The sequence below is a fragment of the Tepidibacter mesophilus genome (assembly GCF_002724055.1).
Lineage (GTDB): Bacteria > Bacillota > Clostridia > Peptostreptococcales > Peptostreptococcaceae > Tepidibacter_A > Tepidibacter_A mesophilus.
This window is the reverse complement of record NZ_BDQY01000004.1, coordinates 1-57,671: the sequence shown is the minus strand read 5'-3', so window position 1 is coordinate 57,671 and position 57,671 is coordinate 1. Positions and strand designations below refer to the sequence as shown.

Sequence of the window (57,671 nt, the reverse complement as noted above, 5' to 3'; positions counted from 1 at the left end):
TACCTATTATGTTTAGTATATTAATACTATTAGGAGGATGTAGTAGCTTTTCCTCTGTTCCAAAAGATAAGGTTATGGTAGAAAATACAAATGAAAATGATGCAAAGATAAGTAAAGAAGAAGCAAAAGAAATAGCAGTTGATTGTATTAAAAAAAGTTATAATATAAAAGAAGATAAGAAAGAATTAAAGAGTTTAATAAATGAAGTTAAGTTTATAAAAAGTGCAGAAGAAACTTTATATCTATGGAATGGAAAACCAAAAACAAACGCAGCTTGGAAAGTAATATGGGATAAAGAAGAAAATAAAGATTATTCATATAATGTGCTAGTAGATGCCACAAATGGGAAAATGATTGAAATACAAAATTATGTTGGAGTAGACACAAAGAATATAAAAAAGAGAAAATCTATAATTACTTTAAAACAAGCAAAAGAAAAGGCATTTGACTTTTTAGGAAATACAGAATTGGTTAGTGATATAAGTAAATTAAAATTATTACATATTTATGGAGAAAAAATTAATACTTTTATATTTTTATATAATGAAAAAGAATTGATGTATGTAGATGTAGATACGACTTTAGATAAGGTTTCTAAAATTACTCATTATAGAACACCTTTTATTTATATGTATGATGATATAGATATGAAAATAAAAAAAGAAAAGGCTGTAGAAATTGCTCTTGATGGAATTGAAAAGTACTTTAATGTGAAAGTAGATAGAGAAAAATTAGCAGAGGATATTCATTATTATCCACAATTTGATGATGAGTCTAATGAAATAATAACACCTGCGAGATGGGATATAAATTGGAATGATTTAAAATTAAGAGAAGAAAATAAAGAGATTGGTTACAGTGCTACTATAGATGCAAATACAGGTGAACTTAGATATGTAAATAGTTTAAATATAGATTTGAATAAAGAAAGTTTAAAAATTAGCGATGAAGAAATGAAAAAAATAGCACTTGATTTTATAGAAAAAAGTAAATATATAAGTGATATAAATGAATTGAAAGAGCCTAAAATAAAGAGATGGAGGGTTTATGGAAAAGAAAGAGCTTCATTAGAGTATAAATACAAAGATGAAATATTATGGGTTTGTATTGACTTTACAAATAAAGAAGTATTTAGTATAGGATATAGATAAGAAGAATAGAGGTGAATATGTGTATTGGAAAAAATTTTAATTGTTGAAGATGATACGGATATTTCAGATTTAATACAAATGAATTTAAGTATGGTGGGTTATGATACTAAGCAGGTTTATGATGGTAAAGATGCATTAGAATATATAGAAAAAGAAAATTTTGATTTAATAATTTTAGATGTTATGCTTCCTGAAATGGATGGTTTTAGTGTAATGGAAAAAATTAGACATACTAATTTGCCAGTAATCTTTCTAACTGCTAAAAATTCAATTTCTGATAAAGTAAAAGGACTAAAAATAGGAGCAGATGATTATATCGTAAAACCTTTTGAATGTATAGAACTTTTAGCTAGAATTGAATCTGTGTTAAGACGTTATGGTAGAAAGAATGATCATGTATTATTGAAGGATTTAGAGATTTCTCTAGATGAAAGAGTAGTAAAAAGAAGTGGTAAGGTTATTGATTTAGCTTGCAAAGAGTTTGAACTGTTAAAGCTTTTAATTACAAATAAAGGAATGTCTTTAACTAGAGAAATAATTTTGGAAAGAGTATGGGGATTTGACTACCTAGGAGAAACAAGAACGGTTGATATGCATATTCAAAAGATAAGAAAAAAACTAGATTTATTTGATGAAATAAAAACTATATATAAAATTGGATATAGATTAGAAAATATAGACTAAATTTCATAAAAAATTATGTTGAAAACAATTTAAATATATGATATAATGCAACATAAAGTTTAATACATAAAAGCTGTGAAAGAGAGAGTATTTTGAGTAATCTTAGACCAGAGAGGAATATAAAGCTGAAATTATTCCCTAAGATATCAAGAGAAGTTCACTCTGGAGCTTTAAAACTGAAATTATAGTAGGTTTTAACGTTGGACGCGTTAAGTCTTTCGAGTGGTCTATTTAATAGACTATTAGGGTGGTACCGCGGAATATAAGTCTTTCGTCCCTTTCAGGGATTGAAGGGCTTTTTTTAATATTAAAAACTTACAGTTTTAGATATTAAGATTTATATTAATTTTTCACTAAACTTATATAGCAGTCTTGTATCTGTAAGAAAATTATGAGGTTTTTATTTTGAAAATAACATTGCTTAAAGAAGTAAAATTGCAACTATTTTTGAGCAACGGAGCCCGTAGGACTCGTTGGCGACATGAGCCATGCGTTAGCATGAAGCGAATTTTTTTATTAAAAACATACAAGGTAAAAACTACTATATAAAAGTCGTTCAAAATTAATATAAATTCCAATGTCTTGGATTTATTATGAGTTTTAAATATCTAAAACAATATGATAGGAAAGGGTGAATTAAGTGAAAGATCAATTAATTAACATAAAAGACAGTGCCCTAGCACAGATCAATGAATGTGTTAAAATGGACGAAATCGAAGGCTTAAGAGTTAAGTACTTAGGTAAAAAAGGTGAGATAACTGACATACTAAAAGGAATGGGTAAGTTATCAGCAGAGGAAAGACCTGTTATAGGTAAGGTTGCAAATGAGGTAAGAGCTGAAATTGAAGATGCTGTAGTTTCTAAAAAAGAAGAGATAAAGAATATAGAAAAAAATGCAAGCCTTCAAGCAGAGGTTTTAGATGTTACTATGCCTGGTAAAGAGTTTAAAGTAGGAAAGAAACATCCTATAACTCAAATAATAGATGAGGTTAAATACATATTTACAGGTATGGGATTTAAGGTTGCTCAAGGTCCTGAAATTGAGACTGTATTTAATAACTTTGATGCGTTAAATGCTCCTAAGAACCATCCATCAAGAGATACTAGTGATACTTTCTATATAAATGACAATTTGCTTCTTAGAACTCAAACATCTCCAGTTCAAATAAGAACTATGAAATCAACTGAACCACCTATTAAGATAATAGCACCTGGAAGATGTTTCAGATTTGATGCACCAGATGCTACTCACTCTCCTATGTTCCATCAGATAGAGGGACTTGTAATAGGCGAGAATGTTACAATGGCAGAACTTAAAGGTGCTCTTAATGAATTCGTTAAACAATTATTTGGAGATAGCACTAAGACTAAGTTTAGGCCTCATAACTTCCCATTTACAGAGCCAAGTGCAGAGGTTGATGTAACTTGCTTTAAGTGTAAAGGTGAAGGATGTTCAGTATGTAAAGGTGAAGGTTGGATAGAAATACTTGGAGCTGGAATGGTTCATCCAAACGTGCTTAGAAACTGTGGAATAGATCCTGAAAAGTACAGCGGATTTGCTTTTGGTATGGGTGTAGATAGAATAGCTATGCTTAAGTATGAGATAGATGATATAAGATTATTATTTGAAAACGATATGAGATTTTTAAATCAATTTTAAGGGAGTGTTGATATGTTAGTACCTGTTAAGTGGCTTAGAGACTATGTTGATATAGATATGAATACACAAGAATTTGCTGATAAAATGACTATGACTGGATCAAAGGTTGAAAAGGTTGAGTATTTTGGAGCAGATATAGAAAAGGTTGCAGTTGGTAAAATATTAGAAATAACTCAGCATCCAAATGCTGATAAGTTAATAGTTACAAAGGTTGATATTGGATCAGAAATTATTCAAATAGTAACTGGAGCAAAGAATGTAAAAGAGGGAGATATAATTCCAGTTGCATTAGTTGGGGCAAAGCTTCCGGGTGGAATAAAAATCAAAAAAGGAAAACTAAGAGGAGAATTATCTCAAGGTATGATGTGTTCAAGTGAAGAACTTGGAATTCCTTTTAGTATGATTGAAGAAAGCAAAAGAGATGGAATATATGTATTAGATGAAGAGTATGAATTAGGAGCAGATGTTAAAGAAATACTTGGAATAAATGATGCTTTAATAGAATTCGAGATAACTTCAAATAGACCTGACTGCTTATCTATTTTAGGTATTGCAAGAGAAGCTGCTGTTACAATAAAAAAAGAACTTAAATATCCTAATATAGAGATTAATGAGTCAGACGAAAAAGCTGAATTTAACATAAAGATAGAGGAAGAAGCTTTATGTAGAAGATATGCAGCTAGAATGATAAAAGACGTTAAAATAGAGGCGTCTCCATACTGGATGCAAAGAAGACTTATAGAGGCAGGTGTTAGACCTATCAATAACATAGTAGATATTACTAATTATGTTATGTTAGAGCTTGGACAACCACTTCATGCTTTTGATTTAGATAAATTAGAAAGCGATACTATAGTTGTAAGACGTGCTGAAGACGAAGAAAAATTCACGACTTTAGACGACGTTGAAAGAACTTTAGATAGCAATATGCTTTTAATAACTAATGGAGAAAAATCTGTTGCAATAGCTGGAGTTATGGGTGGTGCAAATTCAGAAGTAAGTAATAATACTAAGAATATACTTCTTGAGAGTGCTAACTTTGATTCTGATAATGTAAGAAGAACTTCTAAGAAGCTTAACTTAAGAACTGAAGCATCTGCTAAGTTTGAAAAAGGAATAGATGTTAACTTAGTTGAAACTGCTATTAATAGAGCTGCACAATTAATAGAGCAGTTGAATGCAGGAACTGTATTAAAAGGAATAATAGATAACTACAGTACTCCTGTAAAAGAGCAAAAGATAACTGTTAGACCTCAAAGAATAAACAAATTATTAGGAGAGAATATTCCTCTTAATCAATTTATAGAGATACTTGAAAGCCTAGAGTTTAAGTGTCAGTTAGTTGAAGATAAGGTTGAACTTACAGTTCCAAGCTTTAGACTTGATATGGTAGAGGAAGCTGATGTATTAGAAGAAGTAGCTAGAATATATGGATATGAAAATATACCATCTAAGATGTTATATGGAAATAATACTATGGGACTTCAAACTGTAGAACAATTGTTTGAAGAAAGTATAAAGAATAGTTTAGTTTCTATGGGTCTTAATGAAATATTAACTTATTCATTTGTAAGCCCAAAAGGTGTAGATAAAATAAATCTTTCAAAGGATTCTATAAAGAGAAACTTCATAAAGATTAAAAATCCTCTAGGCGAAGAAACAAGTGTTATGAGAACTACACTTTTACCTAATATGCTAGACGTTGCAGCTAGAAATAATTCTAGAAAAGTTGAAGCATTTGCAGCATTTGAGATAGGAAATATTTTTATGCCTATGGATAATATAATGCCTGTTGAGAGAAAAACTATATGTATATCTATGTACAAAGATTCTATAGACTTCTTTGATATGAAGGGTGTAGTTGAAGAATTATTCAATAATATAGGATTTGAAAACTATGAGGTTCTACCTGAAAAAAATCATACTACATTCCATCCAGGAAGATGTGCTAACATAGTATATAATGATAATATAGTTGGAGTATTTGGAGAATTACATCCTGATGTATTAGAGAACTATGATATAAATAAGAGAGTATATGTTGCTGAGTTTGATTTTGAATTATTATTAACTTATGCAAGAGATGAAAAATTGTATAGACCACTTCCTAAGTATCCTGCTATGACGAGAGATATAGCACTTCTTATTAAAGATGAAGTATATGTTAAGGAAATAGAGGATATAATTACTAATAATTCCCAAGGATTAGTAGAGAGCTTTAAGTTATTCGATGTATATAAGGGAGAGCAAATTGAAGAAGGTCATAAATCTGTTGCATATTCTTTAGTGTATAGAAGCAAAGATAAAACTCTTACAGATGAAGAAGTAAATAAAGTTCACGAAAACATACTAAAAGAACTTAGCGAACAAATAAATGCTAATTTAAGATTGTAAAATCCTTAAAAAAAACTTACAATAAAGTAAAGAGAAAACTCTAAGGGGCTGAGTTAAAGTGAACAAAGTTACCGTAAGAATAAATGGGCAAGAATACAACATGGTTGGAAAAGAGCCAAAGGAATATTTGTTAAAGGTTGCTAGTTATGTAGATGATAAAATGCAGGAAGTAGTTGAGGCTAGTCCTGGATTGAGCACAGCCATGGCAGCAGTTTTAACAACATTGAATATAGCGGATGAACTTTTTAAATGCTCATACGAGTTAGATGAAGTTAACACTAAGTACAAAAAACCTCTTCAAGATTTAGAAAATGCAAATACAACTTTGATAGAGCTTCAAAGTAATATAAGTAAAAGGGATAAAAAAATAGAAGAATTAGAAAAAGAATTAGAAAAATATAAAGACGAATTAACTTCAATTAAACAAGAGTATGAGCAAAGAAAAAATAGCTTCAAAGAACAAGAACAAAGAATTGCAGAAGCTGAAGAAATAGCAAATGATTTTCAAAATAGGCTATATGATATGCAAATGAAAATTGTTGAATTAGAAGAAAAAGAATAAAGAATAATACCTCCAGGGAAAATAAGCCTGGAGGTTTTATTCTTTAGAATAAATTAAATAATAATGTAGGAGTTGATAACTTGAGTAATATAGAACTATTGGCACCGGTTGGAAGTTTTGATGCTTTAAGAGCTGCTGTATCAAATGGTGCAGATGCTGTATATCTTGGAGGTAAGAATTTTGGAGCAAGAGCATCGGCTAATAATTTTGACACAGAAGAAATGAAGCAAGCTGTTGAATACGCACATATAAGAGATGTTAAGGTGTATGTAACTGTAAATACACTTGTAAAGGAAAGTGAAATAAATTACTTTTTAAAATATATAAACTTTTTATATAATATAGATGTAGATGCACTTATACTCCAAGATATAGGAATGACAAAATTAGTTAAAGAGCATTTTCCTGATTTTGAAATACATGCTAGCACTCAGATGGTTGCTCATTCACTTGAAGATGTAAAATATTTGGAAAAATTAGGATTTAAAAGGGTTGTGCTTGCAAGAGAACTTGAAATAGGTGAGATAGAATATATTTCTAAGAATACTTCTGTTGATATAGAAGTATTTGTACATGGTGCTTTATGCGTATGTTACTCAGGACAATGCTTGATGAGTAGTATGATAGGTGGAAGATCTGGAAATAGAGGAAGATGTGCTCAGCCTTGTAGAAAAGTATACGACTTAATAGACAAGAGTAATAGTTATAAAGTGAAATTAGATGATCAATATTTGTTGAGTCCTAGAGATTTAAATACAATAGAGGAATTAGATAAAATAATAGATACAGGAGTTTTATCTTTAAAAATAGAAGGAAGAATGAAAAGAGCTGAGTATGTAGCCACAGTAGTTGGGGCTTATAGAGAAACATTAGATCATTACATAAATAATAAAAAATTACAAGTTAAAAAAGATACATTGGACGACTTATACAGTATCTTCAATAGAAGATTTACTAAAGGATATATACTTGAAAAAAGCGGAAAAGAAATAATGAACCCAGAAAAACCAAATAATACAGGTCTTTATATAGGTAAGGTTGTCGATGTAGATAAAAGAAGAAATAAGATAACATTAAAACTTGAAAACACGCTTAAAAAAGGTGATGGACTAAGCATAGGTGGAGGAAATGTAGGTAGAATACTTAAAAATGATGATATATTAACTGAGGCTTATGAAGGAGATACGATACAGCTTGATTTTAATATACCTATACAAGTAGGACAAGAAGTATATAAGACTTTAGATAGCGAACTTTTAGATAAAGCTAGAAGAACTTATGAAAATGAAGTTGAGATTAAAAAGATTCATATAAAAGGAAAGATAATATTAAAACTTGGTGAATATCCAACTCTTTTATTAAAAGATAATAATGATAATAAGGTTAAAGTTTTGGGAACTAAAAAAGTAGAAGAAGCTATAAAGGTAGCTCTATCAGATGAAAAAATAGAGACTCAACTATCGAAACTTGGAAATACACCTTATGAATTAAAATCTATAATAATAGAAAAAGATGAAAATATAAGTATACCTGTTAGCCTTCTTAATGAAATAAGAAGAGATGCTGTTGAAAAATTAAATCTTAAAAGAAAGAATGTAAACAAGAGAAAATTATTAAAAATAGAAATAACAGATAAAGAAAAACTAGATAAAGATGTAAAAGATACTAAGATTAATGTAAAGATAAGAAAAATGTCTCAGCTTAGAAAAATAGCAGATTTAGATATAGACACTATATACTATGAAGATATAGATACATTAAAAGATGCTATGAATTTATGTAAAGAACACAATAAAAATATAGTGTACTGCCCTCCAAGAATACTTAGGAACAATCAATACAATATATTAAATGAAGCAATTGATATGGGTATTAATGGATTTTTAGTATCTAACATAGGTATGATAAATAAATTATCTGACTACAATATATATGCAGACTATTACTTAAACGTATTCAATAGTGAAACCATAGAACAACTTCAAAATGATAATATAAAATCAGTATGTTTATCTGCTGAGCTGAATATACACGAGATAAAGCAGGTTTTAAACTACGTTAATATAGAAGCTGAATCGATAGTTTATTCTAGAATACCTTTAATGATAAGTGAATACTGTCCTATGGGAGTTTTAACTAGAGATTGTAATAAAGATAAAAGATGTGGAACTTGCAATCAATCTAAGTATTTATTAAAAGATGAAAAAGGACAAGAGTTCCCTGTATATCAAGATAAGTTCTGTAGATCTATAATATACAATTCTAAAATTTTATGTATGATTGATCATTTAGAAGAAATATATAATTCAGGAATTAATACTTTTAGACTAGAGTTTACATTCGAAGAAGAGAACTTCATAAGAGAAATAGTCAAAGCTTATATAGATATAATAGACAATGATTTTGAAGTTCAAGATAGTGAAATGCATGAAAAATTAATAAATGAGGGAATTACAAAAGGACATTACCTAAGGGGTGTCGAATAAAGTATAAAAATATACTAAAGGGGATGTTGGATAAATGATATCAAGAGAAAAAGCAGTTGAAATACTGAATAAATATTTGAGTACAGAACATTTAGTTAAGCACTCTTATGCCGTTGAGGTGGTTATGAGAGAACTTGCTAAGAAGATAGATCCAGAAAATGAAGAAAAATGGGCTATTGCTGGACTTTTACATGATCTTGATGCCGACTTATTAGATTACAAAAATGGAGAGGGAAATCTTCATGGACCAAAAGCTGTAGAATTATTAAAAGAAGAAGGCTTTGGAGATGAGCAAATGTATCATGCTATATGTGCACATAACAAAGGTTGTGGAGTGAAAATAGAGAATAAAATGGATCAAGCAATATATGCAGCGGATCCTATAACTGGATTTATAACTGCTATAACACTTGTGTATCCTGATAAAAAAATAAATAGTGTAAAAGTAAAATCTATAACAAAGAGAATGAAAGAAACAAGATTTGCAGCAGGAGCTGATAGAGAGGCTATGAAATCTATAGAGAAGCTTGGAATACCATTTGCAGAGTTTGCAGAGTTATCTCTTAATGCTATGAAGGAAATATCAGACGATTTAGGACTATAATTAAAGAATAATTATATAAGTATATTAGTGGGTTGGCGAAAAATTACGCACATTAAAATACCGCTACTTAATTGATATTTTTATACAACTACAGATTAGTACTACTTAATATCCTAAAACTTTTAAACTCCCTATGGTCAGACAAAAAAGTTTCTTAACGCATATTTAGTAGTACTAATCTAAGTTGTATGGAAAAATATCAATCCAAAAGTAGCTAACATTTCAATGTTCGTAATTTTTAATGTGTATATTTAAATAATTATGTAGATTTAAGAAAAAATACTTATAAAGAAATAAAGATTTTTAGTCTATGCATAGCATTTATGAGAGAACTTAAGTAGTAACTATTTTAATAACAGAATCCATTAGAACTAATTAAGGTATATGAGTGATGCGATAGCATGAAGAGAATTTTATTTTACAATAAAAACTAAAACTAAAAATATGTCTATGAAAATGTTAGTGAATGCTTTTAGATATTTTGACTAATACGACTTAGTTTTTGTTGTTGAATAATCCGTTAATAAATTTATGTGTCTGACCATAGGGAGTTCGGAAATTTTAGGATTATTCATAAGACAAAAGCTTAGTTGTATTCAAAATATCGTTGCATGAGCGGTATTTTTATAGACATATTTTTGATAACGTACATAATAATCAATGAAAGCGCAGTTATATAAATACAATAAAGGAAGGTATAATTATGAAAAATTCTACTGTGTGTTATATAAAAAAAGACAATAAAACACTTATGCTTCATAGAACTAAAAAGAAAAATGATATACATGAGGGTAAGTGGGTAGGTCTTGGAGGTAAAATGGAACAAGGAGAAACTCCTGAAGAATGTATAATAAGAGAGGTTAAAGAGGAAAGTGGACTGGATATATCAAATCCTAAGTTGAAGGGAATACTTACTTTTCCAAAATTTAAAGATGATGAAGATTGGTATGTATTCTTATTTACGGCTTCTGATTTTAGTGGAGAAATAGGAGATTGTAACGAAGGAGATTTAAAGTGGATAGATGATGATAAAATAGAAGACCTTAATCTTTGGGATGGAGATAGACTGTTTTTAAAATGGATGGAAGAATATGAATTTTTCTCAGGAAAAATAATATATGAAAATAAAGAATTGATAGATTATAGTGTAATAAACTATTAAAAAAATCTACTGAAATAATAGCTTATAAATTTCAAAAGGAGATAATAATGAAATCAAAAACTTCATTAATAATATGGAATATTCTTTGTTGTGGGTTTGTTATAAACATGATAATTGCATTTTGGGGGAGACCTTCTAACCATCTTGATATAATATTGAAATATTTATCATTATCTATGAGATTTTCTATAATGGCAATGATTGCTATTATATGTGTGGGTATTATAACTGACATATCTCGCAAGGGGTTACTGAGTTTATTTTTTTTATATTTAGCTTGGTTAATATTTGTTGCATTTACTTTTCTTTCGTATTGCGCATAACTTAACATAACGAAAATATAATAAATTTTCATAAATAATGAAACTTTTTCTAAAAAAAATCGTCTAATAGATAGAAACTATAAAAGGAGATGATTTGAATTGAAAAAAGGAATAGCTGTGATTTTGTCTTTAGTAATGATGGTACTTTCATTTTTACCATCTATAAGTATAGCTCAAGAAAATGATGGTTTGCAAAAAGCTATATTAGATGCGAAGAACAAATTCAATATAGGTGATGAGTTTAAAAACTTTGAATACTACAAGAGTAACAATGGGAAAACGATTTGGAATTTAAATTGGACTACGGATGAAAAACTTAGTAGAAGAATCGCAGTTTCAATAGATAAAGATGGAAATGTTACAAGATATAGTAAGCATGATTCAAAACTAAATTATGAAACTAACATAAATGTTATAGGAAAAGACGAAGCTAAAAAAGTATCAGACGACTTTATAAAAAATGTAGCTCCAAACTTTGTGGGTGATTTAAAATATATGGATGAAGATAATAGTACTATACAAAGTGATTCTTATTACTTTAACTACGTTAGACTAGTTAATGAAGTTCCTTTTTACGATAATGGAGTTAGGGTTGTTGTAAATAAGAATACTAAAGAAGTAATAGATTACAATTTGAATTATGATTATAATGTTAAGTTTAAAGATGCTAATAAAGTAATTGGGTTAGATAAAGCTAAACAAAAATATACTGAGGAATTAGGATTGAAATTAGTTTATAGAAGAGAATATGATAAAGATTCAAAGCCATATCTTGTTTATACTGCAAAGTATGGAAATTCTTATGCAATAGATGCATTAACGGGTAAGAAAGAAAAAATAGATTCAAATATTATTTATTATAAGAATGCAAAGAATGATAAAATAGAAACTACAAATAAAGAAGAGGTAGCTTTATCTGAACAAGAGATAAAGGCTATAAATGAAGCTTCTAATTTAATAAGCAAAGAAAATGCAGATAAAATATCTAGAGAATCTAAATTTATAGATATATCTTCTGATTATGAACTTAACAATTATAGCTTAAATAAGAACTATCTAGATAGTTCTAAGTTCACGTGGTATTTAAATTATATTTCAAATGATAAAAAATTAGGAAGCATTCATGTATCAATAGACGCAGTTACAGGAGATATAAAAGGATTTAATAAATATTTACCATATGAAGCAGAACTTGAAGCAAAATATAATAAAGATTATGCTAAAAAAGAAGCTGAAAAATTTCTAATTGAATTTTATAATGATAAAAAAGATAATTTGAAATATGATGATAGCTATGATGAGTTTTATGATATTCAAGAAAATACTAAACCAAAATACTATAACTTCAAATTCAATAGAATAGTAAATGGTATAGAATATGAGAATAACTATATAACAATTGGATACGATGCTGTACAGGGAAGCTTGAATTCACTTGATATAGTATGGGATGATATTGAATTTAAAAAACCAAATGTTATAGATATGAATAAGGCTTACAATATTTTATTTAATAAAATAGGTTTAAATCTTGAGTACAAAAAAAATTATAATTATCAAAATAATAAAGATGAAGAGTATGCTAAATTAATTTATACATTAGACAATAGTGTACCTCATAATATAAATGCTACTAATGGAGATATAATATACAATGATAAAAGGAAGTATAAAAAAGTTGAGAATGTAGAATACAAGGATATAAATGGACATTACGCACAAAGTCAAATACAAAAACTTAGAGAGTTTGGAATAAAGTTTGATAGTGAATTTTTTAAACCTGATGAAAAAATAACTCAAAGTGACTTTTTAAAATTATATATGAAAACTATAAACGCTTACTATGGTGAAGTTGAATCTATGGATAATATGTATGCATACCTTATAAGAGAAGGCATAATAAGCGAAAAGGATGTAAAACCAGATAAAATCATGACTAAAAAAGATGCACTAAAAATTATTATAAATGGTTTGAAATATGAATCTGTAGCTAATATAAAAGGAATATTTAATTGCCCGTTTGAAGATGTAGATAGCGATTTTAAAGGATATGCATCTATTGGATATGGTTTTAAAATAGTGTCAGGGTATAACGGAAAGCTAAATCCTAATGAAGAACTTACAAGAGCTAATGCAGCTATTATGATATACAACTATTTGAATAAATAGAAAACTATGCAGTGGTTAAATGAAAAATGAAGGTTATTAAAAAACATTTAAATAACCTTCATTTTTGAGTTTTATCCCTTCGAGACTAACAGATTTAAGAGAAAAGCTTTATTTCAAAATCTTCATATAAAGACTTTCTTATTTTCTAAGATGTTTTTTAGATGGGGTAAGATGTTGTTTAGTAAATAAAAAGTAAAACTAAAAATATATTTTGATAACCCACATAAAAAAATATATACATGAAAAAAGAGCTAAAATTTAGCTCCTTTTTAAATTATTTTATATTTTTTAATATATCTAATAAATATTCGTAAGTTCTTTCAGTTGAAGCTATGTCTAAATGCTCTTCTGGAGTATGAACATCAAACATATCAGGACCTAATGATATAGCATCAACGTGAGGCATTTTTTCAAGTAAAAGACCGCACTCAAGACCTGCATGAATAGCTATAACCTTAGCTTCTTTGTTGCATCTATTTCTGTGAACCCCTTGGCATATTTCTCTAAGCTTAGAATCAGCTTTATAAGACCATTCTGGATAATCAGAGTCAGCTAAAAATTCACAACCTATTAAATTAGCAACACACTTCATTTCGTTAAGTATATTGTACTTTAAGCTCTTAACAGAACTTCTAACAGCACTTTCAAATGTAATTTCCTTATCGTGAGTTATAACTACACCAAGATTTGTAGAACTTTCTACCAGATCTTCAATATCCATACTCATAGTTTTGATTCCATTTGGAATTAAAACTAAAGATGATATTAATTTATTCATAGTATCTTTTGAAAATACTTTTTCTACTTTGTCTTCATATTTTTTAATTTCAACGTTTACACCTGGATCTGAAGTTGCAAATTCTCTTTTGAACGTATCGTTTAAATTTTTCATTGTTTCACAAAGTAGTTCTTCGTTTTTAGAGTCTGTAAGTATTATAGCCTCGCATTCACGAGGTATAGCATTCATTTTTGCTCCTCCGTGGATATTTGCTATAGAGTATATTATTTCATCTTTTAAGTTAGAAAGAATTCTTCCCATTATTTTATTAGAGTTTCCTCTTTGCTTTATAATGTCCATTCCAGAATGTCCACCTTTTAAGCCTGTTATGTCGATTTTGTAAACAGTTAAGTTAGAATCAGCTTCTTCCCATATTATAGGAAGAACTTGTCTTGTTCTAACTCCACCAGCACAGCTAACTAAAAGATATCCTTCTTCCTCAGAATCAAGATTTATAAGATATTCTCCTTTAAGATGAGATGGATTTAGGTTTATAGCTCCACCCATTCCTGTTTCTTCTTCTGAAGTTATTAATACTTCAAGTGCAGGGTGATTTAAATCATTTGCCTCAAGTATAGCTAAAGCATACGCTACAGCTATTCCATTGTCAGCTCCAAGAGTTGTATTATCTGCGTATATATAATTATCAACTATTTTTAATTTTAAAGGATCTTTTTCAAAATCATGATCTGTTCCTTTGTTTTTTTCACAAACCATATCCATGTGTCCTTGAAGGATTACGCAAGGAGCATCTTCATATCCTTTAGTGGCAGTTTTTTTTATTATAACATTTAAAACTTCATCTTGGATTACTTCAAGGTTATGCTTTTTTGCAAAATTCACTAAGTAGTCGCTTATAGCTTTTTCGTTTCCTGAGCCTCTAGGGATTTGAGACATTTCCTCGAAATATCTAAAAACTGCTTCAGGCTTTAGGTTTTTTAAAACATTACTCATAAAATCAACTCCTAATTAAAATCTTTTTTAATATGTGTCAATAATCTTAATGTATGTAAAAAACAAATAAAAAACATATGTAAATCAATTTATATACACATATAAATTTGATTTTATTATAACATATAAAAAATGGTATTCACTTAATAAGTAATATAAAAAGTAAATTTATTAATAGAGAAATATGTTAATAATATAATAGAATTAAAAATTTCTTTAAAACCTTACATATAATAGATTTTATTGATAAAATATAAGTTAGGATTAAATTTAAGGGGTGATAATTATGATGATGGGTAGTTTTTTTATGGTTATATATATGATATTTATGTTGGGATTATTTGGACTTAGTGTTTACTGTTTAATTCTATTTATAAAACTTGCTATAAGAGGGATAAGAGCTTTAGATATATATATAGATAAAGATAAAAATAAAAATGATATTTAGTTAATTTTAAGGAGGACTTATGAATCAAAAATCATTAAGAGTTTTAGAATATTTTAAAATAATAGATATGTTAAAAGAAAGGATATCTTCTTCTCTTGGAAAAAGATATGTGGATGAATTAACACCGTCTACTAATCATGAGGAAGTTATCCAGATGCAAAAGGAAACTAGCGAAGCTCAATCTATAATAATTAAAAGAGGATCTGTTCCTCTTGGTGGTATACATGATGTAGAGATGCTTGCAAAAAAAACAAAGATAGGTTCATCTCTTGATATGGGACAGCTTTTAATGGTTGCAGATACTTTAAGAGGTGCTAGAGTTTTAAAAAACAGTATAGGAAAGTCGGATGATGTATCGTATCCTATAATACAGGCTTTAACAGATAGTCTTCATACTTTTAAAGATATAGAGGATAGGATATTTAATTCTATAATAAGTGAAATAGAGATGTCTGATAACGCAAGTCATACTCTTAAGGGTTTAAGACGTGGGATTGTTCAAAAGAATCAATCTATAAGATCAAAGCTTAATTCTATAATATCCTCAACTTCTTATCAGAAATATTTACAGGATGCAATAATTACTGTAAGAGGGGATAGATTCGTAGTGCCTGTAAAGCAGGAGTATAGGTCTAATGTGGCTGGAATTATACATGATCAGTCTTCGTCTGGAGCTACTTTATTTATAGAGCCTATGTCTATAGTTAATATGAATAATGAACTAAGAGAGCTTAAGCTGAAAGAAAGAGAAGAGATAGAGAGAATACTTAGTGAGCTTTCAAGTTTTATTGGAGAAGTTGCAGATGAAGTTATATCTAATGGAAAGGTACTTGGAAAGGTAGACTTTATATTCGCTAAGGGTAAGTTGTCTTTTTCAATGAAGGCTATAGAGCCTACTATAACTAATGATAAGAATCTTAATATAAAAAACGGTAGACACCCTCTACTTGATCCAAAGGATGTTGTACCGAGTAACATATGGATTGGAAAAGAATTTAGTACATTAGTTGTAACTGGTCCAAATACTGGAGGTAAGACGGTAACGCTTAAAACTGTCGGATTATTTTCTTTGATGACTCAAAGTGGTCTTCATATACCAGCAGATTACGGAAGTCATATGTGTATATTTGATAACATATTTGCAGATATAGGGGATGAACAAAGTATTGAGCAGAGTTTATCAACATTTTCATCTCATATGACTAATATTGTTGATATATTAAAGGATGTAACTACTAATTCGCTTGTATTGTTTGATGAACTTGGAGCTGGTACAGATCCGGTTGAGGGGGCTGCACTTGCCATGGCGATACTTAACGACTTATATGATCTTAAAGCTCTTACAATAGCTACAACTCACTATAGTGAACTTAAGCATTATGCACTTACTAAAGAAGGAGTTGAAAATGCTGCTGTAGAATTTAATGTTCAAACTTTAAGTCCTACGTATAAACTGTTAATAGGAGTTCCTGGTAAATCAAACGCATTTGAAATATCTAAAAGACTTGGACTTGGTGAATATATAATACAAAAGGCTAAAAACTTTATAAACAGTGAAAATATAGAATTTGAAGATTTACTTCAAAATATAGAACAAAATAGAATTGATACATTAAAAGAAAAAGAAGAAGCAAATAGACTTAAAGAAGAAGTTAGGAAGCTAAAAGAAGAGCTTCTTGTAAAAACGGAGAGAGTATCTGTTCAAAGAGATAAGATAATCAACGAAGCAAAAAGAGATGCTTTAAAGATTATGAGAGATTCTAAAGAAGAAGCAGATATGATAATTAAAGAAATTAGAAAGCTTCAAAAGCAAGGTATAGACAAAGATAAAAATAGAGAAATAGAGAATTTAAGAAGAGAAATGAATGAGTCTATGAAAGGCCTTCATTCTAATGTGAAGGATATGATAGTACCTAAGGTTGCGAAAAAAGCTATCAAAAACTTAAAGGCTGGGGATGATGTGAAAGTAGTAACACTTAATCAACAGGGAAGTGTATTATCTGTTGATAATGATAAAAAAGAAGCTTTAGTTCAAATAGGTATTATGAAGATGGCCTTGCCTTTTGCATCTTTAGAGCAAATAAAGTCTAATAATAAGGATGTTCTAAAATCAGGTGCAGGTAAGATACTTAAGAAAAAAACATTTAATATAAAGCAGGAGATTGACTTAAGAGGTATGAATCTTGAGGAAGCCATGGTAGAGGTTGATAAATATTTAGATGACGCTTATCTAGCTGGGATACCAAAGGCTACTATAATACACGGGATAGGAACAGGGGTATTAAAAGCTGGAATGAAGGAGATGTTAAAAAAACATAGACATATAAAGAGCTATAGAGATGGAGTATATGGAGAAGGTGGAGCTGGAGTTACTATAGTTGAATTTAAATAGGAGATGGTAGGATGATCTTGGTTTCTGCTTGTTTGATTGGTGTTGATTGCAGGTATAATGGAGGAAACAACAAAAATGATAAGATGATGGATTACTTAAAGGATAAAAATATAATTCCTGTATGTCCAGAACAACTAGGGGGCCTTTGTACCCCTAGGATTCCAGCTGAAATAGTTGGAGGAAGTGCTGATGATGTAATAGATGGTGAGGCTAAGGTTATTAATAAAGAAGGTCAAGATGTAACTAAAGAATTTTTAAAGGGTGCATATGAAACTTTAAAAATATGTAGAACATTAGAGATAAAAAAAGCTATATTAAAGGAAAAAAGTCCTTCTTGTGGAAGCAATCAAGTATACGATGGAAGTTTTAAATCAAAGATTATAGATGGATATGGTATAACTGCCGCCCTTTTAATAAAGGACGGTATAGATTTAAAATCAGAAACATACTTTGAAGGGGGAGAATAATAGTATGGAATTGAATGAAGTTAAAAAACTTGCAAGAGAGAGAATGAAAGGCTACTGTGGTCTTTGTAGAGAATGTGATGGAACTTCATGTTCAGGAAAGGTTCCTGGGATGGGAGGAACTAAAACTGGAAGTACATTTAAGAGAAACTATGAGACTTTAAGCAATGTAAAAATAAACTTAAGAACAATACATAATGTAAAAGACCCAAATATGAGTACTGAAATATTTGGCAAAAAAATAGAAATACCTTTAATAACAGCACCTGTTACAGGCAGTTCTATTAATATGGGAGGATTTTTAACTGAAGATCAATATAGTGACGATGTAGTTATTGGAAGTGTTAATTCTGGAACTTTTGCTATGACTGGTGATAGTGGCAATCCTCAATTCTTTATAGATGGTTTGAATTCTATAAAAAAGGTTGATGGAGTTGGAATAGCTATAATAAAACCTAGAGACAACGAAAAAATAATAGAAAACATAAGAAAAGCTGAAGAGGCGGGTGCTTTAGCGGTAGGAGTGGACATAGATGGTGCAGGACTTGTAACTATGGCACTTCATGGGCAACCAGTTGGACCAAAAACAGTAGAAGAATTAAAAGAGCTAGTATCATCTACTGAGTTGCCTTTTATATTGAAAGGTATAATGACTGCTGATGAAGCTGAGTTAGCAGTTGAAGTAGGGGCTGCTGCTATAGTTGTTTCTAATCACGGAGGAAGAGTATTAGATCATACTCTAGGAGTTGCAGAGGTACTTCCTGAAATAGTTAAAAAAGTAAAAGGTAAAATAACTATACTAGCAGATGGTTCTGTAAGACAAGGTGTTGATATATTAAAATATATAGCTCTTGGAGCAGATGCAGTACTTGCAGCTAGACCTATTATATGGGGTTCTTATGGAGGCAGACAAGAAGGGGTAGAATTAGTTATAAGTAATTTCAAAAATGAATTAAAGCAAGCCATGATACTTACAGGATGTAACGATATAAAATCTATAGATGAAACTAAAATAGTGAATTTAAATAAATAAAATCACTTGACTTTATTTAAAAATTCTGTTAATATACATTGTAAAACTGAAATTATAAATTCTATGATAGGAAAAGTAGATATGATGATTGTTTTAGCGAGCTAGTGGTTGGTGAAAGTCTAGCAACATAGTCTTATCGAAACGCATCCTTGAGAATATTTTCTGAAATTAGTAGGAAAATACGGGTCGTTTACGTTAAAAACATATGAGTGGATATATAATTTATATATCAATAAGAGTGGTAACACGGGATATAACTCTCGTCTCTTTTTTAGAGATGGGAGTTTTTTGTATTGTATGAATATTCAAATGAAGAGTATGTACTCTATAAGAAATTATATGCTTTTCAAGCTGGGTATAATATAGCTGAAAGTACTAAAGTATCAACTATTTTTGAGCAACGAAGCCCGTAGGGATCGTTGGCGATATGAGTCAGTGCGTAGCGACTAGACGAATTTTTTTTATAGGAGGAATATAAAATGAAGGATTTTAAATTAGAGGTAGCTGATATTATATCGGCACAAGTTTCAGATTTAACTTTAGAAGAAATTATTTCTTTAATAGAAATACCACCAAATAAAGATATGGGGGACTATGCTTTTCCATGTTTTAAACTAGCTAAAGCTTTTAAAAAAGCACCTAATATGATTGCAAATGAACTTTGCGAAAAGATAGAAAAAACTGATTTAATACAAAGAATGGAAACAGCTGGAGCCTATATAAACTTTTTCGTAGACAAATCTTCTTTAGCTAAGTCAGTAGTTACAGAAGTTTTAAAGAAAAAAGATGATTATGGTAAGAGTGATTTAGGAAAAGGTAAAAAGGTTATAGTTGAGTTCTCGTCTCCTAATATAGCAAAGCCTTTTCATATAGGACATATTAGAAGTACTGTAATAGGTAATTCTTTATACAATGTATATAAGACACTAGGATTTGATACTGTAAGAATAAATCACTTAGGAGATTATGGAACTCAATTTGGTAAGCTTATAGTTGCGTTTAAAAAATGGGGAGATGAGGAAGAAGTAAAACAAGCTCCTATTAAAACTTTACTTAAGTTATATGTTCAATTCCATGATGAAGCTGAAAAAGATGCATCATTAGACGAAGAAGCTAGAATGTGGTTCAAAAAGCTTGAAGATGAGGAAGAAGAAGCGGTTAAATTATGGAAGTGGTTTAGAGAAGTAAGCTTAGAAGAATTTAACAGAGTTTACGATATGTTAGGGGTAGAGTTTGATTCATACGCAGGAGAAAGTTTCTACTCTGACAAAATGCCTAGAATGATAGATATAATGAATGAAAAAGGGCTATTAAAAGAATCTAAAGGAGCTAATATAGTAGATCTTGAGGATTATAACATGCCTCCAGCGCTTATAACTAAGAGTGATGGATCAACGTTATATTTAACAAGAGATATAGCAGCTGCAACTTATAGAAAAGAAACATATGATTTCTATAAAAACATATATGTTGTTGGATCTCAACAAATACTTCATTTTAACCAATGGATGAAGGTTGTGGAGCTTATGGGATTTGATTGGGCTAAGGATTGTGTTCATGTTCCATTTGGAATGGTAAGTCTTGAAGAAGGAACTATGTCTACAAGAAAAGGAAGAGTAGTTTTCTTAGAAGACGTTTTAAAGAAAGCTGTAGATGCAACTAAGGAAATAATCAAAAATCAAAAGAAAAATATAGATATTGAGAATATAGATACGGTAGCTAAGGAAATAGGAGTAGGAGCTGTGGTATTCCAAGAACTATCAAACAATAGAATAAAGGATTATACATTCTCTTGGGATAGAACTTTAGATTTTCAGGGAGAAACAGGACCATATGTTCAATATACTCATACTAGAGCTTGTTCTGTTCTTAGAAAAGCAAATGAAGAAGTAACTATGGATGTTGATTTTTCTGTATTATCAGATGATGATAGTGTTAATGTTATAAAAGAAATAGGAAACTTCCCTAAAGCGATACAAGATGTAATCAAAAATAACGAGCCTCATATAATAGCTAGATATGTAGTTGATTTAGCACAAGCATTTAATAAATTTTATCATGATAATGCGATAATAGTAGAAGATGAGAAAGTTAGAAAAGCAAGACTTGCTCTTGTTTTAGCTACAAAGCAAACTATAAAGAATGCATTATCATTACTTGGGGTAGAAGCACCTGAAAGAATGTAATTTGTCGAAAAATAAAGCTTTACATCTAAAAATATATTATTATATAATAAATATATAAAAAATATAGAATAGTGGCATAATGACTCACATCAATGCTACTACCCCCCTATGTAGCAGCTTAACAGCTGCTATTTTTTTTGGAATTTGGGAAAACTATTAAGATATTCGACTTAATCAAGATTTAGGAGTGTTTGTATGGAAAATAGGATAATGAATTCTTATATATATTCGTTTTGTAGTGGTAACAATTATTTAAACGATCTAATTAAAATTATTACGAAGTCTTTGATAGATCACAAAACTACAAAGACTGTCTATGTAGACTATAACAGGTTAAGAGAAGAACTTGTGTTTTACAAGTACTACGGGCTTAAAAATGAAGACTATTTATATGATATAACCTATGTACTTCCTATAATACTTTCAAATAAAAATTTAGAAAAATCACAAGCAGAAGTAATAAAGAATATATCTTATTATTGCAAATTGAATAAAGAAGATATAAAAAAGTATGAATACATGATTATAGGTATATCTTATAATTTTTTAATTCATACTCTTATCTTAGATAAGGATATTGAATTTAATAAATTACTTCAAAATATTAAGGAACAGATAATAGGATTTACATTTGATGAAAATGAAGAAAAAAAAGATATTATAAAATTTGAAAGAAGCAGGATAAAATTTATTCAAAAAATAGATAAATGCATAGATGAAAAAATAGAAGAATTAAGAGAAGAAAGTATTGTGGATGGATTTTTTAGAGTTATATATCAATTATATGTAAAAGACTCACATGAAAATAATCAAAGTCTTTTAAGCCTTAAAAATTCTATACTCGGTATTCTAGGATTTCAATTTGATGATTTAAATATATCTGATTTAAACTTTGTTAAATCTTTAGGAAATTATATTATAAAGCTTAGAAAATATGAGATAAATAAAAAAGAATATAATCAAAGTACACATCCAACAGAATTTATAAATTTAAGTGTTGGAGATTCTATATATAACCCTATATTGAATAATGTAACTGTTATAGATAAAAGCATTAAAGAAGATATTCTTCATATAAAAATAAGATCAAAATCTGGTGAATATGAGTTTAAGTTTAAGAAGACTAATTAAAGTTTAAGAGAAAAATGAAGTTCATTGAAATATAGTTAATATTTCAATGAACTTCATTTTTGAATTCTATTTTTCTAAAAACTTTAAAAAATCATCTTCACTTGTCTCTGCTAAAAAGCAAAGCTCTTTAACCATATTGTTTCTTAAATTAATAAAATCATCTATTTTAGTATTTTCGTATGTATATTCTAAAGATTTAACAATTAAAAGTAAATCTCTCTTTGAAATTTGATCTATAGATATTTTATCGAATGATTCCATAATAATGAGCTCCTTTCACAACTAAAAGTAATATTATTACTTAATTTTCTATAAAATAGTTTAAAAACCTTCAAAAAATGCAAAAATAATGATGAATAGTGAAATGTAAGAAGAAAGAATACAGAATTACATAAAGTCCTATACTATTATACATAAGGTGAAAGCATAATAATATAGGACTTGTTAAATTAAACTGTGATTTTATTAAATGATTCTATTAACGAATTTTCAGTTATTATTATACCAATCGCACTTGATATGTTTATAGAACTTATAACGTCGTTTTCGAATCCCATTTCATTTTCAGTATAGGAATGGTGAAGTTCTTCTATAAGATTTTTAATATTCTCCTTGTCTATGTTTTCTATATAAGGGGATTTGACTTTGTTAAGACCTTCAAAATTAACGAAATATTTATGTAGGTCTTTTTCATATTTTAAATGTTCAAATAGCTTGTCATGATAGTAATCTCTATTATGATGTGGAAGACAAAAAAAATCAGATAAAAAATGACTTATAACCCCTAAATTTGTAGAAAATCTGTTTATAGATATAGGGTTTTCTCTAAGTCCATTATCTATCAAATTTAATATTTCATTTAAAACAAAATCAAAACTTTGATCTTTATAGTGTTTTTTTACAGCAAGTCTAGGGGCTATGTCTGGCTTCATAGCTCCGTATGATAGTAGTTTGAGGTTCAAATCTATATTTAAGTGATTCTTTATATTGTAATGTATATGGTTTGCTATAATATTGTGACTTTGAACTAACAAAAGTATCACCTTCTTTCAATTGTGTCTTAACTCTATTTTAAACCAGATGATAATAAATTTCAAATATAAATGATATATTTACTTTATTTAACAAATAGAATTTTTTTTTTTTTTATGATAATATATAATGATGTATTATTAAGAAAGGGCGGATTATATTGAAAATACTTTTAACTACTCTTAATTCAAAATTTATTCATACTAATTTAGCTATTAGATATTTAAATAGCTTTTGTAAAGATTTGGCTTATATTACTGTTGCTGAGTATACTATAAACAATAGTGTGGATTATATATTAAAAGAAATTTACAATCAAAAGTCTGATATAGTAGTATTTTCTACATATATATGGAATGTAGATGATACTATAAAAATCTGCAAGAACTTAAAAAAAGTGAGCCCTCATATTAAGATATTACTTGGAGGACCAGAAGTTTCTTATGATTATGAAGAATTCATGAAAAAACATGATTGCATAGATTACATAATATATGGAGAAGGGGAATTGACTTTTAGAGAATTTATAGAATATTCCCTGGGAAAAAAAGATATTGAATGTATAGATGGTCTTATTTATAGAAAAAAGGATTTTATAATGGTTAATAAAACAAGACAGTTAATAAATGATCTTAATGTAATACCTAGCCCTTATGAAAATATAGATAAAAAGGAATATGAAAATAGAATCGTATATTACGAAACATCAAGGGGATGTCCTTTTAATTGTCAATATTGCTTATCTTCTACTATAAAAGGCCTTAGATTTTTTGATATAGATAGGGTCAAAATAGAACTTAAAAACTTGATAGATGCTAATGTTAAGCAAGTTAAATTTGTAGATAGAACATTTAATGCAAGAAAAGAATATGCACTTGATATAATGAAATTTATTATGGAAAATGATAATGGCTTTACAAACTTTCACTTTGAGGTGACGGCTCATTTAATAGATGATGATATGTTGGAGTTTTTATCAAAGTGTAGTCCTGGTCTTTTTCAATTTGAAATAGGAGTTCAATCTACGAATGAAAAGACGTTAAAAGAAGTAGGAAGAACACAGAATTTTGAAAGATTATCTTATGTTGTCAATAAAGTTTCAAGTTTTAAAAATATTCATCAGCATTTAGACTTAATAGCAGGTCTTCCGTATGAAAATTATGAAAGTTTTAGAAATTCATTTAATACAGTATTTAATCTGGATATAGAACAATTGCAGCTTGGATTTTTGAAGATGTTAAAGGGGTCTGGTATTAGAAATAATTCTAAAAAACATGATTATATATTTAAAGACTATACGCCTTATGAAGTGTTAGGTAATAAGTATATGAGCTATGATGAAATATTAAAAATAAAGGATGTAGAAGCGATTCTTGAAATTTACTATAATTCGAATAATTTTAAGCTTTCTATGGATTATATAATAAAGAAGCATTATAGTGAAGATGCTTTTAAATTATTTGAAGATTTATCTTCTTATTGGGAAGATAATAATTATTTCAAAATGTCACAGGGAAAGAATCAATTATACAATATACTACTTGATTTCTATATTAATGTTATAAAAGAAGATGTTGATATATTTAAGGATGTACTTAAATACGACTATATTTCTCTTGGCAGGGTATCATCTTTACCTAATATGTTTGATAAAATAGAGTTAGATGATTTTAAGAATAGGTGCCATATATTTTTAAAGAATGAAGGAAATATTATAAAATATATTCCAAAGTTTGAAAATACTCCGGCTAAGAATATAATTAAATATGTTCAATTTGAACCTTTTAGTTATGATGTATTAAAACTAAAAGAAAATATAAATGAAAATTTGGATAAAGAATTAAATACCATATTGTTTGTTTATGATTTAGATAAAAAGGTGTTTGAGAAAAGTAATTCATATAAGGTTGTTATTTAGGAGGGATATTTATGAAGTTTAAGATAGAAAAACATTTATTAATTAAAACTGAAAATTTGGCTTTTTTAAGTATAAAAGAGGATGCGAAGCTTCCTCTAAAGGGATATGCTATTCCAAGTGGAGGAGTAGATGTTCCTATACTTAATGAGGAATTAGTTAAAGGGATAAAAGATAAAAGTGCAGAAGAAGCATTAACATTGTCATCTTTAGCAAATGGCATGGTATACATAATAGGAGTTGATTCAAACTTTAAATACAACGAAGAGTATAAAAGATTTTTATATGCATTTGATGATAGAATAGAAGAATATATAGGTTATATGGGAGTTAAAAAAGCTAATGAAAAAGAGCTTACAGATGCATTGATTTATTTTAAGTCTCTTATAACTTTAAATAAGGATAATATAAATGGTATTTATAATTATGCCTTAGTGTGTCAAGATGTAGCAAAAATTCATGAAAAGAACAAAGAAGAAAAATTGATGAATGATTTTCTTCTTGAAGCTTTAGATAAATTAGAAACTATAGTAGATATAGAGCCTGATTTTGGTCTTGCTTATTATCATCTTGGATATCATTACTACAATCAAAAACAGTATATAAAAACTAAGATTACTTGGGAACAAGCATTGGAATGCGAATTAGATGAAAATACAGTAATGGAGATAAAAAATGAATTAAAAAAGATTGAAGATAAGGTTGATTATGAAGAAGGATACAATTTGGTATTACAGGGAAATGCACAGGAAGGTATTGAAAAGTTACTTCCATTAAAAGATGAATATCCTGATTGGTGGAATTTATTGTTTTTTATAGGGCTTGGTTATAGGCAATTAGGAAATATAAATGAGTCTATACAATACTTCGAAAAAATACTAATTCTTAATCCTACGCAAATAGATACTATAGTTGAGATAGGGCTTTGTTATGCTGCTACTGGAAACTTAGAAAAATCAATAGAAGAGTTTAAAAAGGCTTTAGAAATAAAAGAAGATCCTGAAGTTATGTGTAACCTAGGAATGGCCTATCTTGAAACTGGAAATCTAGATGAAGCTAGATTTTATATAGAAAAGGCGTTTACTTTAAATCCAGATGATGAAGTTACGCTAGTTTGTCTTAATGAATTAAAAAAATTCGTCTAGTTGCTACGCACTGACTCATGTCGCCAACGATCCCTACGGGCTCCGTTGCTTAAAATAGTTGCAAGTTTATTTTTTATAACAAGTTATTCATAAAGCGAAAATCATATAATTCTTATATAATAAGAAATACGAGAAGTAATTACTTCTCGTATTTTTTCATTATATATTCATCTATAGCCATTGCAACTTTCTTCGATACATTAACAGCTTCAACAACAGTTTTAGCTCCTGTAACAACGTCTCCTGATGCAAAGACACCATCTCTAGTAGTTCTGCCTAAGGAATCTGTAATTACAAGCCCGTACTTGTTAAGGTTTATACCTTTTGAAGTAGATACTATATTAGATTTTGGACCTTGGCTTACAGCAACTATAATAGAATCTGCCCTGAAAATATCTTCAGATTCTTCCATTGTAACGAAGGTTATGTTACCTGACTCATCCTCTATTTTCTTAGTTCTTATGTACTTAACACCCTCATCTACAAACTCTATAGGAGTTTTAAAAGTTTCAAATTTTACTCCATCTATCTTAGCGTATTCTATTTCATAATTAGTAGCAGACATATCGCATATATCTTTTCTATACATTATGTATACATCTTTACAACCGCGTCTTATAGCAGTTCTAGCAACATCCATAGCAACATTGCCGGCCCCTATGACACATACTTTTTCACCTAAATCATAAACACTAGGGTTTTTTAAGTAATCAATAGCATAATGAACATGACCAAGACTTTCCCCCTTTATATTTAAAGTGTTAGGGTTCCATACACCTGTACCTATGAAAATAGCTTCATATCCATCTCTGTTAAGAGTATCTATGTTTATAACAGGACCTATTAGTGTATTTGGACGTATTTTAACTCCGAGTTCAATTAACTTATCCTTAAGTTTGTCCAGAATTATTTTAGGAAGTCTAAACTCTGGAATACCATATCTTAATACCCCTCCTATCTTATCATGAGCTTCAAATATAGTAACATCATAACCCTTTAAAGACAGCATAAATGCTATAGTAATACCGGCAGGTCCTGAACCAATTATAGCCACTTTTTTATTTAATCTTTTGTTTTTGTCAATAGAAGAACTATTTAAATAATAATTAGAAATATAATGTTCTATAGAACTTATTTGAACAGGACTTCCTTTGATACCAAGAATACAATTACCTTCACATTGATTTTCATGTGGACATACTAGAGAACAAATAACAGAAAGAGGATTGTTGTTAAATAATATTTCTCCAGCTTGTTTAATTTCGCTATCTAAAAGTAATTGTATGACCTCTGGAATAGACGTATTTACAGGACAACCTTGCTTACATTTTGGATTTTTACACTGCATACATCTTTTGGCTTCTTCTACAATATGATTTCCCATAAATATCAACTCCTATTAAAATTTACTTTATTACTAAAAATATATTATACCATATAGCAAGATTAAGTTGAATTTAATATTTGGAACATACTTTTATTTAAAATTTCATAGATAAAAAATTGCTTTTACCATAGATAAAAAAGGGAAAACGATTGAAGTATAGAACTTAAATAGTATATAGAAAAAAGACATTAGTAAGGAGGTATTAAGTTATAATGATAAAAAAATTAGATCAAGTAATAAGCAAAGTTAAAAGTATACAAACTATGAAATTAGCAGTTGCATCTGCTCAAGACGAAGAAGTTTTAAAAGCTGTATTTGATGCTAGAAAAAAAGGGATTATAGAACCTATATTAGTTGGTGACACTGAAAAAATAAAAGAAATAGTTAAAGAGTTAAATGAAAATATAGAAGGGATAGAACTAATAGAAGCTAAAGAGTTAAAAGAAAGTGCTGAAATTGCTGTAAAGCTTGTGTCTAGCAAAAAAGCAGACTTTGTCATGAAGGGACTAATAGACACATCTATACTTTTAAAAGAAGTTTTAAATAAAGAATACGGACTTAGAACAGAAAGTCTTTTAAGTCATGTAATGGTATATGAACTTCCGAGTTACCATAAGCTGCTGATTCTTACTGATGGAGGAATGAACATTAGTCCAAATCTAGACCAAAAATATAAGATAATGAATAATGCTATACAAGTTGGAAAATCATTAGAACTTGAAACGGTAAAAGGAGCTTGTATTGCTGCAAAAGAAAAAGTAAGTGATAAAATGGTAGCTACGGTTGATGCAGATCAACTTTCTAAGATGGAATATGGAGAGGGTGTTATAGTTGAGGGGCCTCTTGCGTTTGATTTAGCTATATCAAAAGAAGCTGCTAAGATAAAGAACTTTAATAGTGAAGTAGCTGGAGATGCGGATATAATGCTAGTTCCTACAATAGAGGTTGGTAACGGAATCGGTAAGGCCTTGACTTATATGGCTGATGGTAAATCTGCAGGCATAATAATGGGAGCTAAAGCACCGGTTGTATTAGTATCAAGAGCAGATACACATGAATCAAAATTATATTCAATAGCAATAGGCGCTTTAATTGCAAATAATAAATAATATACATATTATACAATGATAATGTATATATATAATTTGTAATAAGAATTATATATATACATTATCTATATAAAAAAAGTATGATTTTTTCATAGATACAAAATAATCATTATGTGAAATTTTAGTGAAGTATAAAAAATACTCAAATTATTCGACAAAAAAATAACATTAAATTTATCGTTAAAATAGATTAGAAAATTAAAATTATAAACGAAAATATACATTGAAGAAATAAATAAAATAATGTTTTTATATTTATTAAAAATATACAATAAAAAATGTAAAAATATACAACAAAGACAGTGAAATATGTTATAATTGAGTTAATAAATGGAAGTCAATGTAATGAAAAAATATATTTTTTGAGTGTAATTGTTTTTAAATTAACAAATTAAAGAGATTTATTAATTCCATTAAATAAAATCCGTTATTTGTTTTGGGACTTAGAAATAGTATTTTAGTACTCGTGAAATTTGAATAATAATGAATACTTATCTGAAGATAACAAAAAAAAGTCATGAAGACTCTTTTTGTTGTTATATAAATTTGAAATTTCAAGAGGTTACCAGTAAAAGGGGGAAGAAATATGGATGAAAAATTATTGTCAATTGATAATGCCACTAATGAGCTAATTAAAAAAGCTCAGACAGATGGAGTAGAGACTCTTTGGGATAGAAAAGAAAATATGAAACCATGTCCTATGGGGGAAAAGGGAATATGCTGTAGAATTTGTACAATGGGACCATGTAGAATAACTCCAAAAACACCTAGAGGTCTTTGTGGAGCAGATGCAGATGTTATTGTATCAAGAAACTTTGCAAGAATGGTAGCAGCAGGGGCAGCAGCACATTCAGATCATGGTAGAGATATAGCTCATGTACTTCATATGTCAAGTAAAGATGGTAATTATAAGGTTAGAGATGAAGCTAAGTTAATGAAATTAGCTAAAAGATGGGATATAGAAACAGACGAAAGAGATATATATGATATAGCTCATGAAGTTGCAGGATTTGCACTTAATGAGTTTGGAAAGCCTTTTGGAACATTAGAATTACCTCCATCATTGCCACAACAAAGAAGAAAGGTTTGGGAAGATTTAAATATAGTACCAAGAGCTATAGATAGAGAAGTTGTAACTGTTATGCATTCAACTCATATGGGTTGTACTGCTGATGCAGATAGTATGTTAAATATTTCAATGAGAACAGCTCTTGCTGATGGATGGGGAGGTTCTTACATAGCAACAGAACTTAGTGATATATTATTTGGAACTCCAGTACCGAGAGAAACAGAAGCAAATCTTGGTGTTTTAGAAGAAAATTATGTAAATATAGTACTTCATGGGCATGAGCCTTCATTATCAGAAATGATAGTACTTGCAGCAGAAGATCCAGAACTTGTATCTTTAGCTAAAGAAGTTGGAGCGGAAGGAATAAATCTTGCTGGTATGTGCTGTACAGCAAATGAGGTTACAATGAGACATGGAGTTAAAATAGCTGGAAACTTTGCTCAACAAGAGCTTGCAGTATTAACTGGAGCAGTAGAAGCAGTAATAGTTGATGTTCAATGTATATTCCCAGCGTTAGCATCTCTTACAGATTGTTATCATACAAAATTCATAACTACATCTCCAAAAGCTAGAATTAAGGGTGCTACTCATCTAGAATTTGATGAAGAAAAAGCATTCGAATCAGCAAAATCAATAGTTAAAGAAGCTATACTAAATTTCGCAAATAGAGACAATAAAAAAGTATTTATACCTAAAACTAAAAATCATGCAACTGTGGGATATAGTGTTGAAGCTATAATCAATCAATTAGATAAAGTTGTAAACTCTCACATAGATCCAGCTGGAACTGTTAAGCCTCTTGCTGATTGTATAACATCAGGGGTTATAAGAGGAGCTGCTGGAGTAGTTGGATGTAATAATCCTAAGGTTAAGCATGATTACGGACATGTTGGTCTTATAAAAGAACTTATTAAAAACGATGTAATAGTTGTTGTTACAGGATGTGCAGCACAAGCTTGTGCAAAGGCAGGACTTTTAAGCAAAGATGCTAGAAAGTTAGCTGGTCAAGGTCTTGCAACTGTTTGTGAACTTGTAGATATACCACCTGTACTTCATATGGGTTCTTGTGTTGATATAAGTCGTATACTAGAACTTGTAGGAGAAGTTGCTAAATTCTTAAATGTTGATATTTCCCAATTACCAGTTGTTGGAGCAGCACCTGAGTGGATGTCAGAAAAGGCAGTAGCTATAGGAACTTATGTTGTTTCATCAGGAATAGATACATGGCTTGGAGTAGCACCACCTGTAACAGGAGGACCAAGAGTGTTAGAAGTACTTACAAATGAACTCGAAAATATGGTTGGAGCTAAATTCTTTGTAGAGCCAGACCCTGTAAAAGCTGCAGGACAAATAATAGAAAGAATAGAACAAAAACGTAAGGTTTTAGAAGAAATGTTCGAGAATAAGGAAGAATTAGCTAAAGCTTAAAAATAAACTGAAAAAAGGTGATAAAACATGAAAATAGCTGTAACAGGAAAAGGTGGAGTAGGAAAAACAACATTTTCAGCAATGCTCTCTAGAATATATGCAGACGAAGGTTATCGAGTTTTATCAGTTGATGCAGATCCTGATGCCAATTTAGCTTTGGCATTAGGATTTCCACAAAAACTAATAGATGAAATAGTACCCATATCAGAAATGAAAAATTTAGTAGAAGAAAGAACTAGTGCACAAGCTGGATCGTTTGCTAAAATGTTTAAAATGAATCCAAAAGTAGATGACATACCTGATAGATACTGTAAGGAGTATAATGGAGTAGGCGTTCTTAGCATGGGAACTGTTGATACTGGTGGCTCTGGGTGTGTTTGCCCAGAACATGTATTACTAAAAAGACTTACTTCTCATTTGATTCTTCAAAATAAAGATGTAGTTGTAATGGATATGGAAGCTGGAATTGAACATTTAGCAAGAGGAACAGCTCAAGGAGTAGATGCTTTTATAGTAGTAGTTGAACCAGGAGAAAGAAGTCTTCAGACTTATAGAAAGGTAAGGAAGTTAGCTGAGGATTTAGGAGTTCGCAAAGTTTGGGTAGTTGCAAATAAGATAAGAAATCAAAAAGACGAATGTTTTATAATAGACAATGTTAAAAAAGAAGAATTTTTAGGTTTTATATATTATAATGAAGATGTAATAAATTCAGACAGGTCAAATTTATCTCCTTATGATAATAGCAAAAAAACTAGAGAGGAGATAAAGTACATAAAACAAAAAATACAAGGGGGAATTTAAAATGAGTTTTAAATCTGATATTGAAATAGCTCAAGAAGCTAAGCCTCAAGATATAAGGGAAATTGCTAAAAAGCTTAATTTGACGGAAGAAGATATTGAGTTGTATGGAAAATATAAAGCTAAAGTCGATTATAACTTATTAAAGAGAGAAACTGGCAAAAAATCTAAATTAATATTAACTACAGCTATAAATCCAACACCAGCTGGAGAAGGAAAAACAACTACAACTATAGGTGTTGCAGATGGACTTGCTAAGCTTGACAAAAATGTTTTGGTTGCCCTAAGAGAGCCATCTCTTGGACCTGTATTTGGAGTTAAAGGTGGAGCAGCTGGTGGAGGGTATGCACAAGTTGTTCCAATGGAAGATATAAACTTACATTTTACTGGAGACTTCCATGCTATAGGTGCTGCAAACAACTTACTTGCAGCTATGATAGATAACCATATATATCAAGGAAATAAACTTGATATTGATCCAAGAAGAGTAACTTGGAGAAGATGTGTTGATATGAATGATAGACAGTTAAGATTTGTAGTTGATGGACTTGGTGGAAAGGCTAATGGAATGCCAAGAGAAGATGGATTTGATATAACTGTTGCATCTGAAATCATGGCAGCGTTTTGTCTTGCAAATAATATATCAGATTTAAAAGAAAGGCTGTCTAAAATAATAATTGGTTATAGTAGAGCTGGAGAGCCTGTTACTGCTGGAGATATAAATGCACACGGCGCTATGGCAGCACTTTTAAAAGATGCTCTAAAACCAAACCTTGTACAAACGCTTGAAGGAACACCAGCATTCGTTCACGGAGGACCATTTGCAAATATAGCCCATGGTTGTAACTCTGTAATAGCTACTAAGATGGCTATGCACTTTGCAGACTATGTGATAACAGAAGCAGGATTTGGAGCTGACCTTGGAGCTGAAAAATTCTTAGATATTAAATGTAGAATGGCTGATTTAAAGCCTGATGCAGTTATAATAGTTGCGACTGTTAGAGCTCTTAAATACAATGGTGGAGTAGCTAAGAATGATTTAAATGAAGAAAACTTAGAAGCATTAGAAAATGGACTTCCAAACTTATTAAAACATGTTGAAAATATTACTAAGGTATATAAATTACCTGCAGTAGTCGCTATAAATAGATTCCCACTTGATACAGAAGCTGAACTTAATTTAGTTAAACAAAAATGTGAAGAACTAGGTGTTAATGTTGCTCTATCAGAAGTATGGGCAAAAGGTGGAGAAGGTGGAGTTGAAGTAGCTAAAGAAGTTCTTAGATTAATAGAAGAAGAAGATAACGACTTTACTTTTGCATACGAATCTGATATGCCGATTAAAGATAAAATAAGAGCTATAGCTCAAAAAATATATGGAGCGGATGATGTTGACTTCACTCCAGCTGCAACTAAGGAAATAGAAAATCTTGAAAAACTTGGTTTTAAAGAAATGCCTATATGTATGGCAAAAACTCAGTATTCATTAACTGATGATCAAACAAAACTTGGAAGACCTACAGGGTTTAATATAACTGTAAGACAAGTAACAGTTTCAGCCGGAGCTGGATTTATAGTAGCTTTAACTGGCGAAATAATGAAGATGCCAGGACTTCCAAAGGTTCCAGCAGCAGAGAAAATAGATGTAGATGCAAATGGAACAATAGCAGGATTATTCTAAGAATAATAGGAGGAACTAATATGAAATTAATAGAGAAAAACTCTATGGAGTTCGTTGAAGTTCTTGCTTCTAAAGCAGCTGTCCCTGGAGGTGGAGGGGCAGCAGCTTTGGTAGGAGCTATAGGAATGGCTCTTGGAAGCATGGTTTGCAACTTGACGATAGGAAAGAAAAAATACGCTGAATATGAAGATGTAGTTAAAGAAGCATTAGAAAAAGCTACTAAAATTCAAGAAGAGTTACTAAAGATGGTAGATGAAGATGCTGAAAATTTCCTACCTTTATCAAAGGCATATGGAATAAAAGCTAACACAGAAGAAGAGAAAAAAGAAAAAGATAAAGTAATGGAAGAAGCTTTGAAAACAGCATGTTCGGTTCCTATAGAAATAGTAAGAACTTGCTATGATGCTATAAAACTCCATGAAGAGTTGGTTGGTAAGACTTCAATGCTTGCTATAAGTGATATAGGAGTAGGGGTACAGTGTTTAAGAGCTGCCATTATAAGTGGAAAATTAAATGTAGCTATAAATATAAACTCTATAAAAGATCAAGAGTATGTAAATAAAGTTAAAGAAGAGACAGATAGATTAGTTTGCGAAGGAATTAAGATAGCTGATGAGGTTTACAAAAAAGTTGAGCAAGAACTTTGTAAATAGAAAGGGGAATTTTAAATGGCAGATGCAGTAGTTATGGATAGTATTATAAAAGGAAAACCAGTTGCTGATAAAATATCAGCTGAGTTAACAAAAGAAGTAGAAGAGTTAAAGTCTAAAGGAATCAATCCTAAGCTTACAATAGTTAGAGTAGGTGCGAGAGGAGACGACTTAGCATATGAGCGTGGGGCACTTAAAAGATGTGAAACAGTAGGTATATTGACAGAAGTTAAGGAACTTTCTGAGGATATAACTCAAGAAGATTACATAAATGAATTAAAAAAGGCAAATGAAGACAATTCGACTCACGGTATATTATGCTTTAGACCTCTTCCAAAACATTTAAATGAAGAACAAATAAAATATGTTATATCTCCTGAAAAAGATATAGATTGTTTTAGCCCTGTAAATGCGGCAAAGGTTATGGAGGGAGACAAATCAGGATATCCACCATGTACACCTACTGCAGTAGTAGAAATATTAAAGCACTATGGTGTAGAACTTTCTGGAAAGAAAGTAGCTGTACTTGGAAGATCTATGGTTGTTGGAAAACCAGCTGCAATGCTTTTATTAAACGAGAATGCAACAGTTACTATATGTCATTCAAGAACTAAAGATTTAGAAAAAGTTACAAGTGAAGCGGATGTATTAGTAGCTGCTGTTGGAAGAGCTAAAATGGTTAAAGCAAACTTTGTAAAAGAAGGCGCAGTAGTTATAGATGTTGGAATAAATGTTGATGAAAATGGAAAATTATGTGGAGATGTTGATACAGAGGATGTTAAGGGTAAAGCATCTATGATAACACCAGTTCCTGCTGGAGTTGGATCTGTTACAACTTCTGTACTTGCTAAACATATAGTTAAAGCTTGTAAAATGCAAAATAACGCATAAAACAAGGGGGGGAATAGAGATGATAATTTCAGAAAAAAAACCTTTAGAGGAAGTTCTAGATTATATAAAGGATGCTCAAAAGGTGATAGTTACAGGATGTTCATTATGTGCATCAACATGTAAGGTCGGTGGAGAAGAAGAAATTGAAGAAATGAAAAATATATTACAAGAAAATGGTAAAGAAGTTTTAGGGGTAAAGCTTTTAGATCCATCATGTAATTTATTAAAAGTAAAAAAAGATTTAAAATCATTAAAAGCAGAATTAAAAGAATCGGATGCTATAATTTCTTTAGCTTGTGGAGATGGAACTCAAACTATAGCTAAGAATGTTAAAATTCCAGTATATCCAGGAAATAACACTATGTTTATTGGAGAAATTGAAAGAGTTGGTCAATTCTCTGAATCTTGCAAGGCTTGTGGTGAATGTGAACTTGGGTGGACGGGAGGTATATGTCCTGTTACTATGTGTGCTAAAGGATTACTAAATGGAGCATGTGGTGGAGCCAAAGATGGAAAATGTGAGGTTGATTCACAAAATGATTGCGCATGGATAAAAATCTATGAGAGATTAAAAGAATTAGATCAGCTTGATAATTTAACAGCTATAAAACCAGCTAAAGACTATAAAAAATGTGCAAATCCAAGACATATAAACTTAAAGAAAAAAGAAGAATTAGCGGAAGCTTAGAAGGTTTAAAAGGGGGATTTGAGATGAGCTTATTAAGAAAGGCTTTAGAAAGTGGGGAATTCGGTGTTACAGCTGAAATGGCTCCTCCTAAAGGGATTGATTTTAAACATTTAATAGAGTGTGCAAGGATGATAAAGGGAAGAGTACAGGGAGTAAATGTAACGGATTTTCAATCAGCTGTTATGAGAACAACATCTCTTGCTACATGTAAGGTTTTAAAGGATGAGGGTCTTGAGCCTGTTCTTCAAATGACAGGAAGAGATAGAAATAGAATAGCTATACAAGGAGAATTATTATCAGCTGGATTATTTGAAATTAAGAACATGCTAGCTTTAACAGGAGATCATACAGTAGTAGGAGATCATCCTGGAGCAAAGCCTGTTTATGATTTAGATTCAGTAGGAATACTTCAAACAGCTGAAACTCTAATGGGTGGAGCTGATATGGTTGGGAATGAATTGAAAGGTAGTCCGGAATTTTATCTAGGAGCTTGTGTAACTCCAAGATATGCTCCTTTAGAAGTACAAATACTTAAGATGGAGAAAAAGATAAAAGCAGGAGCTAAATTCTTCCAAACTCAAGCTGTATTTGATATAGATACGATGAGAGAATTTAGAGAAAAAACTAAGCATTTAGATTGCAAAGTATTAGCTGGAATAATACCTTTGAAAAATGTTGGAATGGCTAGATTTATGAATGCCAATGTTCCTGGAATATATGTGCCGGAAGAGGTTATAGAAAGAATAAAGAATTCTGCAAATAATGTAGAAATACCAGATGGAGCAACAGAGAAAGAAGTAAAAAAATTAAAGTCAGATGCTAGAGTTCAAGAAGGAATTAATGTTGCTGGCGAATTTATAAGACAATTAAGAGAAGAAAACTTATGTGATGGGGTACACATAATGGCAATTGGAGCAGAAGAAAATGTACCAGCGATACTAGATGCTGCTGGATTATAGAATTACTCAATAAAAATCATTAGACAGTCATATGTTGTTTTAATGCAAAAACAGTAGGATGGCTTTATTTATACATACAGATGCATATAAATGCACGTAAAATGCATAAAAATAGAGAAAAATTGGGGGATTTTAGATGAAAATAGCAGTAATAGGGGGAGGACCAGGAGGATACGTAGCGGCTATTAAAGCATCTATGATGGGTGCTGATGTTACATTAATAGAAAAAAGAAGAGTAGGTGGAACTTGCTTAAACGTTGGATGTATACCTACTAAGGCATTGCTTGCATGTTCAGAGATGTTGATGAATGTTAGAGAGTCTAAAAGCTATGGCATTAATATAGACGGTACTATTAATGCAGATTTTGAATCTATGATGAATAGAAAAGATAAAATCGTAGAGCAACTTGTAAAAGGAATAGAATTTTTATTTGAAAAAAAAGGTGTAAAGCTTGTAAATGGATTTGGAAAATTAATAAGCAAGAATGAAATAGAGGTTTCTAAAGAGGATGGATCAAAGGAAGTAATAAAAGCGGATAAGATAATACTTGCAACAGGATCTGTACCTATAGTACCTCCTATGTTCCCATATGATGGTGAAAAAGTTATAACTAGCGATGAGGCTTTGAATTTGAAAGAACTTCCAAAGTCTATGTTAATAGTTGGAGGTGGAGTAATCGGATGTGAGTTTGGTCAATTTTTTAGAACTCTAGGAACTGAAGTTTCTATAGTTGAGATGAATGACCAAGTTCTTCCTTTTGAAGATAAAGATGTAGCTAAACAGTTGCAAAGAAGCTTTAAAAAGGATAAAATTAAACTATTAACAGACAAAAAAATACAAAACTGTAATATTGAGGATGGGAAAGTCGTAGCGAATCTTGATAATGGAAAATCAGTAGAAGCGGATATTATGTTAGTTTCTGTTGGTAGAAAACCTTACCTTGAAAACTTAGGAATACAAGAGCTTGGGATTGAAATAGAAAGAGGAAAAATAGTAGTAGATGAAAAAATGCAAACAAATATAGATGGAATATATGCAATAGGGGATATCGTAGATAGCCCTTTCCTTGCACATGTAGCTTCTAAGGAAGGTATGATAGCAGTTCAGAATGCTCTTGGAAAAGATAAGAAAATAGATTATACAGCTATTCCAAGATGTGTATATACAGAGCCTGAGGTTGCAGGTGTTGGGCTTACTGAAAAGCAGTTAGAGGAAAAAGGTATACAGTATAAAACAGGTAAATTTGAGTTTAGGGGACTTGGAAAAGCTCAAGCAATAGGAAAATTCCAAGGGTTTATAAAGGTATTAGCAGATAGTGAAGATAAGATAGTAGGAGCTTCTATTATAGGTCCTCATGCGACAGACTTATTAACAGAGCTTACTTTGGCTGTTAGCTTAGGGCTTACTGTAGAACAAGTAGGAGATGCTATTCATCCTCATCCAACTTTATCAGAAGGATTGATGGAAGCTTTACATGATGTACATGGAGAATGTGTACATTCAGTTACAAAAGCAAAAGCTGACGCTTAATAAAGATAGAGCTTTATTAAAAGCTCTGTCTGTTATACAAGTTAGGGGGTATAGTAATGGGATATACAATAGCTGTAGCAGGAAAAGGTGGAACTGGAAAAACTAGCTTGACAGGGCTTTTAATAGACAATTTGGTTAAAAAAGGAGAAAATCCAATACTTGTTGTTGATGCAGATGCAAATGCAAACATAAATGAGGTATTAGGTGTAGATGTAGAATGCACTATAGGAGAAATAAGAGAAGAAGTAAGTCAGAGAGAGATATCTGGAAATGGATTTCCTGGAGGTATGACTAAAGCTCAGTATTTAAAGTATAGACTAAATACCGCTGTAACAGAGGGAAATGGGTACGATCTTTTGGTTATGGGAAGATCAGAAGGACAAGGTTGTTACTGTTATGTAAATGGAGTTTTAAGGGAACAAACAGATTCATTATCTGATAGTTATAAATACTTAGTTATAGATAATGAAGCTGGGATGGAACATCTAAGTAGAAAAACTACTAAACATATAGATACTTTATTTCTTGTAAGTGATTGTTCAAGAAGAAGCATTCAAGCAGTTGGAAGAATCAAAGAACTTGTAAAAGAACTTAATTTAAAAGTTAGTAATATACATCTAATAGTTAATAAAGCAATGGATGGACAGTTACACGAAGGGGTAAAAGAAGAAATTGCAATTCAAGGTTTGAATCTAATAGGCATAGTCCCGATGGATGAAATGATATATGAATACGATTCAAGCGGAATACCATTAGTTAAGTTACCAGAAGACAATAAATCTAAACTAGCTATTAAAGAGATATTATCTGAAATAGAAATTTAAAAAAGTAGTTATTAAGGGGGCGATTTTTGTGGCATTTAAAATGTCTGTTCAAAAATATGCAGGAAAAATTTCTGAAGTTGAAATTGGAACTGGAGAAAAAGCTTTAAAATTAGGTGGAGAAAATGTAATGCCATTTTACAGTTTTGATGGAGATTGTGGAAATACACCTAAGATGGGAGTAGAAATATTAGATGTATTCCCAGAAAATTGGATAGAGCCATTAAAAGATTTATATAAGGATGTAGCTGAAAATCCAGTTGAATGGGCTAAGTTTGTAGAAAAAGAAATGGAACCTGATTTTATATGCTTAAAGTTTGAAGGCGCTGATCCTAATGGATTAGATAGATCTGCTGAGGAATGTGCACAAGTTGCAAAGGATGTAGTAGAAAGTGTCGAGGTACCTGTAGTTATTTCTGGATGCAATAACTTTGAAAAAGATGCAAAGGTATTTGAAAAGGTAGCAGCAGCAGTTGATGGTAAAAATTGTTTATTTTTAGCAGCCGTTGAAGAAAACTATAAAGCAGTAGGAGCGGCAGCTGGTATGGCTTATCCTCATAAAGTAGTAGCAGAGTCTTCTGTTGATATAAACTTAGCTAAGCAATTAAATATATTGTTAAGCCAACTTGGAGTTAAAGAGGAAAATATAGTTATGAACATAGGTTGCTCGGCTGTGGGATATGGATATGAGTATGTTGCTTCAACTATGGATAGAATCAGACTTGCAGCATTTGGTCAAAATGATAAAACACTTCAAATGCCTATAATGGCACCTGTTTCTTTTGAAGTTTGGTCGGTTAAAGAGTCTGTTGCTGATGTTGAAGATGTTCCAGAGTGGGGAAGTAAAGAAGAAAGAGGAATAACTATGGAAATATCAACTGCATCTAGTATGCTAGTGGGGGGAGCGAATGCGGTTATACTTCGTCATCCGAAATCTTTAGAAACTATGAAAAAATTTGTATGTGAATTAGCATAATAAATAGAGGTTAAGGGGGAAAGAAAAATGGCTTTAAAAGGATTAGATATATTTAAGTTATCTCCAAAGAAAAACTGTAAGGATTGTGGATTTCCAACATGTATGGCATTTTCTATGAAGGTTGCAGCAGGAGCAACTGAAATATCAAAATGTCCTCATATGAGTGAAGAAGCATTAGCTAAACTTTCAGATGCTACTGCACCACCTATGAAATCTTTAACTATAGGTAAGGGTGAAAATGAGTATAAACTAGGTGGAGAAACAGTACTTTTCAGACACGAAAAAAGTTTTGTTAATAGAAATAGATTTGCAGTATTATTATCTGACTCTATGGATGATGAAACTATAAATACAAAGATAGAGAACATTAAAAAAGTTGACTACATAAGAATCGGGGAACAAATGAAGGTTGAAATAGCTGCCTTAAAATATAGTGGAAATAAAGAAAATTACATTAAATTAATAAACAAAGTCAAGGATAGTGAAATAAAAGTAGCTTATATGTTAATTTGTGAAGATATAGATGTATTAAAAGAATGTCTTGAAATAGTTAAGGGAGAAAATCCTATAGTTTACGGAGCTAACAAAGAAAACTATAAAGAAATGGTAGATATTGTTAAAAATGACAAATTAGCATTAGGTGTCAAAGCAGATAATCTTGAAGAGTTATATAGTTTAGTAGAAAATATTCATAAATTAGGATATAAAGAGTTAATATTAGACCCTACTGGTGACAATGTTAAGGAATCCTTTACTAATGCAGTTCAAATAAGAAGAATTGCTTTAAAAGAGGGAGATAGAGCATTTGGATATCCTTCAGTTGTATTTGCTAATGAGATTGCAAAAGGTGACAAGAATATGGAGGTTGCGATATCTTCTTTATTTACAATTAAGTATGGATCTATAATAGTTCTTGATGATATAGATTATTCTAGAGCACTTCCATTATTTGCTCTAAGACAAAATATATATACAGATCCTCAAAAACCTATGAGAGTTGAACCTAAGATTTATCCTATAAATAATCCAGATGAGAATTCTCCGGTTCTTGTTACTGTTGACTTTGCTCTTACTTACTTTATAATAGCTGGAGAAATAGAAAGATCTAAGGTCCCAATGTGGCTTGCAATACCAGATGCTGGAGGATATTCTGTTTTAACAGCTTGGGCTGCTGGGAAATTCGGAGGAAGTAGTATTTCAAACTTCATCAAAGAGAGTGGAGTATCAGAAAAAACTAAGTGCAGAAAGCTTATAATACCTGGAAAGGTAGCAGTTTTAAAAGGTGACATTGAAGATAATTTACCTGGATGGGATGTTGTTATAGGAACTAACGAATCTATGGAACTTCCTAAATTTTTGAGAGATTTTAATGAAGAATTAATAACTGCTAAAGCTTAATAAAAAAATTCGTCTAGTGCTACGCACTGACTAATGTACCCAACGATCCCTACGGGCTCCGTTGAGCAAAATAGTTGCAAGTTTAGCTCTTTCAATAGGTTATCTAGAAAACGGAAATTTTACAATTTCTTAGTAAGAAAAAGTAGGAAGGGTTTACCCTTCCTTCATATAAAAAAGGGGGTAATTATTAATGGGAAAATTCATGATAATAGGAGAAAGAATTCACTGCATTTCACCAAGTATAAGAAAAGCGCTAGAAGAAAAAAATCCTGAGCCAATTTTAAAAAGAGCTAAAGAGCAGATAGATGCAGGAGCTCATTATATAGATTTTAACATAGGACCAGCTGAAAGAAATGGAGAAGAATTAATGACTTGGGGAGTTAAATTAATTCAAGAAAATTTCAACAATATACCAATAGCATTAGATACAGCTAATAAAAAAGCTATAGAAGCAGGTCTTAAGGTTTATAATAGAGAAAATGGAAAACCACTTGTAAACTCTGCTGATGCAGGACCTAGAATTGATCTTTTAGATTTAGCAGCAGAATATGATGCAATGTGTATTGCCTTATGTGCTAAAGAAGGTATCCCAAGAGATAATGATGAACGTATGGGTTATTGTACAGAATTACTTGAAAAAGGTATGATGCTTGGAATGGATCCTGAAGATATATTATTTGATCCATTATGTCTTGTGATAAAAGGTATGCAAGATAAGCAAATGGAAGTTTTAGAAGCAATAAGAATGATGACTGAAATGGGACTTAAAACTACTGGAGGACTTTCTAATGTATCGAATGGTGCACCAAAACATATAAGACCTATACTTGATTCAGCTTTCTTAGCAATGGCTATGGCAAATGGATTTACTTCAGCTATAATAAATCCGTGTGATAAAGAACTTACAAATACAATAAAATCATGTGATGTAATAAAAGAGAATATATTATACGCTGATTCTTATTTAGAGTTATAAGAGATTTAAAATAAATTATTTAGGGGGATAGAAACATGAGTTTATTTAAAACTATATTTACAGGATCTAATCAAGCTTTAGAAGCAGCTACTGATTTCTTAAATAAAAGTATAGAAGAAAAAGGAATCGATCATAAAGTTGCTTTTCCTGATACTGCATACTCACTTCCAGTTATATATGCAGCTACTGGACTTAAAATGCAAAGTTTAGCTGATCTTAAAAAGGCATTGGAAGTTGTTAAAAGTTTAATAGGAGAAGAAAAAGAAAACTTAGAAAATGGACTTAATGCAGGTCTTGGAACTGCTGTTGCAGCTGAAGTTATAGAAGCTATAAAATACTCTACTATAGAGACTCCTTATGAAGCACCATGTGCGGGACATATAAGTGACCCTATAATCCGTTCCCTAGGAGTTCCTCTAGTTACAGGAGATATACCTGGCGTCGCAGTTGTATTAGGAGAGTGTCCTGATGCTGAAACGGCAGCAAAGGTTATAAAAGATTATCAATCTAAGGGGCTTTTAACATTCTTGGTTGGTAAGGTTATAGATCAAGCTATAGAAGCAGATGTTAAGATGGGTCTTGATTTAAGGGTAATACCTTTAGGATACGATGTTACATCTGTAATACACGTTGTATCTGTAGCGGTTAGAGCAGCGCTTATATTCGGTGCATTAGAGCCAGGAAACCTACCAGCATTATTAGACTATACATTAAATAGAGTTCCGGCATTTGTAAATGCATTTGGACCGTTAAGTGAGCTTGTTGTATCTTGTGGAGCAGGAGCTATAGCTTTAGGATTCCCTGTCATAACAGATCAAGATGTATTTGAAGTTCCAACTAGATTATTAACTCAAAAAGATTATGATAAATTTGTAGCTACATCACTTGAAGCTAGAGGAATAAAGATAAAAATAACTGAAATTCCTATACCTGTATCTTTTGCAGCCGCATTTGAAGGAGAAAGAATCAGAAAAGGCGATATGTTTGCAGAATTTGGTGGAGGAAAAACTGAGTCTTGGGAATTAGTTTTAAAAAGAGAGCTTTCTGAAATTGAAGACCATAAAATTGAAATAATAGGAGCTGATACAGATACAATACAACAGGCTCCAGGAAGATTACCTCTTGCTGTATTAGTAGAAGTTGCTGGTAAAAATATGCAAGATGATTTCGAACCTGTACTTGAAAGACGTATTCATTACTTTATGAACTATATTGAAGGTGTAATGCATGTAGGTCAAAGAGATATAACTTGGATAAGAATAGGTAAAGATGCTCATGATAAAGGATTTAGATTAAATCATATAGGAGAAGTTTTGTATGCTAAAATGATGGATGAATTTGCATCTGTTGTTGATAAGTGTCAAGTAACTATAATAACTGATCCAGAAAAAGTATCAGAACTTAAAGGAAAGTATGCTACAGCAAAATATGAAGCAAGAGATGCAAGACTTGCATCATTAACGGATGAGAGTGTAAATGATTTCTATTCTTGTAACCTATGTCAGTCATTTGCGCCAGCTCATGTATGTATAGTAACTCCAGAAAGACTAGGTCTTTGCGGAGCTGTAAGTTGGCTAGATGCTAAGGCTACTAAGGAATTAGATCCTACAGGACCTTGTCAGCCAGTACCAAAAGATGGAGTTGAAGATGAAAGAACTGGAGTTTGGAGTGCTGTTAATGAAACAGTATCTCAAATTTCTCAAGGCGCAGTAGACAGAGTTACTCTTTATAGTATAATGGAAGATCCTATGACTTCTTGTGGATGTTTCGAATGTATCTGTGGAATAATGCCAGAAGCTAATGGACTTGTAATAGTTAATAGAGAGCATGGAGGAATAACACCTCTTGGAATGACATTTGGAGAACTTGCATCTATGACAGGAGGGGGAGTTCAAACTCCAGGATTCATGGGTCATGGTAGACAGTTTATTTCATCTAAGAAGTTCGTAGCAGCTGAAGAAGGAACAAGAAGAATAGTATGGATGCCAAAAGAATTAAAAGATTATGTAAGAGAAAAATTAGATGCTACTGCTAAAGAATTATATGGAGTAGAAAATTTCACAGATATGATATGTGATGAAACTATAGCTACTGAGTCTGAAGATGTATTAGCATTCTTAGAAGAAAAAGGTCATCCTGCATTACAAATGGAAGAAGTTATGTAAGGGGGTATATGAATGAATTATCCATCTGCTTTAAAATATACTAAGAATCATACTTGGGTAAAAATAGAAGGAGACGAAGCTTATATAGGAATTACTGATTATGCTCAAGATCAATTGGGTGAAATCCTATTTGTTGAGATGCCAGAAATAGAAGATGAAATAGAAAAAGGAGAAGAATTTGGAGTAGTTGAATCTTCAAAGGTAGCATCTGATTTATTAGCTCCTATATCAGGTGAAGTCTTAGAAGTTAATGAAAAATTAGATGATGAGCCAGAATATATGAATGAGAATGCATATGATGCATGGATTGTAAAAATTAAAATAAAAGATATGTCTGAGTTGGATGAATTATTAGATTCTAATGATTATGAGACGGCTTTAGCATAAATAAAAAAATAAACTTCCCTAGGGCTTTCCTGGGGAAGTGTTTTTTGGAGGGATATAAAGTGATAAAGGTAAAATTTATGCCAAAAAATATAGAAGTTATCTGTGAATATAAAGATAATTTACTTGAAGTAGCTAGAAAAGCAAATGTTTTTATAGATGCACCTTGTAACGGAAATGTATCCTGCGGAAAATGTAAAGTAAAGATTATAAATGGAAGAGTAGATACTAAAAAAACTACTCATATAACGGATGAAGAGTGTAATAATGGATATGTATTAGCGTGTAATAGTAAGGTTATAGAAGATATACAAGTAGAAGTACCTAGTAAATTATCATCTTCTATGAATAAAATGAAAATAGAAGATTCTTCTAGTGACGCATACAAGAAACTACTTAAAAATTGTAAAGAATTAATATCTAATAATAACATGGAGTTTAAATCATATGTTAGAAAAGACTATGTAAATATAGAATTACCAAATCTTGATGATAATATATCTGATTTTGATAGAATAAAAAGGCATTTAAGACATAATTTTGGATATGAAAAAATAACCTGTAAGTTAGAAACTATAAGAAAGGTTCCTAGTACGTTGAGAAAAGGGAACTTTAAAGTTACAATAACTCATATACCAAAAGAAAATAATGTTACTAATATAGTGAATATAGAAGAAGGTGATACAACCGATAAGTTTTATGGAATTGCACTAGATATAGGAACGACATCTGTAGCAGCATGTATAGTTGATTTGTGTAAAGGGAAAATAGTTGCTAAAGCTTCTTCTGGAAATGCTCAAATAAAGTATGGTGCAGATGTTATAAATAGGATTATATATTCAACTAAAAATGATGGTCTTAAAAAATTAAATAAAGCCATAATACATGAAACTATAAATCCTATTTTGAAAAATATGTACAATGAGTTGGGCATTGATAAAAATGATATTGTAGCACTTGTAGCTGGTGGAAATACAACGATGACGCATTTACTTTTGAATGTATATCCGGATTATTTGAGAATGGAACCTTATATACCAGCATTTTCAAAATCTCCTTATATGCAAGCTAAAGAACTTGAAATCGAAATTAATAGTGATGCATATATATATATAACTCCTTGTGTTGCAAGTTATGTAGGTGGTGACATTACAGCAGGTGTATTATCATCAGGAATTTGGTCATCTGATGATAATGTTTTATTCATAGATTTGGGAACGAATGGAGAAATAGTATTTGGAAATAAAGATTATTTAATGACATGTGCTTGCTCTGCTGGACCGGCGTTTGAAGGTGGAGAGATAAGTTGTGGAATGAGAGCATCAAGTGGTGCTATTGAGAAAATCAAAATAGATAAAAATACATTGAAGCCAAACCTAAGCATAATAGCAAATGATAATCCACAGGGAATATGTGGTTCTGGAATAATAGATTTAATAGCAGAAATGCTTATAAATAATATTATAGATAGAAGAGGAAAAATAAACAAAAATATAAATTCTAATAGAATAAGATTTAATGAACATGGAATAGGAGAATATGTACTTGCATTTAAAGAAGATTACGATATAGAATCTGATATAACTATAACAGAAGTAGATATAGATAGTTTTATAAGGGCAAAGGGAGCTGTGTATTCGGGAATAATTACACTAGTTGAAAGTTTAGGAATGGATTTTGACATGATAGACAAAGTATTAATAGCTGGAGGGATAGGAAGTAGCTTGAATATAGAAAAATCTATATTAATAGGTATGCTTCCGGACATAGATAAAACGAAATATTCATATATAGGAAACAGTTCTTTAATGGGATGTTATCTTGCTTTAACTAGTGAGGATGCAAGATATAAGCTTGAGGAATGTTCAGATTCTATGACTTACGTAGAGCTTAGTGTTTATCCAAGTTACATGGATGAGTTTATATCAGCTTGTTTTTTACCACATACTAATATAGAAAAATTTCCTAGTGTAAAACAATTATTGGGGTGCTAGTATGAAACTTGAAGAGAAAATGATTGAAGCTCTTAAAATTAAAGAAAATAACTTTGGAAAAGATATTATATTTTCATATCCAAATAAGACATTAGCTGTTACGACTACAGGAAATCAGTGCAGTCTAAAATGTGCTCACTGCAATGGGCATTATCTTAAAAATATGACAGATATAAATGAGATAGACGAAAAGATGAAGAATAGGAATATTGATAGCTTTTTGATTAGTGGAGGATGCTCTTTTGATGGGGATGTACCGATTATAAATCATTTAAAAAATATTAAGATGCTAAAAAATAAGGGATATAAAATTAATGCTCATTTAGGGCTTATGGATGAATTAGATGTGGGAAAAATAGCTGAGTATATAGATGTAGCATCATTCGATATTATATTGAACGACGAAACTATAAGAAATGTATATAAAATAGATAAGAAAAAAGAAGATTATATAAAATCATATGAAATATTAAAAAAATATACTAGAGTAGTTCCTCATATATGTATAGGCATAGACTCAGGTAAAATAAAAGGAGAGTACGATGCTTTAGAATATTTAGAAACTCAAAAACCAGATAGTATAACATTTATAGTTTTAATTCCAACTAAGGGAACGTACTTTGAAAAAATTCAACCACCTAAAATAGAAGAGGTAATAGATATTATATGTGAAGCTAGAATGAAATTCCCAGATATAAACATAAACTTAGGGTGTATGAGACCAAGAGGTAAGTATAGAAAGCAATTAGATAAAATGGCTGTACTGAGTGGAATAAACAATATAGTAATGCCATCTAAAGAAGCTGTAGAAGAAGCTGTGAATATAAAATGTAATATACAAAAGCTAGAAAGGTGTTGTGTATTATGATAAATCTATCTTATGGAAGTGCTATTGAACTTGGGTTGGTTAATGCTACTATGGAGATAAAACCTACTACTGCTTATATAATGATTGGAAATGGATGTGGCAATAAATGTGCGTTTTGTTCTCAATCAGTAGAGAGTAAATCTAGAAAGGATAAACTTTCTAGGGTGCTTTGGCCGAAGTTTAGTAAGGATGATATACTAACATCCTTATTAGATTATAAGATGGGAAATATAAAACGAATTTGTATTCAATCTATGGGGACAAATGAAGCACTAAAAGACTCAAAAGAGTTTATCAAATATATAAAATCAGGTATTGAATTTCCTATATCTTTATCAGCAAAGGTTGAAACTGAACATGATATTAAAGAGTTATTTGATATTGGGGTAGATAAGATAGGTCTTGCAATAGATGCCGCAAATAAAGAGCTATACGAAAATATAAAGGGGAATAATTTTGATAGAAAAGTTGAATTTATAAAAAAAATGGCAAATAAATATAAAGGGAAAATAAGTACTCATATAATAGCAGGGCTTGGAGAAAGTCATGAAGATATATTTTATTTATATTATGATTTAATGAATAATAACGTGACTATAAGTTTATTTGCATTTACTCCTATAAAAGGAACTAAGCTTGAAAATGCAAAACAGCCCAATATACAAGATTATAGAAAGGTTCAACTTATGACATACTTAATCAAGTGCGGACATAAAAAAGAAGATTTTAAGTTCTTAAATCGAGAACTAAAAGAGATAAAAAATATAAAAAGTAAAGAAAATGATATGATTAGAAGAGGTATACCTTTTTTAATATCTGGATGTAAAGACTGCAACAGACCATACTATAATGAAAGGCCTGGAGGAACTATATATAATTATTCTAGACAGCTAACAGATAAAGAATGCTTAAAAGCCATATCAGAGCTTGGAATGAATATAGAGGTGATATAAGTGCAAAAGTGGAGAGTAATAAGAAATTCGACATATGATGGATGTATGAACATGGCTATAGACGAAGCTATTATGAAAGCGTACAAAGAAGAAAAGATAGATCCTACTATAAGATTTTATACTTGGAAGCCGGCTTGTATTAGTATAGGTTACTTTCAGAAAATGGAAGAAGAAATAGATATAAACGTGTGCAAGGAATTGGGAGTTGATTTTGTCAGAAGAACAACAGGAGGAAGGGCAGTTTTACATGATAATGAGCTTACATATAGTATTGTTGTAGGTGAAAAGAATCCATTGATGTATGGAGGAATAATGCAAACGTACAGATATATAAGTGAAGGGCTTGCAAATGGACTCAAAATGAGCGGTATTGATGTGGACCCATTAACACGAGCTGATAAAGATATAAACAATGGTAAAAGCTCTGTGTGTTTTAACTCTAAGTCTCATTATGAAATAAGTATAAATAATAAAAAGGTAGTTGGAAGTGCACAAACTAGAAAGGAAGGAATAATTCTTCAACATGGATCTATAGTATTAGATTTTAATGTAGATAAACTAATTTCTATAATGAAAATAGATGAGTCAAAGAAAGAAAAGTTAAAGAAAATAACAGTAAAAAAAGCTACAGGAATAGAAAATGAATTAGGAAAAAAAGTAGATATAAATACTTTAGAGAAAAATATAATTAAAGGATTAGAGCAACATTTTAATATAGAAATATATGAAGATGAGCTATCTGATTATGAAATAGAAATTGCAAAACAGTTGTATGAGAAATATTCAAATGATAATTGGAATAAAAAGAGATAATATTGATAAAATAAAATCAACATGTTATACTTTAATAAGAAGATAATAGAATGTAAAATAGAAATCATGAAGATTTCTTTAAGGCTTTTTGAAGAAAGCTTTGGGGAAATCTTTTTGTCTATTAATAGGGAGGATTATAAAATGTGTGAATCAACAGCTTATTTATGTAAAGAAGATGGTCTTGAAAAAATAATGGAAAATGTAGTGTATATGAAACCGGAAAATGGAAAAGTATACTTGGCAGATTTGCTGGGGGATCAAAAAATTGTAGATGGTGAAGTTAAAGAGATTAGACTTATAGATCATAAAATAATTATAGAAGAGAAGTAAATAATAAACTTGGGGGATAAAATATGATTATAGCTGTAGTTGATGGAATGGGTGGGGGGATAGGATCTCAAATTGTAAGTAATTTAAGAGATGAACTACCTTCTTATATAGAAATATATGCACTTGGAACTAACTCTATAGCAACTTCATCTATGATGAAAAGCCATGCTAACAAAGGGGCTACAGGTGAGAATGCTATATGTGTATCTTCTAAAAAAGCAAATGTTATAATAGGGCCAATGTCTATTGTAATTCCAAATTCTATGATGGGTGAGGTTACCTGTAGAATGAGTGAAGCTATATCAGATTCAGAAGCATTAAAAATATTATTACCTTTAATACCAGAAGATTTTGAACTTATAGGACTTGAGAACAAACCTTTAATTCTTTTAATAAAGGATGCTGTAAAGCTTATAAAAAAAGAATTTAATATAAAATAGGGGGGATACATATGAATAAATTTGAAAAGAGATACCATCATAGCCATGAACATGACCACGATAATTGTGTTTCTCATCATAGTCTTCATTCTCATGATAATGAAAATAAGGAAGAAAAAACTTTAAGGGTTCTTTTGGCACATTGGGTTAAGCATAACAAATCCCATGAGGAAAGTTTTAAAGAATGGGCTGATAAATCAAAAAAAATGGGTAAAGATGATGTGGCTAATAATATAGAAAAAGCTATAGCATATATGGAAAAAGCTAATGAAATGTTAGTAGAAGCTAAAAAAAATATATAATTTAAGTATCATATTAACCGTTGACAAGCAATGGTTAATATGATATTATTATTTTAGTCAAGTAAACAATATGCGGGTGTAGCTCAGTGGTAGAGTTCCGGCCTTCCAAGCCGGCTGCGAGGGTTCGACTCCCTTCACCCGCTCCATATGGAGAAGTACTCAAGTGGCTGAAGAGGCTCCCCTGCTAAGGGAGTAGGTCTTTTACGGGGCGCGAGGGTTCAAATCCCTCCTTCTCCGCCAGTGGAAAACAACTTATATTAATATAAGTTGTTTTTTTATTAATATAATAAGAAGTATCTTTGATTTAAAGGTGAATTAATTAGTCTTAAATTGGAGGACGAAATGTTAAATATAAATAGACTGAGAAATGATATAGAGTATGAAAAAATTAAGATTTTGAATGATAAATTGAGAATAGAAAATGTTAATTTGAATAAAGAACTTCAAGAGTCTAAGGCTACAAATTGGATATTAAGCCAAGTTATAAAAGCATCTGGAACTATTGATTCTTTTGAAGGATTGATGAAAAATATTACAGATATACTTATGGGGGTACTGGGTGTAGATACATGCAGTATTTGGATGAAGGACGAAAAAATTAATAGATATACATCTTATTCGAGAAGTATATATAACAGTAATGAATATGAAATTGATATGTGTACTTATTTTCCGAATGATATTTTAATGATAAAAGAAACTAAAATTCTAGATAGGAACAATAAAAACTTTAGTTTTTGCAAAGGTGAAGATGTTAATTCTATATTAATATCTCCGTTAGATGATTTTAGAACCAATAAAAGAATGGGTGTTATAATACTAGAGCATAGGAATAAAAATTTTTTTAATAAAAATACTAAGCATTTTTTCGATATACTTTCTATACAGCTAAGTATTGCAGCTGTTAATTCTAAGTTATTTGAAAGAGTAAATGAAATAACAAATAAAGATACTCTTACAAGATGTTATAACAGAAAATATTTTGAAAAAATCATTTCAGAAGATTTAGGTGAACGAGACTATACACTTGCTGTATTTGATTTGGATAATTTTAAGATAATAAATGATTTGTTTGGTCATAAAAAAGGTGATGACGTATTAGTACAGATGAGTGAATTAGCAAGACAAATAGTTAGAGAAAACGATGGTTATTTAATACGTATAGGCGGAGATGAATTTGTTATTATACTATATAAGTCAATGGAGGAATCGATTGACATATTAGAAAATATAAAAAAAAGTGTACCAAATCTGGATATAGCAAGAGAAACAGGTTTAGATGTAACTATGACTATAGGTGTTGCATCTTCACAAATGGTAGATGGAGTTGATAAAATATTCAATCTTGCTGATATGGCTCTTATAGAGGGAAAGAAAAATAACTATAAAAATAGAATACATATAGCTTCAATTTAAAAAAAATGTATCTCGGAAATATAGAGATACATTTTTTTATGCTAATTTTTGAACAACAGAGCTAGTAGGACTTGTTGGCGGTATTAGTTAATGTGCAGCATTAGATGGATTTTAAAAAATATTTTCGAATAAGTAAGATGCTAGGGAGAGTATATTATCTTCCAAAATAGTTGAATCTATTTTTAGTGGAATTATTTTATCTTGTTTAAAATATATGACTTGATTGTTATTTTTGGTTGTTGCATATGATAAATTTAATTCTACTTTTATTGTTTGGTTAAAACTTATTATAGAATATTCGTCTTCGTATACATGTATATTAATTGGAATCATATCTTTAGATAAATATTCTATATATATATAATTACCTTTAAATTTATATTTTGATAGTCTTAATTTTAAATGTACATTTAGATAATTTACAGTTATATAAGTTTCAAACGAATTTATTATATCTTGTACTTTAAATAATTTAGCTAAGTAATATATATCTTCGTAATTGTGAAGAAGTATTTTTTTCTTTAGTGATTCATTTTTAGTGGATACAAACTCTTTGTACATATCAACACTTTCTTTTCCGGAAATGGTGTCCTCTCTTTGTATATACAATAAACTTTCTACTGTTTTCAATTTACAATTCTCGAGATTTAATTTTTTTTGATATGGTTTTACTATTTTAAGTATATCGGTGTCATTATCTTTATCTATAAAGAAGTCTAAATCATTTTTTTTAAACCTTTTATTCAAAAAAGGAATATCAAATCTATGGCCGTTAAATGTTATGTGTTTATCAAATGTTTTAAATACTTCTTTGAAATAAAATAATAATTCTTTTTCATCATCTGTATTGTGCGCGAAAAATTGTTTTATTATGGTTTGATTATTTTTTATATATAATATACCTATTAATATTACGCTGTTGTACTTAGAACTAAGACCTGTTGTTTCTATGTCGAATACACAAGCGTTTTTAGGTATATCTATTATTTCATCTATTTTATGTGTTATAACTTCCATTTGAATCACCTCTTATAGTTTTGCTTTTTTTAAATATGACTATAATAATAATATCATATAGATTTTGGTGCTTGAATGAGAATTTTAAAAGTTATATTATATTAATTAGGTGATGAATATGAATTGTGAGAGTTTAAATAAAAATCAAAGTATAGCTGTTAATCACTTTAAAGGTCCGTGTATGGTAATAGCTGGACCTGGTTCTGGTAAAACAAGGGTTATAAGCTATAGAATAAATAATTTAGTTCAAAATTTAAAGGTTAGGCCTGAAAATATACTAGCTATTAGTTTTACTAAGGCTTCTTCTGTTGAAATGAAGGAAAGAAGTATGAAATTATTTTCTAATAGTTTGATAAATAGGGTCAATTTTGGAACTTTTCACTCTGTTTTTTTTAGAATACTTAGGGGATTTAAAAATTATCAGCTTGATAGCATATTAGATGAAAATAAAAAAATATACACGATAAAGAATATATTAAAGAGTATGGATGTTGAGAATTATCAGGAGGAGGATGTTATAAAGGGTATTGTAAATGAGATATCGTTTCTTAAGAATGAATTATTGAATCCTAATGACTTTGATTCTTGCGTGGTATCTAATGATGAATTTCTAAAAATTTATTCTATGTATGAAAATTATAAAAGTGATATGAAAAAGATAGACTTTGATGATATGTTAATACACACGTATAGTCTTTTAAAAGAGGATGAGTATATACTTAATTTAGTGAGAAAAAAATATGAATATATATTGGTAGATGAGTTTCAAGATATAAATAAGGTTCAGTTTGAAGTTTTGAAGATGATATCAACTCCTAGTAATAATATATTTGTTGTTGGAGATGAAGACCAAAGCATTTATGGATTTAGAGGTGCGCGACCTGATTTTTTATTAGAATTTAAAAGTTATTTTGCAAACTCTAAGTATATAGTTTTAGATTTGAATTATAGATCTACTGATGCGATAATTAAAACTTCTAATAAGCTTATTAGAAATAACAATAATAGGTATAATAAGGTTATAAAATCTGTTAAGGGAAATGGTGATGGTATACTGTTTTTATCACCAGAGGATTCTGAGGATGAGGCTAGAAAAGTTGGAAGCTTAATTATTGAAAATGTTAATAAAAATAACATGAGTTATAGTGATTTTAGTGTTATATATAGAACTAATATACAGTCGCGTGCCATTGTAGATGTATTTATGGATATGAATATACCGTTTGCAATAAGGGATACTGTTGTTAGTATATACGATCACTGGGTGAGTAAGGATATTATAAGCTATTTGAATGTAGCTTTATATAGAGGTCTAAACGATGAATTATCTAGAATTATAAATAAGCCTTTTAGATATATATCTAAAGAAAGCATAAAAATAGCCATGGCAGATGGCGACTTCCTAACTAATATAAAAACTAAAGCAAATCTAAACAAATGGCAGATAAAAACTATAGAAGATCTAGAATTAGATCTTGATTATATAAGCAGAATATCTCCAAAAGATGCTATATCTTATATAAGAACAAGTCTTGAATACGATAGATACTTAATAGAGTATTGTCAAAAAAGAAAGATAAAGACTACTGGGTTGTTCGAAATACTAAATGAGTTAGAAGGTGGAGCGTCAAATTATAAGACTGTAGATAATTACTTAGATCATATAAGTAAGGTTAAAGAAGAAATATTAAATCAGAAAAAAGATGACGATAAGAATAAGGTAATCTTAACTACTATTCACTCAGCTAAAGGACTTGAGTTTAAGAACATATTTGTAATAGGGGTCATTGAAGGCGTTATACCTCACGAGAAATCTATTGAAGGCAAGGATGATATTGAGGAAGAGAGAAGACTGCTTTATGTGGCTATGACAAGGGCTATGGATAAGCTTCATGTATCAAGTCCTCAATATAAATATGGGAAAAAAGCTTTTGTATCGAGATTTATGGAAGAAATCAATGAACCATCTGATGAGGAATTAGAATCTATAAAAAAAGGAGATACAATCAACCATAAAAGATTCAAAACAGGAAAAGTAATAAATAAAAGTGATAATATGATAGAAATAGAATTTAAAGATGATATAAAAATATTGAATTATAAGGTCTGTCTTAGAAATAAATTAATAGAGAAAATATAAAAAAATCGCAAAGTTTGCGATTTTTTTACTTTATAGTAACATTAGGTACGGAAAAGTATACTAAAATCATATAGTATGTACATATTAAAGAAATTAATAAAATTTAAATAGATGAGAGGAGTAGATTAAATGTTTAACTTATTTGGAAAAAAAGAAGAAGTAAAAAATACTAAAGAGGCAAGTCCAATGTTTTGCTATCAATGTGAGCAAACGCCAGAGAATGGATGTACTAAGTTTGGGGTATGTGGAAAAAATCCTGATATAGCAAGTCTTCAAGATACAATAATATTTGGATTAAAAGGAGTAGCAGCTTACGCAACTCATGCAAGAGAGCTTGGAATGATAGACCCAGAGGTAGATGGAATTGTTCATGAAGCTTTATATGCAACTCTAACAAATTCAAACTTTAATCTACAAGAGCATATAAATATGGCTATGAAGGTTGGAGAAGCTACAGTTAAGGTTATGGACTTACTTGATAGAGCTCATACACAAAGACTAGGTGTTCCAACTCCGGTTAAAGTATCTCAAGATAAAATAGAAGGACATCCAATACTTGTAACTGGACATAACTTATATGCACTTGAAGAATTATTAAAGCAAACTGAAGGAAAAGGAATAAATATATATACTCATTCAGAAATGCTTCCAGCTCACGGATATCCAGAGCTTAAGAAATACTCTCACTTAAAAGGTAATGTAGGTAAAGCTTGGTATGATCAAAGAACTTTATTTGAATCATTTCCTGGCGTTATACTTGGAACTACTAACTGCCTAATGCCATTAAAATCTAATGCATCATACGGTGATAGATTCTGGACTTATGGAACTTGTGGACTTGAAAGTATAAATAAGATAGTTAACGATGATTTTTCTCCGATAATTGAGAAGGTATTATCTATGCCTAAAGCTAATGTTGAATCAAATAAGACTTTAACTACAGGATTTCATCACAATACTGTACTTTCAATAGCTCCAGAAATAATAGATGCAGTTAAATCTGGAAAGATAAAAAGATTTTTTGTAATAGCAGGTTGTGATGCACCTACTAAAGGAAGAGATTATTATAGAGATCTTTCAAACTCATTACCAAAAGAAGCTGTAATACTTACAACTTCATGTGGAAAATTTAGATTCAATGATATAGACTTTGGAACAGTTCCTGGAACTGAAATACCAAGATATATAGATTTAGGACAATGTAATAATTCAGGATCAGCTGCAAAAATTGCAATAGCACTTGCTGAAGCTTTTGATTGTGGAGTTAATGATCTTCCCCTTACAATAGTTCTTTCTTGGTTTGAGCAAAAAGCAGTAGCTATATTATTGGGACTATTCAGCTTAGGAGTTAAAAATATTTATATAGGACCATCAGCTCCAAAATTTGTATCACCAGGAGTACTTGGAGTATTACAAGGTGCATTCAACTTACAATTAACAAGTGGAGATGCTAAAGCAGATTTAGAAAAAATGTTAGGATAAAAAAAGAGGCGTATGCCTCTCAGACTGTTGACAAAGAGATGTTAATTTTAAGTAATTAACATCTCTTTTTTTGTCCATAATCATAAATGATAAGTTGATTTATTGTACTAGTTAGGGCTTGATTTCTTAAAAAAGGTGTTTAAGCGAAAATGAAGATAATTGAAATACCGCTACTTAATTAATCTTTTAATAAAACTAGAGATTGTATCTTATTAAATATCCTAAAACTTCTTAAACTCCCTTACGGTCAAACAACGAAGTTTCTTAACGGATATTTAAACGATACAACCTAAGTTTCATAGTAAAAGATTAATCAAAAGTAGCTAACATTT

Annotated in this window: 48 protein-coding genes, 2 tRNA genes and 2 other annotated features (1 of these 52 running past the window's edge); of the genes, 45 read left to right on the top strand and 5 right to left on the bottom strand. The window is 30.2% G+C overall.

Annotated elements, in window-relative coordinates; genetic code table 11:
• The 10 genes from Tmeso_RS04330 to Tmeso_RS04285 form a co-directional block, all read left to right on the top strand.
• Positions 1–1,151, top strand: the 3' portion of a protein-coding gene (locus Tmeso_RS04330) for a YcdB/YcdC domain-containing protein (RefSeq protein ID WP_099188650.1). It extends 19 nt beyond the left edge of the window; the window shows 1,151 of its 1,170 coding nt (coding positions 20–1,170); its start codon lies off the left edge, out of view; its stop codon occupies positions 1,149–1,151.
• A 24-nt stretch (positions 1,152–1,175) separates the two neighbouring features.
• Positions 1,176–1,835: a response regulator transcription factor gene (locus tag Tmeso_RS04325; RefSeq protein ID WP_187296222.1), complete on the top strand. Its 660-nt coding sequence runs from the start codon at positions 1,176–1,178 to the stop codon at positions 1,833–1,835.
• Positions 1,836–1,901: 66 nt separating this feature from the next.
• Positions 1,902–2,117: a binding site (T-box leader), on the top strand.
• Between the two features lie 358 nt (positions 2,118–2,475).
• Positions 2,476–3,495 carry a phenylalanine--tRNA ligase subunit alpha gene (gene pheS, locus Tmeso_RS04320; RefSeq protein WP_099188648.1) on the top strand — a complete coding sequence of 340 codons (1,020 nt, stop codon included), beginning with the start codon at positions 2,476–2,478 and terminating at the stop codon, positions 3,493–3,495.
• A gap of 12 nt (positions 3,496–3,507) precedes the next feature.
• On the top strand, positions 3,508–5,889 hold the full coding sequence (gene pheT / locus Tmeso_RS04315) for a phenylalanine--tRNA ligase subunit beta (protein WP_099188646.1): 2,382 nt from the start codon (positions 3,508–3,510) through the stop codon (positions 5,887–5,889).
• Between the two features lie 58 nt (positions 5,890–5,947).
• Positions 5,948–6,451 carry a cell division protein ZapA gene (locus Tmeso_RS04310; protein WP_099188644.1) on the top strand — a complete coding sequence of 168 codons (504 nt, stop codon included), beginning with the start codon at positions 5,948–5,950 and terminating at the stop codon, positions 6,449–6,451.
• Positions 6,452–6,531: 80 nt separating this feature from the next.
• Positions 6,532–8,937, top strand: a complete 2,406-nt coding sequence (locus Tmeso_RS04305; RefSeq protein WP_099188642.1) for a DUF3656 domain-containing U32 family peptidase — start codon at positions 6,532–6,534, stop codon at positions 8,935–8,937.
• 34 nt (positions 8,938–8,971) lie between these two features.
• The gene (locus Tmeso_RS04300; protein ID WP_099188640.1) at positions 8,972–9,541 is read left to right on the top strand and encodes an HD domain-containing protein; all 570 of its coding nucleotides are present in this window, start codon (positions 8,972–8,974) and stop codon (positions 9,539–9,541) included.
• Between the two features lie 703 nt (positions 9,542–10,244).
• Positions 10,245–10,703, top strand: a complete 459-nt coding sequence (locus tag Tmeso_RS04295; RefSeq protein WP_099188638.1) for an NUDIX hydrolase — start codon at positions 10,245–10,247, stop codon at positions 10,701–10,703.
• A gap of 47 nt (positions 10,704–10,750) precedes the next feature.
• Entirely contained in the window at positions 10,751–11,026 is a 276-nt protein-coding gene (locus Tmeso_RS04290) for a hypothetical protein (protein WP_099188636.1), read from the top strand.
• Between the two features lie 99 nt (positions 11,027–11,125).
• On the top strand, positions 11,126–13,195 hold the full coding sequence (locus tag Tmeso_RS04285; RefSeq protein WP_099188634.1) for a YcdB/YcdC domain-containing protein: 2,070 nt from the start codon (positions 11,126–11,128) through the stop codon (positions 13,193–13,195).
• Positions 13,196–13,469: 274 nt separating this feature from the next.
• On the opposite strand, the gene Tmeso_RS04280 is transcribed toward Tmeso_RS04285, so the two are convergent.
• A complete protein-coding gene (locus tag Tmeso_RS04280; protein ID WP_099188631.1) occupies positions 13,470–14,927 on the bottom strand; it encodes an aminoacyl-histidine dipeptidase in 1,458 nt (485 codons plus the stop codon).
• Between the two features lie 286 nt (positions 14,928–15,213).
• Here Tmeso_RS04280 and Tmeso_RS16330 point away from each other — a divergent pair, with 286 nt between their 5' ends.
• The 6 genes from Tmeso_RS16330 (at position 15,214) to Tmeso_RS04255 (ending at position 22,581) form a co-directional block, all read left to right on the top strand.
• Positions 15,214–15,375, top strand: a complete 162-nt coding sequence (locus tag Tmeso_RS16330; protein ID WP_187296221.1) for a hypothetical protein — start codon at positions 15,214–15,216, stop codon at positions 15,373–15,375.
• Positions 15,376–15,394: 19 nt separating this feature from the next.
• Positions 15,395–17,767: an endonuclease MutS2 gene (locus Tmeso_RS04275; RefSeq protein WP_099188629.1), complete on the top strand. Its 2,373-nt coding sequence runs from the start codon at positions 15,395–15,397 to the stop codon at positions 17,765–17,767.
• Positions 17,768–17,778: 11 nt separating this feature from the next.
• Positions 17,779–18,234 carry a DUF523 domain-containing protein gene (locus Tmeso_RS04270; RefSeq protein ID WP_099188627.1) on the top strand — a complete coding sequence of 152 codons (456 nt, stop codon included), beginning with the start codon at positions 17,779–17,781 and terminating at the stop codon, positions 18,232–18,234.
• A 4-nt stretch (positions 18,235–18,238) separates the two neighbouring features.
• Positions 18,239–19,264, top strand: a complete 1,026-nt coding sequence (locus Tmeso_RS04265) for an alpha-hydroxy-acid oxidizing protein (RefSeq protein ID WP_099188625.1) — start codon at positions 18,239–18,241, stop codon at positions 19,262–19,264.
• A 54-nt stretch (positions 19,265–19,318) separates the two neighbouring features.
• Positions 19,319–19,535 (top strand) — a binding site (T-box leader).
• A 208-nt stretch (positions 19,536–19,743) separates the two neighbouring features.
• Positions 19,744–21,450 carry an arginine--tRNA ligase gene (argS, locus tag Tmeso_RS04260; RefSeq protein ID WP_099188623.1) on the top strand — a complete coding sequence of 569 codons (1,707 nt, stop codon included), beginning with the start codon at positions 19,744–19,746 and terminating at the stop codon, positions 21,448–21,450.
• Positions 21,451–21,645: 195 nt separating this feature from the next.
• A complete protein-coding gene (locus Tmeso_RS04255; protein WP_099188621.1) occupies positions 21,646–22,581 on the top strand; it encodes a hypothetical protein in 936 nt (311 codons plus the stop codon).
• Positions 22,582–22,647: 66 nt separating this feature from the next.
• Here the strand turns inward: Tmeso_RS04255 and Tmeso_RS04250 are convergent, their stop codons facing one another.
• The gene (locus Tmeso_RS04250; RefSeq protein WP_099188619.1) at positions 22,648–22,842 is read right to left on the bottom strand and encodes a hypothetical protein; all 195 of its coding nucleotides are present in this window, start codon (positions 22,840–22,842) and stop codon (positions 22,648–22,650) included.
• 188 nt (positions 22,843–23,030) lie between these two features.
• The gene (locus Tmeso_RS04245) at positions 23,031–23,615 is read right to left on the bottom strand and encodes a zinc dependent phospholipase C family protein (RefSeq protein ID WP_187296220.1); all 585 of its coding nucleotides are present in this window, start codon (positions 23,613–23,615) and stop codon (positions 23,031–23,033) included.
• A 158-nt stretch (positions 23,616–23,773) separates the two neighbouring features.
• Between Tmeso_RS04245 and Tmeso_RS04240 the strand changes: the two genes are divergently transcribed.
• Together Tmeso_RS04240 and Tmeso_RS04235 are read left to right on the top strand one after the other, a co-directional pair.
• Positions 23,774–25,531, top strand: coding sequence for a B12-binding domain-containing radical SAM protein (locus tag Tmeso_RS04240; protein ID WP_099188615.1), 1,758 nt, complete (start codon positions 23,774–23,776; stop codon positions 25,529–25,531).
• Between the two features lie 11 nt (positions 25,532–25,542).
• Positions 25,543–26,673 carry a tetratricopeptide repeat protein gene (locus Tmeso_RS04235; protein ID WP_099188612.1) on the top strand — a complete coding sequence of 377 codons (1,131 nt, stop codon included), beginning with the start codon at positions 25,543–25,545 and terminating at the stop codon, positions 26,671–26,673.
• A 139-nt stretch (positions 26,674–26,812) separates the two neighbouring features.
• Here Tmeso_RS04235 and Tmeso_RS04230 read toward each other — a convergent pair whose 3' ends face one another.
• Positions 26,813–28,057, bottom strand: coding sequence for an NAD(P)-dependent oxidoreductase (locus Tmeso_RS04230; RefSeq protein WP_099188610.1), 1,245 nt, complete (start codon positions 28,055–28,057; stop codon positions 26,813–26,815).
• Positions 28,058–28,272: 215 nt separating this feature from the next.
• On the opposite strand from Tmeso_RS04230, the gene Tmeso_RS04225 reads away from it, so the two are divergent.
• The 25 genes from Tmeso_RS04225 (at position 28,273) to Tmeso_RS04105 (ending at position 52,700) form a co-directional block, all read left to right on the top strand.
• The gene (locus Tmeso_RS04225) at positions 28,273–29,169 is read left to right on the top strand and encodes a bifunctional enoyl-CoA hydratase/phosphate acetyltransferase (protein ID WP_099188608.1); all 897 of its coding nucleotides are present in this window, start codon (positions 28,273–28,275) and stop codon (positions 29,167–29,169) included.
• A gap of 586 nt (positions 29,170–29,755) precedes the next feature.
• Positions 29,756–31,666: an anaerobic carbon-monoxide dehydrogenase catalytic subunit gene (gene cooS / locus Tmeso_RS04220; protein WP_099188606.1), complete on the top strand. Its 1,911-nt coding sequence runs from the start codon at positions 29,756–29,758 to the stop codon at positions 31,664–31,666.
• 27 nt (positions 31,667–31,693) lie between these two features.
• Positions 31,694–32,467 (top strand): ATP-binding protein, encoded by a 774-nt coding sequence (locus Tmeso_RS04215; RefSeq protein ID WP_099188604.1) that lies wholly within the window; start codon positions 31,694–31,696, stop codon positions 32,465–32,467.
• A gap of 1 nt (position 32,468) precedes the next feature.
• Positions 32,469–34,145 carry a formate--tetrahydrofolate ligase gene (locus Tmeso_RS04210; protein WP_099188602.1) on the top strand — a complete coding sequence of 559 codons (1,677 nt, stop codon included), beginning with the start codon at positions 32,469–32,471 and terminating at the stop codon, positions 34,143–34,145.
• 20 nt (positions 34,146–34,165) lie between these two features.
• Entirely contained in the window at positions 34,166–34,798 is a 633-nt protein-coding gene (locus Tmeso_RS04205; RefSeq protein WP_099188600.1) for a cyclodeaminase/cyclohydrolase family protein, read from the top strand.
• 33 nt (positions 34,799–34,831) lie between these two features.
• On the top strand, positions 34,832–35,686 hold the full coding sequence (locus tag Tmeso_RS04200) for a bifunctional 5,10-methylenetetrahydrofolate dehydrogenase/5,10-methenyltetrahydrofolate cyclohydrolase (protein WP_099188856.1): 855 nt from the start codon (positions 34,832–34,834) through the stop codon (positions 35,684–35,686).
• Positions 35,687–35,705: 19 nt separating this feature from the next.
• Positions 35,706–36,374, top strand: coding sequence for a methylenetetrahydrofolate reductase C-terminal domain-containing protein (locus Tmeso_RS04195; protein ID WP_099188598.1), 669 nt, complete (start codon positions 35,706–35,708; stop codon positions 36,372–36,374).
• Between the two features lie 23 nt (positions 36,375–36,397).
• Positions 36,398–37,333: a methylenetetrahydrofolate reductase gene (locus Tmeso_RS04190; protein ID WP_099188596.1), complete on the top strand. Its 936-nt coding sequence runs from the start codon at positions 36,398–36,400 to the stop codon at positions 37,331–37,333.
• A 136-nt stretch (positions 37,334–37,469) separates the two neighbouring features.
• Entirely contained in the window at positions 37,470–38,864 is a 1,395-nt protein-coding gene (gene lpdA, locus Tmeso_RS04185) for a dihydrolipoyl dehydrogenase (RefSeq protein ID WP_099188594.1), read from the top strand.
• Positions 38,865–38,920: 56 nt separating this feature from the next.
• On the top strand, positions 38,921–39,688 hold the full coding sequence (locus Tmeso_RS04180; protein WP_099188592.1) for an ATP-binding protein: 768 nt from the start codon (positions 38,921–38,923) through the stop codon (positions 39,686–39,688).
• 28 nt (positions 39,689–39,716) lie between these two features.
• Positions 39,717–40,661 (top strand): acetyl-CoA decarbonylase/synthase complex subunit delta, encoded by a 945-nt coding sequence (gene acsD / locus Tmeso_RS04175; protein ID WP_099188590.1) that lies wholly within the window; start codon positions 39,717–39,719, stop codon positions 40,659–40,661.
• A 27-nt stretch (positions 40,662–40,688) separates the two neighbouring features.
• The gene (gene acsC, locus Tmeso_RS04170; RefSeq protein ID WP_099188588.1) at positions 40,689–42,059 is read left to right on the top strand and encodes an acetyl-CoA decarbonylase/synthase complex subunit gamma; all 1,371 of its coding nucleotides are present in this window, start codon (positions 40,689–40,691) and stop codon (positions 42,057–42,059) included.
• Between the two features lie 190 nt (positions 42,060–42,249).
• On the top strand, positions 42,250–43,035 hold the full coding sequence (acsE, locus tag Tmeso_RS04165) for a carbon monoxide dehydrogenase/acetyl-CoA synthase methytransferase subunit (protein ID WP_099188586.1): 786 nt from the start codon (positions 42,250–42,252) through the stop codon (positions 43,033–43,035).
• Between the two features lie 35 nt (positions 43,036–43,070).
• A complete protein-coding gene (acsB, locus tag Tmeso_RS04160) occupies positions 43,071–45,200 on the top strand; it encodes an acetyl-CoA decarbonylase/synthase complex subunit alpha/beta (protein WP_099188584.1) in 2,130 nt (709 codons plus the stop codon).
• A gap of 12 nt (positions 45,201–45,212) precedes the next feature.
• The gene (gene gcvH, locus Tmeso_RS04155) at positions 45,213–45,587 is read left to right on the top strand and encodes a glycine cleavage system protein GcvH (protein WP_099188582.1); all 375 of its coding nucleotides are present in this window, start codon (positions 45,213–45,215) and stop codon (positions 45,585–45,587) included.
• Positions 45,588–45,646: 59 nt separating this feature from the next.
• Positions 45,647–47,578, top strand: a complete 1,932-nt coding sequence (gene acsV, locus Tmeso_RS04150) for a corrinoid activation/regeneration protein AcsV (protein ID WP_099188580.1) — start codon at positions 45,647–45,649, stop codon at positions 47,576–47,578.
• A 1-nt stretch (position 47,579) separates the two neighbouring features.
• Positions 47,580–48,446 carry a radical SAM protein gene (locus tag Tmeso_RS04145; RefSeq protein WP_099188578.1) on the top strand — a complete coding sequence of 289 codons (867 nt, stop codon included), beginning with the start codon at positions 47,580–47,582 and terminating at the stop codon, positions 48,444–48,446.
• A complete protein-coding gene (locus Tmeso_RS04140) occupies positions 48,443–49,399 on the top strand; it encodes a radical SAM protein (RefSeq protein ID WP_099188576.1) in 957 nt (318 codons plus the stop codon). The genes Tmeso_RS04145 and Tmeso_RS04140 overlap by 4 nt, the downstream gene beginning before the upstream one ends.
• Complete coding sequence (locus tag Tmeso_RS04135) at positions 49,400–50,212, top strand: lipoate--protein ligase family protein (RefSeq protein WP_099188573.1); 813 nt, start codon at positions 49,400–49,402, stop codon at positions 50,210–50,212.
• A gap of 141 nt (positions 50,213–50,353) precedes the next feature.
• Positions 50,354–50,542, top strand: coding sequence for a CooT family nickel-binding protein (locus Tmeso_RS04130; protein ID WP_099188571.1), 189 nt, complete (start codon positions 50,354–50,356; stop codon positions 50,540–50,542).
• 23 nt (positions 50,543–50,565) lie between these two features.
• On the top strand, positions 50,566–50,982 hold the full coding sequence (locus Tmeso_RS04125; RefSeq protein WP_099188569.1) for a DUF3842 family protein: 417 nt from the start codon (positions 50,566–50,568) through the stop codon (positions 50,980–50,982).
• An 11-nt stretch (positions 50,983–50,993) separates the two neighbouring features.
• The gene (locus Tmeso_RS04120; RefSeq protein WP_099188567.1) at positions 50,994–51,284 is read left to right on the top strand and encodes a hypothetical protein; all 291 of its coding nucleotides are present in this window, start codon (positions 50,994–50,996) and stop codon (positions 51,282–51,284) included.
• Positions 51,285–51,356: 72 nt separating this feature from the next.
• Positions 51,357–51,430 (top strand) — tRNA-Gly (locus tag Tmeso_RS04115).
• A gap of 3 nt (positions 51,431–51,433) precedes the next feature.
• A tRNA-Ser gene (locus Tmeso_RS04110) sits at positions 51,434–51,524 on the top strand.
• Between the two features lie 102 nt (positions 51,525–51,626).
• Positions 51,627–52,700, top strand: a complete 1,074-nt coding sequence (locus Tmeso_RS04105) for a sensor domain-containing diguanylate cyclase (RefSeq protein WP_099188565.1) — start codon at positions 51,627–51,629, stop codon at positions 52,698–52,700.
• A gap of 111 nt (positions 52,701–52,811) precedes the next feature.
• Here Tmeso_RS04105 and Tmeso_RS04100 read toward each other — a convergent pair whose 3' ends face one another.
• Entirely contained in the window at positions 52,812–53,717 is a 906-nt protein-coding gene (locus Tmeso_RS04100) for a ribonuclease H-like domain-containing protein (RefSeq protein WP_099188563.1), read from the bottom strand.
• A 118-nt stretch (positions 53,718–53,835) separates the two neighbouring features.
• On the opposite strand from Tmeso_RS04100, the gene Tmeso_RS04095 reads away from it, so the two are divergent.
• The gene (locus tag Tmeso_RS04095) at positions 53,836–55,857 is read left to right on the top strand and encodes an ATP-dependent helicase (protein ID WP_099188561.1); all 2,022 of its coding nucleotides are present in this window, start codon (positions 53,836–53,838) and stop codon (positions 55,855–55,857) included.
• A 129-nt stretch (positions 55,858–55,986) separates the two neighbouring features.
• Positions 55,987–57,339: a hydroxylamine reductase gene (gene hcp, locus Tmeso_RS04090; RefSeq protein WP_330400292.1), complete on the top strand. Its 1,353-nt coding sequence runs from the start codon at positions 55,987–55,989 to the stop codon at positions 57,337–57,339.
• Positions 57,340–57,671: the final 332 nt, after the last annotated feature.

Excerpts from the sequence above, each read along its gene's own strand:
- acsE (WP_099188586.1), top strand. The coding sequence starts at position 42,250 with ATGGGAAAATTCATGATAATAGGAGAAAGAATTCACTGCATTTCACCA.
- Tmeso_RS04200 (WP_099188856.1), top strand. The coding sequence starts at position 34,832 with ATGGATAGTATTATAAAAGGAAAACCAGTTGCTGATAAAATATCAGCT.
- Tmeso_RS04125 (WP_099188569.1), top strand. The coding sequence starts at position 50,566 with ATGATTATAGCTGTAGTTGATGGAATGGGTGGGGGGATAGGATCTCAA.
- Tmeso_RS04265 (WP_099188625.1), top strand. The coding sequence starts at position 18,239 with ATGGAATTGAATGAAGTTAAAAAACTTGCAAGAGAGAGAATGAAAGGC.
- Tmeso_RS04210 (WP_099188602.1), top strand. The coding sequence starts at position 32,469 with ATGAGTTTTAAATCTGATATTGAAATAGCTCAAGAAGCTAAGCCTCAA.
- Tmeso_RS04215 (WP_099188604.1), top strand. The coding sequence starts at position 31,694 with ATGAAAATAGCTGTAACAGGAAAAGGTGGAGTAGGAAAAACAACATTT.
- Tmeso_RS04280 (WP_099188631.1), bottom strand. The coding sequence starts at position 14,927 with ATGAGTAATGTTTTAAAAAACCTAAAGCCTGAAGCAGTTTTTAGATAT.
- Tmeso_RS04255 (WP_099188621.1), top strand. The coding sequence starts at position 21,646 with ATGGAAAATAGGATAATGAATTCTTATATATATTCGTTTTGTAGTGGT.
- Tmeso_RS04290 (WP_099188636.1), top strand. The coding sequence starts at position 10,751 with ATGAAATCAAAAACTTCATTAATAATATGGAATATTCTTTGTTGTGGG.
- gcvH (WP_099188582.1), top strand. The coding sequence starts at position 45,213 with ATGAATTATCCATCTGCTTTAAAATATACTAAGAATCATACTTGGGTA.
- Tmeso_RS04275 (WP_099188629.1), top strand. The coding sequence starts at position 15,395 with ATGAATCAAAAATCATTAAGAGTTTTAGAATATTTTAAAATAATAGAT.
- Tmeso_RS04300 (WP_099188640.1), top strand. The coding sequence starts at position 8,972 with ATGATATCAAGAGAAAAAGCAGTTGAAATACTGAATAAATATTTGAGT.
- hcp (WP_330400292.1), top strand. The coding sequence starts at position 55,987 with ATGTTTAACTTATTTGGAAAAAAAGAAGAAGTAAAAAATACTAAAGAG.
- argS (WP_099188623.1), top strand. The coding sequence starts at position 19,744 with ATGAAGGATTTTAAATTAGAGGTAGCTGATATTATATCGGCACAAGTT.
- cooS (WP_099188606.1), top strand. The coding sequence starts at position 29,756 with ATGGATGAAAAATTATTGTCAATTGATAATGCCACTAATGAGCTAATT.
- lpdA (WP_099188594.1), top strand. The coding sequence starts at position 37,470 with ATGAAAATAGCAGTAATAGGGGGAGGACCAGGAGGATACGTAGCGGCT.
- Tmeso_RS04095 (WP_099188561.1), top strand. The coding sequence starts at position 53,836 with ATGAATTGTGAGAGTTTAAATAAAAATCAAAGTATAGCTGTTAATCAC.
- Tmeso_RS04235 (WP_099188612.1), top strand. The coding sequence starts at position 25,543 with ATGAAGTTTAAGATAGAAAAACATTTATTAATTAAAACTGAAAATTTG.
- Tmeso_RS04195 (WP_099188598.1), top strand. The coding sequence starts at position 35,706 with ATGATAATTTCAGAAAAAAAACCTTTAGAGGAAGTTCTAGATTATATA.
- Tmeso_RS04105 (WP_099188565.1), top strand. The coding sequence starts at position 51,627 with ATGTTAAATATAAATAGACTGAGAAATGATATAGAGTATGAAAAAATT.
- Tmeso_RS04140 (WP_099188576.1), top strand. The coding sequence starts at position 48,443 with ATGATAAATCTATCTTATGGAAGTGCTATTGAACTTGGGTTGGTTAAT.
- Tmeso_RS04100 (WP_099188563.1), bottom strand. The coding sequence starts at position 53,717 with ATGGAAGTTATAACACATAAAATAGATGAAATAATAGATATACCTAAA.
- Tmeso_RS04230 (WP_099188610.1), bottom strand. The coding sequence starts at position 28,057 with ATGGGAAATCATATTGTAGAAGAAGCCAAAAGATGTATGCAGTGTAAA.
- Tmeso_RS04130 (WP_099188571.1), top strand. The coding sequence starts at position 50,354 with ATGTGTGAATCAACAGCTTATTTATGTAAAGAAGATGGTCTTGAAAAA.
- Tmeso_RS04120 (WP_099188567.1), top strand. The coding sequence starts at position 50,994 with ATGAATAAATTTGAAAAGAGATACCATCATAGCCATGAACATGACCAC.
- Tmeso_RS04190 (WP_099188596.1), top strand. The coding sequence starts at position 36,398 with ATGAGCTTATTAAGAAAGGCTTTAGAAAGTGGGGAATTCGGTGTTACA.
- Tmeso_RS04250 (WP_099188619.1), bottom strand. The coding sequence starts at position 22,842 with ATGGAATCATTCGATAAAATATCTATAGATCAAATTTCAAAGAGAGAT.
- Tmeso_RS04145 (WP_099188578.1), top strand. The coding sequence starts at position 47,580 with ATGAAACTTGAAGAGAAAATGATTGAAGCTCTTAAAATTAAAGAAAAT.
- Tmeso_RS04180 (WP_099188592.1), top strand. The coding sequence starts at position 38,921 with ATGGGATATACAATAGCTGTAGCAGGAAAAGGTGGAACTGGAAAAACT.
- acsB (WP_099188584.1), top strand. The coding sequence starts at position 43,071 with ATGAGTTTATTTAAAACTATATTTACAGGATCTAATCAAGCTTTAGAA.
- Tmeso_RS04205 (WP_099188600.1), top strand. The coding sequence starts at position 34,166 with ATGAAATTAATAGAGAAAAACTCTATGGAGTTCGTTGAAGTTCTTGCT.
- Tmeso_RS04295 (WP_099188638.1), top strand. The coding sequence starts at position 10,245 with ATGAAAAATTCTACTGTGTGTTATATAAAAAAAGACAATAAAACACTT.
- Tmeso_RS04270 (WP_099188627.1), top strand. The coding sequence starts at position 17,779 with ATGATCTTGGTTTCTGCTTGTTTGATTGGTGTTGATTGCAGGTATAAT.
- pheT (WP_099188646.1), top strand. The coding sequence starts at position 3,508 with ATGTTAGTACCTGTTAAGTGGCTTAGAGACTATGTTGATATAGATATG.
- Tmeso_RS16330 (WP_187296221.1), top strand. The coding sequence starts at position 15,214 with ATGATGATGGGTAGTTTTTTTATGGTTATATATATGATATTTATGTTG.
- Tmeso_RS04225 (WP_099188608.1), top strand. The coding sequence starts at position 28,273 with ATGATAAAAAAATTAGATCAAGTAATAAGCAAAGTTAAAAGTATACAA.
- acsC (WP_099188588.1), top strand. The coding sequence starts at position 40,689 with ATGGCTTTAAAAGGATTAGATATATTTAAGTTATCTCCAAAGAAAAAC.